The following is a 57671-nucleotide window of genomic DNA, read 5'->3' as shown; positions in this document are numbered from 1 at the left end:
GGCGCGAGGCGTTGGGTGAGGCGATGCGGCGCAGCTGGGGTGGCTACGTAAGGCGTGACGGCGGTTTTGCGCGCAATAATCACGCGGCGGAAGTTCGTGCCGACGTCGCCTTCGCAGCGAATCAGCGTCAACCGGTCCTCCTTGGTTTGCTTCAGCACCGCGACCTCGGTGGCCTTGACCACGCGGTTATACACCACGCGGTAGTGGTAGGTGTGCACGAAATCGGTTTGAGTAATGGCCGCCCCGTGTTGCAAGTGGGCCGTGCGCGTCAGCAACAAGTTGGCCGCCGCAAGGTTATGCGCGGCGTAGACGTTGTTGCCGTCGCCCATGGTCCGGCTGGGAAAATAGCGCGCCACGCCAAGCGACAACGTGGTGTTGGTCATCGTGCCGAAAATCGTCAACTCGATGTGTTGACTCGGCACGCGCAACAGGCCAATCCCGTGTTGGCGCTGCGTGGCGATGGCTTGGCGCTTGGCGGTGGCCAGCGCCTGCACCGTGGTGTCTCGAATCTTGGCGGGGTGGCCGGCAGGACGCTGGGCATTGGCTTGCGCGTGGGTGCGCCAGTCGCCGGCGGTGCTGATGTTGGTGGTCACGGCGATGTAGCCGGTGCCGGCGAGCACGGCGATGACGACGACAAACAAGCAAGCCGGCCAAAAGGCGCGCAGAAAAGTTTTCATGCTTCAGCCTCCTGGGCGCGGCGCTTGGCCTGGCGGTCCTTGTGCCAGCGCCACAGCCACCACAACACGACGATGATCAACAACAGAATCATGGCGTACAGCCACAGGTTAAACAGGCTGAAAATTGCCCGTGGGTGCGTCTTGGTCGCCGCGGCGGCCTTCAAGGAAATCCGTTTGCCGTAGATCAACAGCCGGTGGTCGTTGATGCCAATGGGCGTGCAGGTCATGAGAATGGCGTGGTTACCGTTGTCCTTCACGTAAAAATGCTGCACGGCGTCAGGCTTAGCCGGATCGATGACGACGCGCTTGGTCATTTTGTAGGCTAAGCGGTGCGCGAAGACGTCGAGGTAGAAGACGTCGCCCGGCTTCATGTAGCGAATGTTGTCGAAAAAGATCCGGTTGGCCATCCCGGTGTGGCCGGTGACGCTACTGGTGACCCGGTGGCCCGGCGCCGGCAGGGACGTGAAGGGCATGACGCCGGTGCCTTTAGCGAGCACCTCATCGGAGTCGCCGAAGTAAATCGGCATGACGTTGAGGCTGATGCTGGGAATGGTGATATTGCCGATGGGAATGCGTTGATCCTTGACGATCGTTTGAATCGTCGCCTTGGGGTAGGGGATGCGGCGGTGGTGCTGCTCGGCGTCGCGGTTGGCGTTGTATTGGCGAATCAAGGCGTCGCGTTTTTCATCGGCCGGGTACAGGTGCTTGCGGTAGGTCCGCGCCAGTTGCATCTCGTGTTGGGTCTGCAGGTGGTCGTACACCAACGGCGCCAACAGGAAAATCGCGCCGATCACCAGCAAGGTGCCAAACACCCACTTCAGCACATTAGCGTGAGAGGTCTTCTTCTTCGCGTGGGTCATAACGCTTGACTCCTTTCGGGTGCCGGTAGCGCCACTCGGTAGCGGCAAACCAAATCAGGAACACCAGCATCAACGCCGACACGGCATACAGCCACAGGTTCAGCGGCGAAAACGTCGCGCGCGGGCGCGTTGGCGTCAGCTTGGCGGTCTTGATCGGCACGCGCTTACCGAACACCAACAGCCGGTGGGAGTTGATGAAAATCGGCGTGCAGGTCAACAACACTGCCCGGTCTTTCCCGGGTTGCACATTGACGACGGCAGTGGCGTGCGGTTTGGCGGGATCCACCACGATGGTTTTGTAAACGCGGTAGGCAATCTCTGCTTGGCCCAACGTGGTGAAGTAGAACACGTCGCCTTTCTTCAGGTAGCGGATGTTGTCGAAGATCACGCGGTTGGCCAGGCCCGTGTGCCCAGAAACGACGGCCAGCGAATTCTTGCCGCCAATCGGTAGGCTGGTGCCGGTCATGGTGCCGGTGCCTTTAGCGAGGACTTGATCGGAATCGCCGTAGTAAATCGGGGTGCTGGCCAAGTTGATGGCGGGCACGCGGACAAACCCGATTGGCTTGCTGAGCTGACGTTGCACCTGGGTCATTTGCTGGTGATAGGGCAAAGCCTGATGCCGTTGGTGGGCAAAGATGTCGGCGTTGTAACGGCGCGCGGCCTTGATCGCGGCGCTGGCGTGCGGGGCGCGGGCGTATTGCCTGGCCAAGGTGAGCTCGCGGTGTTGCACCGACTGGCTGTAAACAATGGGGGCAATCAATAGAATCGCGCCAATGGTGAACAACGTGAGAAATAAATGATAGCGGCGCCGATAGTGCCGCAAGCGAGTGCGTGAGCGAGTGCGCATGATCAGCCCCACCTTTCCTGATTCATCAAGATGATACTAGCATGAGTTAACGACTCATAAGGGGACACTTCTGGCCAGGTCAAAAGTGTCCCCTTTTCCGCGGGCTTGTATCTTTGATGTTAAGTTAGACTTGTGTCGATGTTCACGTTGGAGTCCGGAGCCGACAGAACACGCAAAATTTTGGACTGATTCGAGGAGGAATCGCAAATGAATAAAGCAAAATTAGGGCATGTGATTGGGGTGTGCGGCCTCGCCCTCGGTGCACTTGGCGCCGTGGCCACACCAGCCTTTACCCGGTCCACGCCTAGCAGTGTGACTGCCAGCACGGTCGAAGATGATACGACGATGCGTAGCATCACCTTACACAAGTACGCTGGTACACCGGCGACGAGTGGCGACAACTCGAAGGTGCCAGATGCATCGGATGTCCCAACCGGCGCGAAGGCATTAGGCGGCATTAGTTTTAAGATCACCAAGGTCGCCAAGGTGGCCGGCAAGACACTTAGCGCCAGTGATACTTCTTCTTATACGACGGATGCCAGCTTCGCTGCCCAAACGGTTACGACCGATGATAAAGGGACGGCCAAAGCCGACCTCGGTGCCGGGACAACCGGCGATGGTTATTACCTCGTTGTCGAGCAACCAAGTGACGCGGTGAAGACGGCTGCGGCGCCATTCATCGTGCACGTGCCGCTGACCACGACGGATGCCAGCACGAACACACAGACGCTGACCTATGACGTTAATATCTTCCCGAAGAACGAAATCGACGAAGCTAACCTGCAATTAAACCCAACCAAGACCTTGTTCGATGACGGCAAAGAAGTGACTGCCGATAGTGTGAAGACGGGTTCGACAGTTTATTGGGATATGACCATCAACCGGCCAGCCGATATCCACGGGTCGGGTGTCGAAACTGAAGGTACCACCGAAACGTCAGCTCCGGATAAAGATGGCAACACCGTGACGACCACAACGACGAAGTGGAAGACATACGCCAGTGAATTGAACATGGTCGATGTGCTGGACACGACGAAGATGGGCGATGCCAAGATTACCAAAGTTGTGATTTCCTCGCCAAGTACCAGTGATCCGACGAAGATGGTGTCAGTACCGTTGACCGAGGACACCGATTACAAGGTGACAACCGAGGAAGACACCACGAACAAGACGAACACCGTGACTGTTTCATTAACGGCTGCCGGGATTGCCAAGTTTGCGGCCGCCGACAAGGGTAGCAAGTTGGTTGCCACCTTGAGCACGACGGTGAATGCCCAAAAAGACGCCGAAGTTTCCAACACGTTCAAGACGAATTACAAAGGGACGATTACCCCAGATCAGACACAAACTCAAACGACAGTGCCTGACCAAAAGCCAACTGTTTACTTTGGTAATATCGACGCCGATAAGACCGATGAAGATGGTAAGGCTGTGCCAGATGCCGTCTTCACGCTGTACAGTGATGCCGACGCCAAGACGCCTGTTACTGATAAAGATGGGAACACGCTGACGGCCAAGTCCGATGCCAATGGTAAAGTTGAATTTACCGGCTTGGAAGTTGACCCCGACACCAAGACTCAAAAGTACTACCTGGTCGAAACCGACGCGCCTGCCGGTTACGATGTGGATGGGAAGATTCATGAAGTGACCGCAACGCAAGATTCGACCCCGGATGTGACCGTCGTCGATCACGACAACATGCTGCCGAACCTGCCACTGACTGGTTCGCAAGCACGGATTCTGTTCTATGCCATGACCACTGGGCTGATTGTGGTTGGCGCCGCCGGTGTTTACATCATCAAGCGTCGGCAAAACGCCTAATTGATTCAAGGACAAGGCTTCGGTCTTGCCTCAGAGGTGGCGAACTTCGCCGCTTGTGAGGAGAGACCGAAGAAGTGGAAATGAGGGACAACAATGAGAAAGTGGCTGGTTTTGATGGCCGCGCTGATCGCCTTGGCGGTGAGCGCAGCGACCCAACCCGTCCACGCTGCCGGTAACGGCACGTTGACAATTGAAAAGCGCGTCAGCGTCAAAAGTGCTGCCTCTACTCAGCAGACTCGGCCATTGGCAGGGGCGCGTTACGAACTGACGCGCATTCACGCGATTGCCGGGCCAATCACGGCCACGGATGCGCACACGTATCGCACATTGACCGGGCCTGCTGCGTACCACGTGGTTGTAAACACCGATGCGAATGGCGAGGCGACGATTACTGGCCTCGCCATTGGTGCGGATTATTTGTTGCGCGAATTACCTGGGGCAGGCGTGAAGACGCCAGCCGCCCCGGTCTTGATTCGTTTTTCGCCGACGCGGACGCGGTATACGTACACGCCGAAGTCGGGGTTGCTGGAAAGTGCACCGGTATTGCCGGACACGAAGCAACCTGCGAAAATTGTGCAAACAGGCGGCCAGCTTCGGTGGCCGCTTGGTTTGGTTGCCGCGGTGATGCTCGGCGGGTTGGTCGTAGCTTTCGGCCTGACGATGCGAACGCGGCAAGAGGGGTAAACGATGAGAATTTGGCGGACTGATTGGTGGCACCGATTATCATGGGTAGTCATGGCTGTCGCACTCGTTGCGGGGGTCTGGTTCAGTGCGCCAAAAAAAGCCCAAGCCGCCACCTGGGATGCCGCCGCATACCAGCGGGCCACGGTCAAAGGGGTGTGGAAGGTCGTCGGGTCAACCAGTACGACTGATGGGGGTACAGACGGTGGCTCGCAGTTCTACCTGGATGCCAATGGGACGTTGCACTTCAATTCCTCAACCAAGCCGCTGTCCAGTTCCGGTTGGGTCGATAACGGGCGCACGACGTTAACCAGTACGATGGATTCGGTTAAGCAAATTAGTTTTGAAGGAAAGACCCAGTTTACGGATGGACCGAATGGGTTGAATGGGACCAGAGGCATCTTTCAGCAGTTTCATAATCTTGAATCCATTACTGGCTTAGAAAATGTCGATGTGAGTCAGATGACAGACATGTCATTCTTGTTTGCGGTTGCCACGAAAGATAATGGGATCCCCACGATGACGAAGCTGACCACGATTGAGGGCTTAGGTAACTGGGATGTGAGCCACGTGACGACGATGGCGGACATGTTTTGGAAAGACACAAATCTCACGACCGTCAGCGGCTTGGATCAGTGGGAAACGAGTCGGCTCACCGACATGAACCATATGTTCGCGGAAGACGCGGCCATTCAGACCTTGCCGGATTTGAGTAAGTGGGACACCAGCCATGTCACGGATTTTTCTTTTTCATTCTACAAAATGACCGCACTGACGACGCTTAGCGGTTTGGACAAGTGGGACGTCGGTAACGGCGAAAAATTTCAGTATATGTTTGCCGAAGATCCTGCGTTAGCGGCAATTAACCTCCAGCCTTGGCAACCAGCTAAAGCGGATGACTTCACGTCAATGTTTGAAAATGATACCGGCTTAACCTCGCTTGATTTACATGATTGGGACGTCAGTGCAGCCACTAAGTTTGATAGCATGTTTCGCAACAACGCGGCGTTGACCACGTTGAACCTTACCGGCTGGCAACCTACCGCAGGGGTGAACTTCATGTCGATGTTTCAGGATGACAGCAAGCTGACAAACCTGGATGTCGCCAATTGGCAAATGGCCAATGCGGACACCACGTCGTTCATGTTTGCGGAGGACGCTGGCCTGACCAGTTTGGATGTCAGCGGCTGGAGCATGGCGAATGTGACTGCGATGAACAACATGTTTGAAAACATGACCAACGTCAAAGCGCTCGATGTTGCCAAGTGGGCGGTCCGTTCTAACGCCAACGTGACCCAGCTGTTCAACGGCGATTATGCTTTGACGACACTTGACCTCTCTAACTGGCGGTTAGGAGACTCCTGGCCGCTCAAAGAAATGGTCTTCCCAACGTACAATTACGCGAACCCAGCGGCGCAGTCTAAGCTACAATCGATTACGTTTGGCCCGAAGATGACCGCAAAAATCGCGTTTCCACAATTTACAATTGCTAGCGGGACCTATGGCGTTTGGCGCGGCGTCAAGACGGATAAGACTCAGGTGACCAACGCGGGCAAGGTAAACGAGACCTATACCCCGGCAACCACTGGCACCGCCGGCGACACTTATCGCTTCGCCTGGGATATTCAGGCCAAACTGGTCGACAGTAGCGGCGATCCGGTGGCGTTGGCTGGTGTCAAGCTCACGGTAACGAACGCGGCGGGGACCGTCGTGCTGACCGGCACCACCGGCGCGGATGGCACCGTGACGCTACCGATTAATTCGGTGGCGGGTGATTATACCGTGCAGATTACCGGCGGCGTGGATGCGGATCACATGATTATTAAGGGCACCGACTCGACGTCGATTAATGGCAAGGATGGTGCGGTTACCTTGGTAGTCGATAAGGAAATCAATTCGCAGTTCCCAGCAGCCGGGGGCCATAGCCAGTTGCTGTTTGTTGTCGCGGTGACAATGTTGTTACTGGGTAGCGGCATCGGCATGGTGAAGGCTCGACGCTTCGAGTAACGGCAACGGCCCGCCTCAACTATGAGACGGGCCGGTTTGCGGTAGGCGTAAATGAAGGGGTCAGATGTGCCCACTTTTCGTTGCAGGCGTTGTGGTCCGGTATACTTAACCATAAGAGCGGTTGGTCGCTGCTCGCACTCCGAAGCGTTCCCCCAAAAAACGTGGCCAGGTGACTGGCGGAGTACTCCTAGATTAGGATGTGACCGGCGTCGCGGTATGCGGAGCCTTTTTTTGCGCCGATCACGCCGGCCTTAGGCGAATAATTTTCGTCGCGACTTGGTCGATGAAGGCTTGGTCGTGTTCGACAAAAAGCATTGTCGGCTGGTTAGCTTGAATCGCCTGAATCAGCTGGGTTTGGTTATCGATGTCTAGGTAATTGGTCGGCTCGTCCCACACCAAGACGTTGGCGGGCGTGACGAGGCTGGCGGCGACTTCGACTTTTTTCTGCTGGCCCTGCGACATCGCGGTGATCGGCGTGGTGAACGAGGCGCGTTCTAAGCCGAGCTTTTTGAGATTGTTCAACAGGTCTTGGTAGGGTAGGTGGCGGGCCGCCGCGAAGCTTTGCAGGTTGCCTTGGAGATCGGCGTAAGCCTGGCGCACGCGACTCCAGGTGACGCTGGCTGGCCGGTGAATCTCACCGGTTTGGCTGCCGGAGAATTCGCCGAACAAGGCGGCCAACAGCGACGACTTGCCGCTGCCATTCGGGCCGACCAGCGCGATGCGCTCGCCGGCTTCGAGGTCAAAACTCACCGGGGCAAATAGTGGCCGGTCATAGGCCAGTTGCAGGTCAGTGACGTGCCAATACACGCGGTGGTGATCCGGCGTGGTGTTGATGGTCAAGCTGGGAATGTCCTCGATGTCCTTGAGCAAGGTTTGCTTGGTGGCCAGTTGCGCGTCCATGCGGTGCTCGAGGTTCTTGGCCTTTTGCATCACGCGGGCGGCGCGAGCGCCGACGAAGCCCTTGTCCGCTACGGCGCCGGAGCCGGGCACGTGGCGATTGCCGTGCTTGTCGCCTTCGCGGGCGGTGGACCAGCGCTGCTTTTCGCGGGCCGTGGCTTGCAGGCGGGCGATATCCGTTTTCAAGCGCGCGTTTTCCGCCTGTTCAAAGGCGTCTTGTTGTGCCTTGGCGGCCGCATAGGTGCTGTAATTGCCTTGGGTGAGGCTGATGGTTTGCTTGTTGATGGCCAGCGTGTGGTCACTGACGGCATCGAGGAAGTGGCGGTCGTGGCTGACGACGATGAAGCCGTTTTTCTTTTGGAGATAAGCGGCGACTTGCTCGCGACTGGCGGCATCGAGGTGGTTGGTCGGCTCGTCGATCAAGGCGAACTGGTCCGCATCGACGAACAGCAAGGCCAGGCGCACCTTGGTTTGCTCGCCGCCGGACAGTGTGGCGTAAGGCCGCCACAACACGTCAGGGTCGACGTGCAGCAAGTTGAGCTCGCGTTCCAGCTCCCACTGCTCGGCGGGGCTGACGGCTTGCATCGCGTAAAGCGTGAGCTGATCCGGATCGGGAATCGGTTGGGGAAAATAATGCGTGGGCGGCGCCGTGATCGTGCCGGTAAAGGGCAGCTGGTGTTGCAGCAGGCGCAACAGCGTAGTTTTGCCGCGGCCGTTGCGACCCACGAGTGCGAGGTGCCAAGCGGCGTCGAGATTGAGGTTGACGTCGGTAAACAGCGGCGCCTGGCCGTCGTAGCCAAAGCTGAGGTGGTGCAGGGTAATCGTAGCCATTGAAGGATCATCCTTTCAGTGGCGAAGGGGGACCGGAGACTGCCAGTCCACACAAAAAGCCAGTCGAGTTGAGACTGGCTCCTTGGGTGAACCCAGGAAGCAGTCAGTGAAAACAGTCCAGACTCCGCCAATTCTTGCGCGGGTTGCTGACGATTTTCACTGGCTTACTTCACTGGCTTCACTTCCGTTTCGTTAATTGTTGGTTCTACAATAACAGAATTAATCGCGACATGCACGCCAAATTTTTACAGGCACTGGGCGATCGGCACGGCACCGTTAGCAATATTCAGCGTTTCGCGGTGCAGGTCGCTGGTGACGGCGCGGGCCAACACCGAGGCGACGTCTTGGCGGGTAATGGTGCTGGTCGCTGTCGGTTCGGTGGTGAGCGTGCCGGTGGCCTCGCCGTTGGTCAACGTGGTGGGCGCGACGATGACGTAATCCAGCTGGGTGCGGTGGCGCAGCCACTCGTCGGCGTAATACTTGGCGATGTAATAATCGTGCAGGCTATCCGGCCAGTGCACGCGGTCGTCGGCGTGAAAGGCCGACAGCTGAATGAAGCGCTTGATGCCGGCGGCTTCGGCGGCCAGCATGGCCTTCACCGCGCCATCGAGGTCGACGGCCAAGAGCGCTTTGCCTTGCGAGCCCGCGGCAAAAATCACCGCGTCTGCGCCTTGCATTTTTGCGGCGAGGGTGGCAATCGGCGCGTTGAGGTCAAAGGCCACCGGGGTGAACTCGGTGGTGGCTTGCGGCGCCTGAGTCGCCGGGTCGCGGTAGCCGCCGATGACTTGAAAATCGTTTTCGCTTAACGTGTTGACCAATAATTGCCCAACTTGGCCATGGGCACCAATGACGAAAATTTTCATGATGAAGCCTCCTTAAATTGATTCGAGTGGGACGGGGTGCGTCGGGGCCGGCCAGGCGGCATCGATGACGGCTAAGTCGGCCGGCGTCAACGTGAGGCGCGCGGCGGCGAGGTTGGCGCGCATGTGCGCGAGGCTGGCGGCCTTGGGAATGCTTAAGACGCGGCCGCTGCGCATGGTCCACGCCAGTAGCAACTGGTGGGCGGACACGCCCTTGGCCGCGGCCAAGGCCTGCACCGCGTTGGGAATGGTGATGGCGCGGCCGTTACCGGAGCCGAAGGGCGAATAGCCAATCAGGTCGATGCCGGCTACGTCTTGGTACGGCTGCAAATCGTATTCGATGCCGCGCGATTGGACGTTGTACAACACCTCGTTAGCCACCAGCTGGTCACCGCCGGGAACAGCCCGGGCGGCCTTGAGGTCTTCGACGTTAAAATTCGAGACGCCATACGCGCGGATCAGCCCTTCGTCTTGCAAGGCGGCCAGGCCGGCCATGGTGTCGGCTAGCGGCGTGTCGCCGGGCCAGTGCAACAGGTACAAGTCCAGGTAGTCCGTGCGCAACCGGCGCAGGCTAGCGACCAATGCCTTGCGCATCAACGCCGGCGTGGCGTGCCAGGGGTAGAATTTTGAAATCAGAAACAACTCGTTGCGCGAACGATCGGCAATCGTTGCCCCGACCAGCGTTTCGGCGGCGCCGTCGCCATACATCTCCGCGGTGTCGATGGTCGTGATGCCGTGGTCGAGGGCGTAGGTCAACGCGGCGCGTTCGCTTTCGGCTTGCGCCGGCGTGCCGAGGCCGAGGCCCCAGGTGCCGACGCCGAGTGGTAATCCGGGAATATGCTGCATAACGACTCCTTTTTTGCTCAAGTGGTGAGTGTCCCCTATTATAGGCGCGGTTTGAAAACGTGTCCACCCAGGGCCGCACAACTGACGGGTCGCGGTTCGCCAGCCGCGCCTTATGCTATACTCCAAGCCAACAAGGAGGAAGTGCAATGAACTATCAAATGCTAGGCAGTGACACCTTTCCCATCGTCCAGATCACCTTGGGCGCGGGGGAAAGCGTGCAGTTGGAGCGTGGGGCAATGATTTACCACGACGGCCGCGTGAACCTTGAAGGCAAGATGAATAGTAACGGCAAAACGGGCCTGGGCGGCATGTTGAACGCGATGGGGCGTTCGATGGCCTCTGGTGAGGCGGTGTTCATGACCACGGCCACGGGAATGGCGGCGGGGGCCACGCTGGGCATCGCGCCGGCAAACCCCGGCAAGATCATCGCCTTGACGGTGGATGAGACTAACCAGTGGCGCCTGAACACTGGGGCCTTTCTCGCCGCGGACAGCACCGCGACGTATCAGATGGTCCGGCAAAAAGTGGGTAAAGCCTTGCTCGGCGGCACCGGCGGCTTCTTCGTGATGGAATCTGTCGGCACCGGGACGATGCTGGCCAGCGCGTATGGGGACCTGCTGTCCATCGACCTGGACGGCCGCCACGATTACGTCATCGACAATAACCATGTCGTAGCCTGGTCCAGTAGCCTCGACTACCACATCGAAGTGGCCAGCGGGGCCTTTGGGCTCACCACCGGCGAAGGCTTCGTCAATCGCTTTACCGGCAGCGGCCGCATCTATATTCAAACGCGCAACGTTAGAGCCTTGGCCGAGCTAGTCCGGCCGTTCATCCCGACCAAAAGCGACTAGCGACCCGGTTTTGGTGGCGTTTTCACCCGAGCTTCGGTAAGCTAGAGGCGGAGGTGACGACATGACGACACAACTTGGTACGAGACTGCCGTTGATTCAAGGCGCCTTGGCGCAGATTTCCCTGCCGCCCTTGGTCAGCGCCGTCAGCAACGCCGGCGGGCTGGGGGTGTTGACCACGGTGGGCCTGACCCCGGCAACGTTAGCCGCGGCGATTGCGGCGGTGCAAGCGGCCACGACGCAGCCCTTTGGCGTCAACTTGATGCTGCAACAACCCAATGTCGCTGAGCTGGTGCCATACTTGCTGGCGCATCCCGTGCCGGTGGTAACGACCAGCGCGGGCTCCCCGAAACGTTTCGCGGCCGCCCTACAAGCCGTGGGCACGAAGGTGGTGGCGGTGATTCCTAACGTCACCGTGGCGCGCAAGATGGCGGCGCTCGGCGTCGACGCCGTGGTGGCAGAAGGCATGGAATCCGGCGGCCACATCGGCACCGAAACGACGATGAGTCTGGTGCAACAGGTGACCGCCGCCGTCGACTTGCCCGTGTATGCCGCCGGCGGGATTTGTGATGCCCGTGGCGTCGCGGCCGCTACGGCGCTTGGCGCGGTGGGCGTGCAAGTCGGCACCGCCTGGCTGGCGGCTGAAGAAACGCCGATTAGTCCCGCGTACAAGGCGGCCGTGGTTGCCGCCGGCGACACCGGAACGGTGGTCACCGGGCGGCGGCTCGGCGATGCCGTGCGCAGCCTCGCCAATCCGTTAACGGCCGAATATCTAGCGGCCGAAGCCGATGGGGCCAGCGTGGCCAGCCTACACCAAATCGTCGACGGCAGCTTGACCCGCGCGATTGCCGGCGATGTCGAGCGCGGCACCTTGATGGCCGGGCAAATCGCCGGGGCCATCACCGCCATCGAACCGGTGAAGGCTATCGTAGCGCGGCTGTTTCCGGCTTGAACCCGTCACGCGTGACCAGCTGGTCACGCGTTTTTTCGTGGCTTGACCCGAGGAAATTCGGTGTCTACACTAGTCGAAACAAGTAAAGGTGGTCAGAAGATGGAAGAACAAGCACAAATTGAACTCGTCAAGGCGTTTAGCAACGCGCATGGGGCGCCGGGGTTCGAACGCGAAGTCGTGAAGTTGTTCAAGCAGCAAATGGCCGGCCGCGGCGATACCACGGTGGATGGCATGTTTAACGCGTTGACGGCGCGCGCCGGCAACACCGGCAAGCGCCCGGTGATTCAACTCGACGCGCATTCCGATTCTGTGGGGTTGTTGGTGCAGGCGATTCGCCCCAACGGCTTGATCAAGTTCGTCACGCTGGGCGGCTGGGTGCCGACCAACATTCCGGCAATGAAGGTGCAAGTGCGCAACCAGCTGGGTGAATACGTCACCGGCGTGGTGGCCACGAAGCCGCCGCACTTCATGACCGCCGAGGAGCGCAAACAGGTGCCGACCGTCGCCGACATGTCCATCGACGTCGGCACCAGCAGCCGCGAGGAAACCATCAACCAGCTGCACATCAACACGGGCTGCCCGATTTTCCCAGCGGTGGAATGCGAATACTTGCCCAACCAGGGGATGTTTTTCGGTAAGGACTTCGATAACCGTGTCGGCGCCGCTGCGCTGGTGGAGACCTTCGATCAGCTCAGCCAAGCCGACCTCGCCGTGGACGTCGTGGCCTCGCTGTCTGCGCAGGAGGAAGTCGGCCTGCGCGGCGCGTATGTCACCGCGCGGAAAGTGAACCCCGACCTGGCCATCGTGTTTGAAGGCTGCCCAGCCGATGACACCTTCGAGCCGGATTGGCTGAGCCAAACGCGCGTCAAGGGTGGCCCGATGCTGCGGGACATGGACACGAGTTTCATCGCTAACCCGTTGTTTGAGCAGTTTGCCGCGGATACGGCCGAGCGCATCGGCATTCCGTATACCCGCGCGGTGCGCACCGGTGGCGGCGTCGACGGCGCGGCGATCACCTATTGGCAAGGCGCGCCGACCATCGTCATCGGCATCCCGGTGCGGTACGAGCACACCGCGTTCAACTGGACGGCGCTGAGCGATTTTCAAGCCGCCACGAAGCTCGCCGCGGCCTTGATCGCCGACATGACGCCCGAACGCATCGCCAGCTTTACCCAAGTGGACGACTAGCTTGAATTGAATCAACCCGCGACCGGCTGGCCGCGGGTTTTTTCGTGAAAAAAAGCCCGCCAGGAGTGGCGGGCGCAGGTTAGAGAATCGGGGACAAGAGGCGCGAAAAGGCCTGCTTGAAGCGCAGCCACAGCGACATCTGGCGAAAATCGGCGGCGGTGACCAAGGTGCTATCGGCGATGTCTGCCTCAAAAATCGCGGCGAGTTGCTTGGCCAAATCCGCGTTGTAGATAAAGGCGTTGGCCTCGAAGTTCAACTGCAGACTGCGGAAGTCGAGGTTGGCGGAGCCAACCGAGGCCAGCGCGTCGTCGACGGTGATGGTTTTGGCGTGAATAAAGCCGTCCTGATAGAAGTAGATCTTGGCGCCTTCCTCGGCCAGCAGGTGCGCGTAATACTGAGTGGCGCGGTAGACGAAGGCGTGATCGGGCATGTGCGGCACCATGATGCGCACGTCGACGCCGGCGCGAATCGCGCTACGCAAGGCGTCCAGCACGCTTTGGTCAGGGATCAGGTAAGGCGTTTGAATATAGAGCTTTTGCCGCGCCAGGTTGATCAGCTGCAGGTAGCCAAGCTTGATTTGCTCGAGGTTGGTGTTCGGCCCGCTGGCGACCAGTTGAATCGCGGTTTCTTCGCCGATTGTCGTGGCGTGGGCCAATGGGGTCAAGTCAGCACTGAGCGGCGTCTCCGGCACGGTGGTGTTCCAGTCGGTGACGAAGCGGTGCTGCAGGCTTAAGCTGGCCTCACCGAGAATCCGCAGGTGGGTGTCGCGCCAGTGGCCGAACTTGGCCGACTGGTCGACGTATTGGTCGCCGATGTTAAAGCCGCCGATGTAGCTGGTGGTGCCGTCGATGGTGACGATTTTGCGGTGGTTGCGGAAGTTCAACCGGAAATCCACCAAGTTGGAATGAATCCCCAAAAACGGCTCGGCGTGACCGCCGGCGGCCCGCAACTCGGCGAAAAACTCGGGCCGCGTGCCCATCGAGCCCCAGGCGTCATACAAGACATACACGGCCACGCCAGCCTTGGCGCGGGCAATCAACACGTCGCGCATTTCCTTGCCCAGAGCGTCGGCGGCAAAGGTGTAAAACTCGATGTAGATGCTGTGCTGGGCCTGGTTGGCCGTGGCGATGATGTCGTCGAACAACGCGCGGCCGCTGGTGAACAGCTGCACGGAATTATGCACGGTCACCGGCGCGTTGGCGGTGTTCAGGAACATGCCCAGCATGTGTTTCACCGCGGCTTGGGTATGCGTGTCCGTCGGCGAATAGGCGGGATGCAACTGGCGCTGTTGCGTCAAGACGCGCGTCAAAGTGGCATCCGGCGTGGTGGTGAACTTGGCCAGTTGGCGGTGCGACAGCTGGCGGCCGAAGAATGCGTACAGGATGAAGCCAATCAGCGGCAGAAAACTCAGCACCAACAGCCACGCCCAGGTGGCGGCGATGTCGCGTTTTTCCCGAAACACGGTGAACAATGCGGCGATAATATTCAGCGTCCAAATGACGCCGATGATGCCTCCAAGTGAAATCATGCCTTGGCCTTTCCTGCTTCCCGCCGGTGGGTGGCGTTGGCAATCAATTTGTAAATCGTGGCGGCGACGGGCACGCCGAACAGCATGCCTAACACCCCGCCGAGCCCGCTGCCGATGGTGACGGCGGCCAGCACCGCCACGCCAGGCAGGCCAATCGAGGTGCCGACGACGCGCGGATAGACGATGTTACCTTCCAGCTGCTGCAAAATGATGATAAAAATAATGAACAGTACGCCTTGCAGTGGGTTGGTGACGGCAATCAACACGAAGCCGATGGTGCCGCCAATCCAGGCGCCCACCATGGGAATCAGGCCGGTAATACCGATTAACGCCCCGACGGATAAGGCATCCGGGAACCGAAACAGCAACATGCCCAGCGTGCACAGCGTCCCGAGAATCACGGCTTCAGTGACCTGGCCGGCGATGAAGCTGGAAAACACGCTGTCGGTGACCCCGACGACGTAGCGGAACTTGGCCAGCGGCTTGGCGGGCACGAACGCATCAAGCACGCGGTTCAACCGGTTGCCGATGCGTTCCTTACCGGCAATGAGGTAAATGGCAAAGGTCAGCGCCAGCACCAAGTTGATGATGCCGGAGGTGATGTTGCCAAAAATCGACACGGTTGAGGCCAAGACCCCTGAGGCACCGGCCGACACATACTTCGTGAGCTTGCCTTGCAGGCTGGTCCAATCGATTTTCAGCGCGTTAAGCTGCTTGGCAATCGCGCTGGCCTGATCGGAATGCGTCAGCCAGCGGTTGAGGTCGCTTAACACCTTCGGCAACTGGGTCAAGAAGTTGTTGATGGCGTCGATGAACTGCGGCAACACGAGGTGCAACACGCCCGCCAGCACCAAGACGATGATGGCGAAGCTGGCGACGATGGCCACCGGGCGCCGCAAGCCGCGGGCCAGCTTGTTGGTGGTGTGCGGGCACAACAGGCGCTCCAAGAGCCGGCACAAGATGTTGACGCAGTAGGCGATGGCCGCGCCGAGAATCAGCGGCAACCCAATGCCAACCAAGGCGAGTAGGCCATGCCACACCGCGGCGGGGTAGATGAGAACGGCAAGGACCACCACGGCTAAAATCCCGTAGCGCCACACTAGAGTTTTATCGAAGTGCATCTGCAGGCCTCCTAGGCAAAAACGAATGGTTAGCCCTAATCATAAGAATGTTTTGCCCGCGCGTCCACCGTTTTTCGCCATTCCACAAAAAAGGCGGCACCGTCGCGACACCGCCCGAATATTTGACTGAAGGCACACCAAGACCACCGCGCCGGTCTCGTGCGGTGGCCTTGGCTTGGTGCGTTGCGCCTAGCCAGCCCAGGCGCGGTGTAAGGGTCATGACCGAACGGCGAGATCAATGGCTGGCCGTCGTTCTGCCAGGTGGAGCGCCCACATCCCGTACTATGTGGGGGATTGCCGGTGCTTACGTGATCACCTGCCTCGAGCTTGCGCTGTTGGACTAGCCGCCTGCACATCCTGTATATTGCCAATTCCCAGCGGAACGGCTTCATAAGGCTGCCTTCTGGATGTTTCGAAAGGCCGACCTGGCTAGGTCGGGGCTTCCCTTTGTCTAGGCAAGTCAACCGGGTGCGCGCACCGTGCACTGTCCGCTAGGCCGACTTGAGAAGATCTTGCTGACAATATATCAGCAACTGACCGTTGACGCAAGCGTTAACATCCGCCGAAACAAAACTTTTACATTGTGTTTGGGATATGTTCGGTCGGCGGCATGATGATAACAATGATGATTTCGTCTCCACCAATCGTCTGACGTTACTTTTTATCGCTTGCCGGGTATACTAGCGGCAAATGGAGGTGATCGCATGCAACAGCAAGCAAAATGGTTCTTCGGCTGGGTGTGGGACGCGCGGCGCGTGACCTTGGCGCTGGCCGACGGGACGGTGGTGCAACGCAGTGGCTTGGTGGTTGGCGTCGACCGCACACGCGAGCGCAAGGCGCCACCACGGATCGTGCAGCCGACCACGATTCTGGTGAGTCACACCGCCGGCGCCTTGCCAACCAGTGGGGATTACTGGCAAGTCGGTGACCGGGCGCGGTTTTACGGGCGGCTGGCGCGCGCCAAGCTGGTTGCGACGCCGGCGCTGGCGCAGGACTTGCGGCAGAAGGCGGCCAAGGCCCGGGTGACGGTGGTCCAAGCCGAGTATCACTGGCTGGCGCAACACGAGATTGCCGACAATGTCGTGGCGCGCTTGAGTCAGTTGTTGACCGGCTACCAAGCCCAAATGTTGACGCTGGCTCAGCTGCATCAGCACCAACAGTGGTTCGTCAGCCAGCTGGCGCCGGCCGACCAGCACGCGTTTGGCTTGTTGGCGGTGCGGCAAAGCGCCTTGGAACAAGCTGCGCGGGCGGACCTGCCGCCGATTTACCTGTTGGCGCACCCGCGGTATGCCAAGAAGATGTTGGCGGCAGCCGACGCGGTTGCGCCCACCGCAATCGACCCGGCGCGGCGGGTCGAGGGGCAATACCGGGCGACGCTGTGGCACGCCTTGCAAGCGCAAGCCGCCGCGGCTCGCGCGTCCCACCGGCCATTTTTCCCCGCGGCATTGCCGGAAGAATTACGCGACAACCACTGGCAACCCGATGCCGTGTACCGGGCGCTAGCGGCCGAGCCGCAGGAGGCGCAGTGATGCGTGCCGCAGGGGACTTGGCCGTGGCCACCGGCACCTTGGTGGGGGCCGTGCGGGTGGCGACGTGGCTTGGCGACGGGCGCGTCGTGACGGAGGAAATGTTGCGGGTGACGCCGCGCCAGTTGACGGTCAACGCGGCGGTCGTGCCGGTAGGCGGCGAGCCATTGTCTGTGGCGTTCACCAGCCTACTTGCCGGCGCGGGGCTCAGCATCGGCGCCGACATTGCCGTGACCGGCCACCTGCGCGCCACCCGGGTGATTCCCGCGGGGGCTACGCTGCGCAATTATCGCCGCGCCGTGCGCCAGATTGGCGGGATCAGTCGCAACTGGTTGGCCCGGGTGGCGCACGCGCGGCAAAGCGAATTCAGCCACGCCACCGAGGCGTTTTTGGCGGGGCGCCTGGCGTTTGCTGACCTGCAGGCCACACAGCTGCGCTTGCTGACCCATCACGCGGCCGTGGCGCCGCAGTGGGCACACCGCCAGGCCCAACAGGCTCAGGCTTGGGCGGCGGCTCAAGCCACCCTCGCCGCGGCCGCGCAGGCGGTCATGGTGCTGGTGCCGACCGTCGTTGAAGGGCCAGACCCGGTCACCGGCTTGCCGCCCAGCAACCGCCGCGCGGTCTTTGCCGCCTTGCTCACTCAAACGCCAAAATAAATCGCCGTCACCATGTGGTGACGGCGATTTTTCACGATTGCGCGGCGCGGCTGATGACGATGCGCCCACCTGGCGGGGCATCGAGCAGGTGATGGCCGGCGCGAAAGCCGGCAAGCGTAAAGGGTAGCACTTGCGCAATCGGTTGGTGAAGCTTCCCGGCCGCCACCAACGCGATGATGGCCCCAAGCGCCGCAGCGTCGCTGGTGGGTCCGCCTGGTCGCAAGTGGGTGATGGGGATGCCATTGGCGAAGCGCGGCGTGCCATGGGCCACGGTGACGACGCGCCCGGCCGGGGTGACCAAGGCGGCATCGCTGTCGGCGCCGGTGCCTTCCGCCGCGACGTTGATCACGACGTCGGCGCGACCGCGTAGCGCAGCCGTGACGTTTTGCCGGTCATAGGCGACGAATTCTTGCGCACCGGCGGCGAGCACCGTGGCTTGATGCGCCGCGCTGGCCACGCCGATCACCTTCACGCCGAGGCTGGCGGCCAGTTGCACGATGAGATTGCCCACACCGCCACTGGCCCCGCGGACGATTAGCGTTTCGCCGGCGCGCAGGTGCGCGTAATCCGTCACGGCGCGGTAGGCGGTGATGCCGGTGGTGACGACGCTGGCGGCGGTGACAAAATCGACAGTCGATGGTAGCACCACCGTATCGGTTTGCCGACTCACCGCCCATTCGGCGTAAGCGTGGCTGGTGTGCGCCACCACGCGGTCGCCTACCGCAACGTTGGCAATGTCGGTCCCCAAGTTGCGGACGATGCCGGCCACGTCGGCGCCGGGCAAGGTCAGCGGCCCGGCCGGTGCGGTTTGGCGGGTGAGGCGCTCGCGGTTGTTGAGGCCCACCGCCATGGTTTCAATCAAAATGTCGCCGGCGCCCACGATCGGCGTCGGGATGTCGACGGCGGTCAGGACCTCGGGGCCGCCGGGTTGCGTTAAGCCAAATGCGCGCATGACTTACCTCCTAGACGGAAACATTGCGTTACCGCAAGGGTACACGGTGTCGTCAATTTTGGCAAAGAATCTGCCGCGGCGCTTAGCGCATCAGGTGTTGGTAGCCGTGGCGAATCGTGCTGGCGTAAACGATTAGGCCGACGCCAAGCGCCACGCAGGCGAACAACAAGGTGCCGCCTAGCTCGTCGCCGACGCGCGGCACGCCTGAACACAGCATTGGCACGATTAGGCTCAGGAAAAACAACGAGATGCCGCCGCACAGCGCGTAGGTGAAGGGCACGCGGTAGCTGGCCAGGCGCCGGCGCGCGAGTTTTTTGGCCGCCAGCGACACCCGTGCGCGCCGCACCTTGCGCTCCAGCGGGGCAAATAAGCTGCGGTGGCGCACGATGGTGACGATGCCCGCGGCTAAGGTGCCGAAAAAGCCGATGGCACTCAGCCCCTCCGCGTGAATCCCCAGCCGCGCGCCAAGCGCCATCATGGCCGGCACCACGCCGGTGGCCATGATGATGAGGCCGACGCCGGTGGCCAGGCCGCGCGCGTACACGGCGCGGCGTTGCCAGTACGCCGAGACGGTGGGCACGTCCAGCCCGGTTACCGGGCGCACCGCCGGATCGTAATGGGGCAAAATGCTGGCGATGGTGGGGGTGTGGGCGATCACCTCGCTGGCCGCCGCGCTGGGCGTGGCGCCATTATCCGTCCAATCATTGAACAACTGATTCAGCCGGTCGGCGGCTTCTTTTTTGGCCTGCGCCACTGCCGGCGTCTCTGGCTCGTTTGCAAACAGCGTCTCGAGATGGTGTTCTACGGTATCCATAGTCTCTGCCTCCAAGCATGATACCCGTATTTTACCGCATTGCCGCGGCGTTGCGGTCGGCCTGGAGGCGGAGATTGTGGCTGTGCTACTACTTTTGCCAAATTACTATTTTCAAAAAAGTAATTAAGGTGTAGTATACAGCCAAGGAGGCGCAGGCATGGCAACTTTAGCAAAAGACGTGATGCGCGGGTACCTCGACGCCATCGTGCTCAATGTGTTGCGCCGCGGCGAAAGCTACGGCTATCAGGTGACCAAGGATATCAACGCGGCCGCTCACGGGGCATACACGATCAACGAGGCGACATTGTACACCGTGTTCAAACGCTTAGAAAAAGGCGGCTGCATCTCGGGCCGCTGGGGCGACGAAAGCCAAGGCGGGCGGCGTAAGTATTACGCCATCACCGCCTCTGGCCAGGCGCTACTCGCCGCGGAGCGGGCCAACTGGACGCTGGCGCAGCAAACTTTGGAGGAATTGATCAATGGCGACTAACGAAGCATTTTCAGCAGCAATCAACGCGCGACTCGACGCCGCGTTTGCCCGGTATCCGGCGGCCCCACCGCTGACGGAGCTGCGGCAAGAAATCGCCGGCAACTTGCTGGCGGCGGTGCAAGATCTTGCGGCCAGTGGGGCCACCCCGGAAGCGGCGGTGGCGCAGGCCTGGCAGGAATTCGGCGACATTGCCGGTTTAATCGCCGACGTCGCCAAAGACGCCGGCGTGGCCAAGCGCAGCCACGCCGATTCGACGACGCCACAGGCAGTCGCGGCGAAGGCGGCCGCGGCGCAAGCCAAGGCCACTGCCGCCAAAGCCAAGGCTGAAGCTGCGCGGGCCAAGGCTGAGGCGGCCGCCCGGCGGCGCGAAGCCGGCACCGCCGACACGATGACCATCACCACAGGCAAAAGCACGACGACCATCGACGTCAGCGACACGGGCAACCATCGTGTAATCATCAACGGCGACTTGACGGGGCTTAACGTCACCGGCAAGCTCCCGGAGGCGGCGACCGAAGCCCCGGCCCACGAGTTGCGCCGCGAATTGACCGGCATTACCAAGCTGCTGCTGGATTACGCCAGCGACGACGTGACGCTCGTGCCGACCGCCGGCAGCGAGCTGATCGTGCGGGAAACGTTCATCAATGGCCGGCCCGATTACGCCGGCAGTCTCACCGTTGATGGCGACACCGTGGTGGTGAAGGCCGGCAAGCGGCCCAAGAGTTTTCTACGCTTGGCCATCGGCGGCAAGCGCATGGGCTTTTGGTCGACGATCGAAGTCGCCGTGCCCGCGCAGTTTACCGGCAGTCTGCAGGCAAGCGTGACCTCCGGAACGCTGGTGGCCAAGGACCTGCAGCAGCACGTGGCGCTGATGCTCAGCACGCAAGACGGCAGCCTCACGGGGACGAATTTAAAGCTGTCAGCCTTCACCGGCAGCACGCAAGACGGCCGCGTCTCGCTGACCAGTAGCGACATTGATGCGGTGGCGGTGACCACGGCAGATGGTAGCGTGCGCCTGCAGGAGGTACGCAGCCAGCGCCTCACCGCGCATTCGGGGGATGGTCGGGTGACCTTAGACCAGGTGCGCGTCGCTGGGGAACTGCGCGCCACCAGTGATGATGGCCCGCTGAGCCTGACGACGGTGAGCGCGCCGGCGCTCACGGCGGCAACCAGCGACGGCCGCATTACCGCCAGCGACTTAGGCGGCGCCGGTAGCCTGCGCAGTGCGGATGGCAGCATTGACGCCGCCTGGACGGCTGTCACCGGCGACCTCGCCGCAGTGACCAGTAGCGGCCGCATCCGGCTGCAGTTGCCGGCAACGCCGGGTTATGCGTTTGCCTTGAGCACCGGCGATGGGCACCTGCACGGCCCACAAGCCGCCACCTTGACCCGCGATTCTGCGCATCACCAAGCAGGTAACGTGGGGACGCCAGCTTACACGGTGACGGCTAAAACCGGCGACGGCAGTGTCACCCTCAACTAGCCATTCATGCAAAAGGCGCCTCGTTAGCTAAAACGAGGCGCCTTTTGCGTGGATTAATTGAGGTGGCTGGTGCCATCGGCGTAGTTCAAGGTCACGCCGGCTTCGACATTAAATATATAGACGTTAAAGTGGATCGTGTTGTCGCCAATCGACTGGGCGCGCATCGCCACACCGCGCGCCAGCAACTCGTTGCCGCGAAACACCGGCTGCACCTCATAGCGGACAAAATGGTTCGCGTTTTGCTTGAGGTAGGCGGCGATGTCGTCTTCATGTGCCTGCATCAGCGGTGAGTTCAGCGAGCGCGTGCCGGTCATCAAGTTTTTCGGGTTGTTGTTTTCCCCCGACAGCTGGTAGCCGATCAGGTGCGAGCGATTATAGAGCCACTCACCGTGGACCTTCTTGTTGTGCCAGCCGGTGGGGTCCCAAGTCAACCGCTCGCGTTCGGCGTGGGGCATGAGGCGCTGGTTCAGCATGGCCTCGGCCACGCCCACGCGATTTTGGCTGTCCAAATCACTGAAGCGCGTCCAGCCGCCTTTGTTGGTGGCCAGCTCGGTTTTGGTAAACCCGGGATCGTTGTTGTTAATGGTAATTTCTTGATCATTGCTGTAATTGAGCTGGGCGAGTTTAGCCAGTGGCTGCTGCGAGGTGGTACCGCCGGCGGGCTTGGCCTGGCTGGTCGGCGGCTCATGCGACGGCGCGAGGTGTTGCTTGGCGGTCGGCCCGGCGAGCAGCAACAGCGCGATGACGACCAAGCTGGCCGCCCGGCGGTTGCGCTGGGTGCGCTTGCGCTTGGCCCGCGGCGGCTTGCGCATCAACATGGCCGCGGCGCCGGCTAACAAGATGATGCCGAGGATTAAATTGACTGGCATGGGTAACTTCCTTTCACGAGACAGGGGCGTTGGGGCAGGCGGCTAGGGTGACGAACCACCTGGCAGTGGACCCAAAGCCCGGGGCCCACCACCATGTGGCCACGTCACCTACGCCGCCTGATCGCCCCACTGCGCACCTAATCGGGCTACGTGGGGCAGGCGGCTAGGGTGACGAACCGCCTGGCAGCGGGCCCAAAGCCCGGGCCCACCACCATGTGGCCACGTCACCTACGCCGCCTGAGCGCCCCACTGCGCACCTAATCGGACTGCGTGGGGCAGACGGCTAGGGTGACAGTCAAGCTGTCATTGGTCCAAAGCCCGGACCATTGCCACCTTGAGTGTCACCTACGCCGTCTAACCGCCCCACTGCGCACCTTGTATTCTACCGTGATTGTGGAGTTTGCGCGAGTCTGATATTATGTAAGCTAATACGCGTTACGGAGGAAACCGAATTGTTAACAGTCAACAATGTGTCGATGCAGTTCTCGGACCGCAAGCTTTATGAAGATGTTAATCTCAAGTTCACGCCGGGCAATTGCTACGGCATCATTGGCGCCAACGGGGCAGGCAAGTCGACGTTCCTGAAGATTCTGGAAGGCAAGCTATCTCCGACGACGGGGACGGTGACAATGGATCCGCACGAGCGCATGAGCTCGCTGCGCCAGGATCACTTTGCCTTCGACGACCAAACGGTGATGAACACCGTGCTCCAAGGCTACCAGCGCCTGTATGAGGTGATGACCGCCAAGGATGCATTGTACGCCAAGGCCGATTTTTCCGAGGCAGACGGGGTCGAGGCCGGGAAGCTTGAGGCCGAATTCGCCGAAATGGACGGCTGGAACGCCGAAGCCGATGCGGCGCAGCTGTTGCAAAGCCTCGGCATCACCGCCGATCAGCAAACCGCCATGATGGGCGATTTGCCGGAAGGGGAAAAGGTCAAGGTGCTGCTGGCGCAGGCGTTGTTTGGCAAGCCCGACGTATTGCTCTTGGACGAGCCGACCAATGGGCTGGATCCGCAAACCATTTCTTGGCTGGAAGATTTCCTGGCCGACTACGAAAATACCGTGCTGGTGGTCAGCCATGACCGTCACTTCTTGAACGCGGTGTGCACGATGATGTGCGATGTCGACTTTGGCAAAATCGAGCTGTTCGTCGGCAACTATGATTTTTGGCTGCAAAGCTCGCAACTGGCGTTACAGTTACGCAGCCAGCAAAACGCCAAAAAAGAAGAACAGATCAAGCAACTGCAGGAATTTATCGCGCGGTTTTCGGCCAACGCCTCCAAGTCCAAGCAGGCGACGAGCCGCAAGAAGCAGTTGGATAAGATTACGCTGGACGACATCAAACCAAGCTCCCGCAAGTACCCGTTCATCAAGTTCACGCCGGAGCGCGAGCTGGGTAACGACTTGGTGCGTGTGGCCAACGTCAGCAAAACCATCGATGGCGTGCCGGTGCTCGATAACGTCAGCTTCATCCTGCGCCCAGGCGAGAAAACGGCGATTATTTCGCGCTCCGACGTCACCGCCAGCATCTTGATGCAGATTCTGGCCGGGACGATGCAGCCGGACACCGGCAGTGTGACCTGGGGCGTGACCACCAGCCGCGCCAGCATGCCGCGTGACCTCAACCCGGAATTTGCCGACGAGCGCCTCGATATCCTCGAATGGCTGCGCCAGTTTGCCAGCAAGGAAGAAAGCGACAACACCTTCCTGCGCGGGTTCCTCGGTCAGATGCTGTTCCGCGGCGACGACGTGTTGAAGCAGACGCCGGTGATGTCCGGGGGCGAAAAGGTCCGCGCGTACCTGGCGAAGATGATGCTGAGTAAGGCCAACGTCTTGCTGTTTGACGACCCGACCAACCATCTGGATCTGGAAAGCATCACGGCACTGAACGACGCGCTGATCGATTTTACCGGCGGCTTGATTTTCACCAGCCACGATCACCAATTCATTCAAACCATTGCCGACCACATCATCGAAGTCGGCCCGAAAGGCATTGTCGACCGGGCCGGCACCAGCTATGACGAGTTCATGGCGCATGAAGTCGCCCAGCAGCAAGTGCAAAATATTTATTAGGTTTGAGTGCCCGCCGCGTGCGGGCATTTTTTTCCGGGTCAGCCCGCCAGTGGGAGCTGGTTTTGACCCGCTTCACCCTGCGGCGCATAATGACCCTAACGACTTTCGGGAGGGATCATGATGCGCTTTTTACATACCGCAGATTGGCATATTGGGCGGACGTTGGCGGGGTTTAACCTGGCGGAGGATCAGCAAGCCGTATTCGACCGGCTGGTGGCCACGGCCAAAGCTGAGCAGGTCGACGCCATCGTCATCGCCGGGGACTTATACGACCGTGCGCTGGCCAACGAAGACGCCGTCACCATGGTCAACGCCATGCTCACCAAGCTCAACCGCGAGCTCGGCTATCCGGTGTTGGCCATTAGCGGCAACCACGACTCGGCGGTGCGGTTGAACACCGGCCGCGAGTGGTTTGCCGGCACGCAACTGTACCTCAACACGCAGCTAGCCCAGGCGTTCACCCCGGTGACGTTAGGCGACACGCAGTTTTTCCTGCTGCCATACTTCGAGCCGATTGCCGCGCGGCAGTATTTCAACGACGACTCGCTGACCAACCTGAACCTCGCCATGCCGCGAGTGGTGGCGGCGATGCAGGCACTGTTTGACCCGGCTAAGCGGCACGTGTTGGTGGCGCACTTTTTTGCCGCGGGCAGCGAGCACTCCGACTCCGAGACGCTGGTGAACGTCGGCGGCCTGGACGCCGTGGCGGTGAGCGACTTGGCGCCGTTCGACTACGTGGCGCTGGGCCACTTGCACAACCGCCACGCGCTGCAAGCTACCAAGGTGCAATACGCCGGGTCGCTGCTGAAGTTCTCGGTGAGCGAAGCCAATCAGGAAAAAGGCGTGTACATCGTCGACACCGAGACGTTGACGCGCAAGTTTGTGGCGCTGGCGCCGCGGCGGGAGTTGATTCACCGCACGGCCAGCTACGCCGAGCTGACCGCCCCGGACCAGCCGGACCGCGACGCCTTTACGGCCGTGACGCTGACGGACACCGAGGCGATCCCGAATGTCATGGCGGCGTTGCGCGAGGCGTTTCCCTATTTGATTAGCCTCGACCGCGCGCATGGCGTCACCGGCGCGACAGCCACGGCCAAGCAGGTGCGGCACCTGTCGCCACAGGAGTTATTGGCGCAGTTTTACCACGACGTCACCGGCGCAGAATTAACGGCTGAGCAGCAGGCGTGGGCGGATGCGGCGCTGGCTGCGGCCAAGGAGGATGACTAATGCGCTTATTGACCTTGCACATGGAAAACTTCGGGCCGTATCGCGATGCGGCGGTGGACTTTACGGCATTCGACCGCGCGTCGGTGTTTCTCATCAGCGGCAACACCGGCAGCGGCAAGACGACGATTTTTGACGCGATGGTGTACGCCTTGTACGGCCAAACCACCGGCGGCGAGCGCTCCGGCGAGGAGATGCGCAGCAAGTTTGCCGCGCCTGACGCGCCGACGCGGGTGACCTTGACCTTCACTCACGCCGGCAAGGATTATCGCATCACTCGCGAACCCCGGCAGCTGTTGGCCAAGAAAAGCGGTACCGGGCTGACCAACCGGCCGGCCAGCGTCGCCTTGAACGTGGCGATTGACGGGCACGAGACGGCGGAATGGACCAAGGAACGCGACGTGCGGCCGCGGATTCAAGACTTGCTGCACCTCGATGCCGACCAGTTTCGGCAAATGGTGTTGTTGCCGCAAGGGCAGTTCCGCCAGTTTCTCGACGCCTCCAGCGACGACAAGGCGGCGTTGTTGCGCCACCTGTTCAACACCGGGCTGTACGGGCGCTGGCAAGACGCCTTGCGCCAGCGCGCCAAGGCGGCTTCCGCCAAAACCGCCGCGCAAGCCGCCGAGCTCACCGCGACGATCGCCCAATTTGATTGGGGGGAGCGCGAGGCGCCAGAGTCGACGCTGACCGCCGATGCCTTGGCGGCGATGCAGGCCGCCGTGGCCACCCAAGACCAGGCCGCGACCACCGCAGAGGCGGCGGCCACGGCAGCGGCGCAGCAACGTGACCAGGCGCAGGCCGCTCAAACGGCCGGTGAGACGCTGGCTGCGGCCTTCACCGACCGCGCGCAGGCCCAACGCCAACTCGACGACTTGCAGCACCAAGCCACTGCAATGGCCGACACGACGCAGCGCGTCACGCAGCTGCGGTGGGTTCAGGCGCATCGCGACGCGGCAGCCGGGGTGACTGCTGCTCAAGCCCGCCAGGCGGACTGGCAAGCGCGCCTCACCGCGGCGACCGCGGCCAAGCAGCCGGCCGTCGCGGCCTTGGCTGAGGCGCAGCAACAAGTCGCTGCCACGCAGGCGCAGGCCCCACAGCTCGACGCGGCCAAGCAACAGCTGGCTGAGCTCGGCCAGGTGAAGGAGACCTTGACTGCAGTGGCGAAGTTGAAAGCTGCGGCGGCGCAGGCCGCCGCAACCTTGACCACCGCCCAAGAGGCAGAAGCCGCGGCGCAGAGTAAACAGGCCGCGCTGGCGACCAAGCTTGCCGCCAATCAGCAGGCGCAAGTCGACTTGCAGGCGGCCAGTCACGCTGCGGCATACACTGCCGCCGATCGCCAGCTGGCGGCCATCACACCGCTGGCCGAGCAACAGGCCGCCGGTAGCCGGCAAGTCACCCAGCTCACTGCGGATGCGGCTGCGGCCGCTGCCGCGGAAACAACGGCACACCAAGCGGCGAGTGCCGCCGAGCAGGCCTACACGACGCTACACGACGCCAGCCTGCAGGATCAAATCGCCGGCTTGGTGGCGCAGCTATCGCCGGGGCAGCCGTGCCCGGTGTGTGGCAGCTTGGAGCATCCGGCGCCGCACCAAGCCGTGGCCACCCAGTCGGTGAGCGCCGCGGCCTTACAAGCGGCCGATGATGCTCGGCAACGCACTGCCAAGGCGGCGGCCGCCGCCGTCCAAAAACGTGCCGGTTTGGCCGCTCAACTCGACGCCGCCACGGCCGCGCAAGCGACGGCCACGTCCGCGCTAAGTGCCGCCTTGGCCGCCGCCAAGGTGAGCGACGTCGCGACGCTGAAGGCTCAGGTGGCCACGCTTAAGGCCACCGTGGCGGCAGAAACGAAACAGGCTAAGCAGTTGACCGCCGCGGCCGAGACCTTGGCCACCGAGCGCCAAGCGGCCAGTGCCGCGGTGGCGACGGCGGCCGACCAGCGCATGGCAGCCGATCACGCCGCCACCGCGGCGCAAACGGCCTACACCACCAAGCAGGCCAGCCTGCCGGCAACGTTGCCGGACTTGGCGGCGGCCGAGGCCAGCGAGCACGACTTAACCGCCAAGATTCACCAGCTGACGACGGCGCAAGACGCAGCGGCGGCGGCGTTAACCGCCGCGCAAACTCAGGTCACCACCGTGGCGGCCGACTGGCGGCACGCCAAGACGGAACTGGCGGCGGCCACGACTGCCGCGGCCGCGGTGCAGGCCAAGTTTGAGGCTGAGTTAACGGCGTTTTTCGGCACCGCCGACTCGGCGTCGTTCACCGAACTGCAGGCCCACCTCGGCGAGCTGCCGGACTTGGCCGCGCAGGTCACCGTCTACAACGAAGCCGTCGCTGCCGCCAAGGCGCTGCTGGCCAAGGCCACGGCGACGATTGGCGCGGCCGGCGCGCCGGATTTGCCGGCGTTGCAAGCCGCCGCTGCGCAAGCGGCCGAAGCGGCCACCGCGGCGCTGAAGGCGGCCGTGGCGGCGCGCGACCGCGTCTTGCGCAACCAAGACTTGGTGGCCAAAGTGACCAAGCTCGCCGCGCAGAACCAGGCCGCCTTGGCCGAAGCCGCGGCCATCACCAACTTGGCCGCCGTGTTGGCCGGCGACAACCCGGAGAAGCTCAGCCTCGAGCGCTATGTGCTGCGCGCCTACCTCGATTCGGTGCTCAGCGTGGCCAATCCGCGGCTGCACCAGCTCACCGGTGGGCGTTACCAGTTCAGCCTCCACCAGGAAAAAGGCAGCCACAAGAATGATACCGGCTTGGAAATCGACGTTTACGACGATCAAGTCGGCGCCACCCGCTCCGTGCACACCTTGTCCGGCGGGGAGAGCTTCATCGCTGCGTTATGCCTTGCCTTGGCGCTCGGCACCGTGATTCAGCGCGAAAGCGGGGGCATCACCATCGACGCACTGTTCGTCGACGAAGGCTTCGGGTCGCTGGATACCGCCAGCCTCAACGCGGCGTTACAGGCGCTAGAAACCATCGACGGCGACCGCATGATCGGCATCATCAGCCACGTCAGCGAGCTGCGCGACGGCATTGCCGATCAATTGCGCGTCAGCACCACCGGCGCCGGCGACAGCACGCTGACCGTCGTGCATCGCGGCGCGTAATTGGCAACCGCCAATCGCATGTGCTAAGTCGGTTGGATTGTGCTACACTAATGACGTCGGAAGAGCCCGATCGCCCTCCCCTCAAATCACCATAAAAGAGGCGAGAACCATGGCAGGAAAGCTCAGTAAACAGGAACGCAAGGCACTGATCCAAGAAGTTGAAAAGAAGCGGGCCGAGCATCCCCAAAAGAAGACCGAGTCAGGGTTTGCCACAATCGACAAGGAAGCCGAAAAGCTCGAAAGTGAGAACTAGGCTGACACTAACTTGTAATCGAGAATCCCACCAAGTCTGTTGCGACTGAGGTGGGTTTTTTTGTGGCTGGCGACGCCGCTCGCAATGCGCGATAATAATAGCAATCAATTTTTTCAGGAGGCAAGCCGTGGCCTATATCGAAGTCAAACACGAATACAAAACGTACCAAATGGGCGAAACGCAAATCGACGCCAATCACGACTTGAGCTTTGAATGCGAACAAGGCCAACTCACCGTGATCCTGGGCCCCAGCGGCGCGGGCAAATCGACCGTGCTGAACATCCTCGGCGGCATGGACACGCCAACCAAAGGGGAGGTGCTGATCGACGGGGTGGACATCGCGCAGTTTTCCGACAAGCAGCTGACCCAATACCGGCGCAGCGACGTCGGCTTTGTCTTCCAGTTTTATAACCTGGTGCCGAACCTCACCACCAAGGAAAACGTCGAGCTGGCCAATTCCATCGTGCCCGACGCCTTAGACGCCACCGAGACGTTGCGCCAAGTCGGGCTCGGGGCGCGGTTGGATAATTTCCCGTCGCAACTGTCCGGCGGCGAACAGCAGCGCGTGGCCATCGCCCGCGCGCTGGCGAAGAACCCGAAGCTGTTGTTGTGCGACGAGCCGACCGGGGCCTTGGACTACGAAACCGGCAAGCAGGTCTTGCAGCTGCTGCAAGACGCCTCACGCAAGGCGAATAAAACCGTGCTGATCATCACCCACAACGCGGCGCTGGCGAAAATGGCCGACCGCGTGATTCGCATCAACGACGCCCGCGTGCGCGAAGTGGTAGACAACCCGACGCCGACGCCGGTGGCAGAAATCGAATGGTGAGCGCATGAAACCGATGACCAAGAACTTGTGGCGTGAGATTCGGGCCAGTCGCGGCCGCTTCATCGCCATTATTTTAATTATCCTGTTGGGGTGTTTGACCTTCGTCGGCGTGCGCGCGGCGGGGCCGGGGCTCAACGAGTCGCTGACCACCACGGTGCAAGACCTGCACCTCAGCGACGTGCAGCTGATGAGCACCACCGGCTTCACGCATGAAGACGTCACCACCGCGGCCAAGGTCAGCGGTGCGCGCGCCGAGGCGGTGAAGTTCACCTATGCCACCGGCGGCAAGAACGCCAATGTCGTGGCGCTTTATGGCTATCAGGCGGGCCAGCAGATCAATCGGCTGCGCCTGGTCAGCGGCCACTTGCCTCAAGCCGCCAACCAAATCGTCCTCGACGCCCAGGCCAAAAGCGCCGGCTATCGCCTCGGCCAAACGTTCAGCTTCGATCGAGGCGCACAAGTCAAGCGGCGCCGGTTTACCATCGTCGGCTTCGCCAACTCGCCTTTGTATATCGACAACAGCCTGCGCGGGGCGGCCAACGTCGGCGACGGCACGGTGGATTGGTTCACCGCGGTGCCGGCCAGCCAGCTCGACGTGCCGGTGGCGACCCTGCTCAATATTCGCTTCGCCAGCTTGCAGGGGCACAACACCTTTGCCAAGGCGTATGACACCGCGCGCAACCGCAAGCTGCGGGCGTTAAAACGCGTCTTTGCCACCCGGGCCAAGGCGCGCAGCCGGGAAGTTTACGACTCGGCCGTGAAGCCGATCGCTGCGCAGGCGGCCAAGCTGGCCGCGGCGCAGCGTCAGCTCGCTACTGCCAAGGCGCAAGTGGCCGCCGCTAGCCACGGCACCGTCACCACGACGCCTGCCATCGAAGCCCAAGCCGCGCAGCTCAAATCCGCGACCGCCAAGCTCACCGCCGCGCGCCAGCAGGCCAAGGCCGCTAGCGTCACCACCTACACCTGGCAGGACCGCTCGGATCTGCCTGGGTTTGCGGCATACGGCGACAGCTCCAAGCGCATCGCCGCCATTGCCAACGTCTTTCCCGTGTTCTTCTTCCTGATTGCGGCGCTGATCACCTTTACCACGATCACCCGCATGGTCGAAGAGGCGCGCGGGCAAATCGGCACGTTTAAGGCCTTGGGCTACGGCAAGTGGGCCATCGCGCGCAATTACTTGATTTATGCCTGTTCCGCGGCAATCATCGGCAGCGGGTTAGGGAGCGTGCTGGGTAACTTGACCCTGCCGCGGTTTATCCTGATGATGTACGACCAGTACCTGCCGCTGACCACCACCGTGCGCTTCCAGTGGGGTGCGTTTAGCCTGGCGCTGGTCGCGTCGTTACTGGCCACGGTCGGCGCGGCGGTCATCGTGGTGCGGCGCGAGCTGCAGGAAGGCCCGGCGGCGTTATTGCTGCCGAAGCCACCAAAGTCCGCCAAGCGCATCTTGCTGGAACGCATCACGCCACTGTGGTCGCGGCTGAACTTTAACCAAAAAGTGTCCTACCGCAACTTATTCCGCTACAAGAGCCGCATGATCATGTCGATTGTCGGCATCGCCGGCGGGTGTGCGTTGCTGCTGACGGGGTTTGGCCTGCGCGATTCGATTGCCGCGGCCGGTACGCGTCAGTATTCGCAAATCATCACCTACGACGCCTTGGTACAGCTGGCGGACCACCAGCATGACGCGGCCCACCGGGAGTTAACGGCGACCAAGCAGTACCGCAGCAGTACCAAAATTGCTGCAAATACCGCCACGGTGCGCCACGGCGCGCACAGTGTGGCGGCGGTGAATGTGTTCACCCCGCAAACCGGCGCGTTTGACCAGTACATCCACCTGGCGACGCCGGCCGGCCAAGCGATTCACTTGCCTAGCCGCGGGGCCGTGGTCAGTCAGAAAACCGCCAAGCTCTTGGCGGCCGACGTCGGCGACCGCATCCAAGTCCGCCTGACCAGTGGCAAAACGGTGCGGCTGCGCCTGGCCGCCATCACCCGTAACTACATGGGCGATTACCTCTACCTCAGCCCCGCCGCCTACCGTCACGCCTGGGGGCAGGCGGCGACGCCGAACGCCTACCTGGTGCGGCTGGCCGCGCAATCCAAGGGCCAGCGCCAGCGGCTGGCGCATCGCCTGTTGGCCACCGGCGGCGTGTTGGGGACCAGTTTTACCGCCGATCAGCGCACCACGGTGAACAAGATGGGCACCATGATGACGCCGGTGGTGTTGATTTTTATCATCATGTCCGGGCTGTTGTCCTTCATCGTGATGTATAACCTGACCAACATCAACGTGTCCGAACGGATTCGCGAGTTGTCGACGGTGAAGGTGCTCGGGTTCTACGACCGGGAAGTGACGATGTATGTCGCCCGTGAAAACATCGTGCTGACCATCGTCGGGGTGCTTGCCGGCTTCTTCGTCGGCAACGGCTTGTTGTGGTACATCCTTCAGCAAGCCAGCACCGCACAGGTCATGTTTCCATTAGTGATTCACTGGCCGGGTTACGTGGTCGCCGCCGTGTTGATGGCGGCGTTCACCGGCATCGTGATGCTGGTAACGCACAAGCGCCTGCAGCACATCGATATGGTCGGCGCCTTAAAGGCCACCGAGTAGGCACCAGGCCCCGCGGCTTCGCGGGGCTTTTTGCTTGCGCTATACTGTACTATAAATCGTTTGGAAAGAAGTCGCCTTGAATAAACACGCTATTTTCATTGTCACCTTCGCGCTGGTGTTATCAAACGCCATGAGTGGACTGGATAACACCATTGTGAATACCGCCTTGCCGGCCATCATCGCCGACCTGCACGGGTTGGAATTAATGGGCTGGATCGTCGCCATTTTCCTGTTGGGAACCGCCGTGTCGACGCCGCTGTGGAGCAAACTCGGCGAGCGCATCGGCAACAAGCGCGCCTATCAGCTGTCGGCCTTGGCCTTTGTGCTGGGCAGCCTGTTGCAGGGGCTGGCGCCAAACATGCTGACCTTGATCATCGCCCGCGCGGTGGCTGGAATCGGCAACGGCGGCATGGTGTCCTTGCCGTACATCATTTACGCCCAGCTGTATGAGAATCCACGGCGCCGGCTGCAGATTCTCGGCTTCGTGTCTGCCAGCTACGCGACGGCCACCATTATCGGCCCGCTGGTCGGCGGCGCCATCGTCGACGCCTGGTCTTGGCACTGGGTGTTTTACCTGAACGTGCCGATTGGGATCATTTCGGCGGTGCTGGTGCAGCTGGACTTCAAGGAACGGCCCGTGGCGCCGCGGCACGCCCCGGTGGATCACCTCGGCGCCTGGCTGTTAACGATTGGCCTCACGGCGCTGTTGGCGGCCATCGAATTGATTGGAACGCCGCAAGTCGGGTTGTTGGCGGGCTTGGCGGTGGTGGCCGTCGTCTGCTTGGCGGCGTTGACGCAAGTCGAGCGGCGCGCTGCGGATCCGGTGATTCCGGGCCGCTTGTTTGCCAACTCCGCCTTGGTGCTGGACTTCGCCTTGTTTACGGTGATTTGGGGCGCCTTTATGGCCTATATCGTCTACGCGCCGATGTGGGTGCAGGCGATGCTTGGCGTGTCGGCGCTGATTGGCGGCTGCACGCAGATTCCCGGCTCGGTCACCAACTTCCTCGGCTCCGGCTCCGCAGCGCCGCTGCGGCGGCACCTCTCGCCGTATCAGGTGGTGCTGGTGGGGATCGTGACGCTGACCATCACGTTTTTAATCATGGTGCTGGTGTCGGCGCACGCGCCGTTTTGGCTGATCATGGTGGCCGGCGCGTTTCAAGGCTATGGCAACGGGCTGTGCTTCTCCGAGCTACAGGTCAAGGTGCAAACCGACGCGGCGCCGGCGGATGTGCCGGTGGCCACGAGCTTTAGCTTCTTGATTCGCATGCTCAGCCAGACGCTGACCACGGCGGTGTATGGCCTGGTCATGAACGCTGCCTTGCGCGCCGGCATCGCCCATTCGCCGCACATCACGATGAAAATGATGAACAATCTGTCTAATGCCGCCAGCAATCGCTTCTTGCCAGTGCGCTTGTTGCCGCGGATGCGGGCCATCATGTTTACCGGCTTGCATCGCATCATGCTGGTGGGGTTGGGCCTGATGCTGGTGGCCGTCGTGCTGGGGCTGGTGGCCTTACGCTCGGAGCGCCGGCAAGCAGCCCTGCAATAATCCGCCATTCGGTGTCCGGGGTTTGGTACACTGGACCGGTTTAACATTGGAGGCGTAGAATTGACGGACTTTGAAGCATGGCAAACGGCATATTACTGGCTCACCGGTGCGTGGCTAGCCGACGATGACTTGGGTGGGGAAGCTCCCGAGCAGCTCAGCGACACGCTAAGTGCGTGGTTAGACGAGTTGCACCCGCTGGCCATTGCGCAACCGGCCAGCGACGCGGTGCCATGGCAGCTGTGGCAGCAAGCGCTGCGCCAGGTGGTGCCGGCGGGGCAACCCGTTAGCGACGAGCAGGGCCTGGCCGCCTTGGCGCTGTTTTTACAAGCGCAAACGCCGCTTGAGTTGATTTCCTTTGGCAAGCGCCTGGCCGCCCACCCCACCGGGGCGGCGGCCGTGCGCTGGGCGCAGCACCGGCAAAGTATGACGCCACCACCGGCGCCGGCCACCTTACCGGCCACCGCGGTGGCCGGTGTCTTGTGGATCTTCTTCACCGAATACGACACGGCAGAGGATCCGTTTGAAGTTGGCGACTACGTTGAGGATCTCGAGCGCTGGCAAACCGATGGGGACGACGAATTGGCCGCGCAGTGGCAACACGTTGTCGCCGCTAGCGCCGCCGACCCGACGGCGGTCACCCGCGAGGAGGGGTTGCAGCTGGCGATGGATTTTCTGGCCGCTAGCGACTGGCCAGTGGAAGCAACGTTGAAGGTGACGCTGCAAAACGCGTTGCTACAGCGCGACCTCGCCGGCCAGTTGAACGCCACGGCCACCGCGCGCTGGGCCTACGCTTGGGCGCGGTGGCAAACGCCTAACGCCACCACCACGGAATTGTTTGCCCGGGAGCTGCTTGGCGCGGCGGATGACGACGATTTTACGGCCGACTGGGCACCGCGGCCGGCTTGGCAGCTCGGCGCGCTCACCGGGGCGGGGTTGGTGGCATTGCGGCTACTGATTGCAGCCATCGCGCAGCCGAGCCGTTTGCCGGTGGTGCAGTTTCGCCATGCGGGTTACGGTACACTTTCGGCGATTGGCCTGGGCGTTTTGGTGATTGCGGCCGGCTGGCTGGTCGTGAGCCTCGTGGCCACCATGGCGATTTGGGGTTGGCGGCGCTGGGCGGCGCGCTAGTTTTTCTCACGCCATTCACATTTTCACCTTATTTTCGCGCTATAATGATTGCTATTAATCAGTGAAAACGAGGTAGGCACGAATGTTAGCATTTCAGGAACTCGGCGGCAAAGCCGATCAAGGCAAGACGATGATGTTGGACAAGGGGCTGGGGCTCAATGCCGTTAGCGACTTGCTGAGCGTGGCCGGGGCCCACATCACCTTTGCCAAGTTCGGCTGGGGCACGGCGGCGACGTCGGAGCAAGACGTGATCGCGGCCAAAACGGCGCTGTACGCGCGGCACGGCATCACCACGTATCCCGGTGGCACCTTACTCGAAGTGGCGTTGGCCGCAGGGAAGCTCGCCGAGTTTTTCACGGAGGCTAAGGCGTTGGGCTTCACTGGCATCGAGGTCAGCGACGGCTCGACCACCGTGGCCCCGGCCGTCCGGGCACAGGTGTTGAGCCAGGCTCGTGAAGCCGGTTTCTTCGTCATCTCCGAGGTCGGCAAGAAGAACCCAGCGCTGGATCACGCGTTAACCGCTTCGGACCGAATGGCGCAAATTCAAGCCGACCTCGACCACGGTGCGCATTACGTGTTGCTGGAGGCGCGCGAAGCCGGCAAGAACATCGGCATCTACGACGAAGCCGGCAACATCAAAAAAGACATGTTGGCGGCGCTGACGGCCAACGGCATCGACCAGTTGATTTTCGAGGCCCCCTTGAAGGCGCAACAAGTCGCGTTGATTCTGCAGTTTGGGCCGCAGGTCAACCTCGGCAACATCGCCCACGATGAGGTCACGGCGCTAGAAACCTTGCGGCGCGGCCTGCGCGGCGACACAGTGGGGCGCCTGTGATGCGGCGCTTATTCATTATTCGCCACGGCAAAACCCAGTGGAACTTGGCCCACCGGTTGCAAGGCGCCGGGGCAGACAGCCCGTTATTGACCAATGACCCGCAGCCCTTTCAGCAGCTGGCCGGCTATTTGGATCAATACGCCTTTGCGGCTGCCTATACGAGCCCGCTCACGCGCGCTTACGACACGGCAACGCTCACCCTGGGGTATTTCACCCGGCACCCGGCGCCGGCCTTACAGGTGCATTCTGGGCTGCGTGAGCTGTCGTTTGGCCAGTGGGAGGGGCGCGCTCGTGCCGAGTTGATTGCGCAGACGCCGGAATTATTCGGCCAGTTGTCGCGCCGCGAGTACTCGCCGGCGTTGGCCGAGCTTGGCGTGGAGGATTTTGCCGCGGCGCGGCGGCGCTTTGCGGCCGCCTGTCGGGACATTCTCGCGACGCTTGGCCCCGACGAGAATGCCTTGGTGTTCAGCCACGGCGGCATCAGCCAGCTGGGGATGCGCGAGCTCACCGGCTGCGAGGGGCTGCTGGGGCTGAAAAACTTATCGACGTCGATCATCGCCGCAACGCCTCACGGCTGCGGCGTGGATGCCTACAACCAAACCGCCTATTTGACCCAGGTTGACCTGAACGAAGGCAACGTCTCGATCTAGGCGTTTTGTTTTGCCCAATTATTTCTCGTATAATCAAAGCATGACAACTTTACTCACTTGGTCTCCTACTAAAATCAAAGCCTTCCGCCAGGCCCTATTAACCTGGTACGACGCCAACCGCCGCAACTTGCCGTGGCGGGTTGATCACGATCCGTATCACGTGATGGTTAGCGAATTGATGCTGCAACAAACGCAAGTGAATACGGTGATTCCTTATTACCAGCGGTTCATGGCCGCTTTTCCCACGGTGGCGGCCTTGGCCGCAGCCCCCGAGTCCGCGGTGTTAAAGGCCTGGGAAGGGCTGGGCTATTATTCGCGGGCCCGCAACTTGCACCGCGCGGCCAAGCAACTGATGGCCGATTATGGCGGCCAGTGGCCCACCACCGCCGCCGGGTTGCGCGAGCTTGCCGGCATCGGGCCATACACGGCCGGCGCCATCGCCAGCATCGCCTTTAACCAGCCGGAGCCGGCCATCGACGGCAACGCGTTTCGCGTGTTTGCGCGGCTGTTTTGCATCGACGCGGACATCACCAAGCCCGCCACGCGCCAGCTCTTCGCCGACTTGATTCGCCAGCTGATTGACCCCCAGCGTCCCGGCGACTTCAATCAGGCCGTGATGGATCTGGGTAGCAGCTACATGCGCGCCAAGGATCCCGATGCGGCGCATTCCCCGGTGGCGGCGTTTGACGAAAGCCTGCGCACCGATACCGTGCTGGCCTATCCGGTGAAAACTAAGAAGGCTAAGCCCCAGGTCGTGCAGTATTTCGCCTTGGCGATTCACAGCCCGGCCGGGTGGTTGCTTGAACAGCGGCCGAGCACGGGGTTGTTGGCGAATCTGTGGCTGATGCCGCTGGTGGCGAGAGCGGCGTGGGTCAAGCAGCCACTGGCCGAACAAATTACGTTAGCGGCCGCCGAGTTTAGTCAGCGCGCCGGCCACACTGTGACGCTGCGCGCCGCCGGGTTGCCGCTGGTGCGCCATACCTTCACGCACCGCCAGTGGCAACTGACGATCCTCACCGCCGAGACAAAGGCGTTTGCCCTCGATTTTCTGCCGGCGCAATGGGTGCCTTCGCTTTCGGCGACGAACTTGGCGCTGCCGACGGTGCAAAAAAAGCTCACCCAAGCCATCCAGGAGGGGCAAGCATGAAGACACTGATTATCGTCGCCCATCCGCAGCTGGCGACGTCTGCGACGCAGCAGTTTCTGCAGGCCAGCGCCGCGCCGTTGACCAATGTCACCTGGCACGCGTTGCCCGCGCATCTCGATTTGGCTGCGGAACAGGCATTACTCTTTGGCGCCGACCGCATCGTGTTGCAGTTTCCCTTGTATTGGTACGCGGCGCCGGCTGCGCTGAAGGCGTGGCTGGACACCGTGTGGCAGGCGCACTTAGTCGATGCTGCGCGTGGCGGGCGGCTGCGCGGCAAGCAGCTGGGGCTGGTGGTTAGCCTTGGGCAACCCGCGGCCGCGTTTCAACTCGGCGGTGCGGTCGGCGTGAGTCTCAGTACCTTGCTGGCGCCTTATGCCGCGCTGGCGCGCCGCACGGGGATGACCTTGCTGCCGCCGTTGCCGATTGCCCAGTTCAGTTACCAAACTGAACTTGCCCACCAGCGGCTGTTGATTCGCTATCAGCAATACCTCACCGCCGCCAGCCAGCATTTTACCGACCGGCAGGCGTGGTGGCAGGCGCGACTAGCGCAGGCGACGCCCGAGCAACCCGCGCTGGCCGAATACGTGGCCAACCAGGCCGAGGAATACGAGCGGCTGCAAGACACGCTGCGGGAACTCAAGGCGGAGGATGACGGATGAGTGAACTTGAATGGGCCATCGCCTCTGCTCAGGCGGCGGCTGACGCGGCGCCGAGCTACGAAGACCGCGCGTTTTACGTCGCGCTGCAGGATTTTTTGCGCGAACAGGCGCACCGCGTGGAGTTGGCCGCCGGTGAGCTCGACGGGCGCACCTGGGACCATGAGGCGTGGTAAGAATCCCCCTTGAGACCGATGAGGCCCAGCGGGGAATTCGCTAAACTGGTCATGATAAGAGAGGTTAAGCAAATGAAAAATGGTCATGGTTTTGCCATTCCCTACGCGGTGTGGCTCATATTGTTAGGCGCCTGGTTCCTGATTGCGCCAGGTTCGGTATCCCACTTGCTGAAGTGGGTGATCGTCATCGCCATCGTGCTGATGGCGCTACCGCCGCTGGTGCAAGGTCTGCGTAACCGCGACGACCGCTTCGCCTTAAGCCGCGGCTTGGGGTTGTTGGTGGCGGCCCTCGTGGTCTTGGTGCTGTTCCGGTCGCTGTTGAGCTTTGTCCCGTTGATGCTGGGCATCTTGTTGGTGCTATACGGCATCAATGCCATTGCCGGCGCCCGGGCGCGCAAGCAATACGTCAACGTCTCCGTGGTTCCCAGCATCGCGTATGGCGTGTTGGTGACCTTGGTCGGCATCGTCTTGATGTTTAACCCGTTCGGCGCGATTCTGCTGACGCTACGCATCGTTGGCGGCGTGATGCTCGTGATGGGGATCTGTGAAGTCCTCGACGGCATGCGCGGTCGGCGGGCATAAGGCATGCTGTGGAGAAAGGCGGTTTGGGTTCGACAGATAGCCTAGCCAGGTGTCAGGTCCGAACTCTGGACCGGATGACTGGCGTAGCTAGCTGTTCGAACCTAGCCTTTCGGAACGTGATAAGCAACCGACCGCCACTGACGGTCGGTTTTTTGCTGGTCTCTGGGGCGATACCAACTTCCTCGTGCGCGCCGTGGCCCGGCCAGGGTGGACATGATAGGATGGCTCTAGGAGGACACATCATGACCAAGACAGAACAGGAAAAATCGTTTGCCGGTGAGTTGTATCAACCCTACGACCCGGCGCTGGTCGCCGCGCGCGACGTCACCATTCACAAACTGTGGGATTACAATCACCTCTACCCGCTGAAGCGCGAGGAACGCACCGCGGCGCTGCGCGATTTGCTGGGCGGCATGGGGGCCAATTGCGTGATCGAGCAGCCGCTGTTTTGCACCTATGGCAGCAATACCACGGTGGGCGATAACTTCTACATGAACGTCAACGGGAAGCTGATGGATAGCGGCAAGATCACCATCGGCAACAACGTGATGCTGGCGCCGAACGTCTCGCTGATCACCGAGGAGCACCCGCAAGATGCCGCCACTCGTAACCAGGCGTTGGAGTACGCGCATCCGATTACGCTTGGCGACAACGTCTGGCTGTGCACCAACGTGTTGGTGCTGCCCGGCGTGACCATCGGCGAGAATACCGTGGTGGGGGCGGGCAGCGTCGTCACCAAGAACCTACCGGCCAACAGCCTAGCGGTGGGCAATCCCGCCCGGGTGATTCGTGCGGTGGCAGGCAGCGACCGCCGCTAGCGCAAAAACAGGCCTCGCCATTGGCGAGGCCTGTTGGCTGTTCAGTATTCCGGGGTGACGATGGGGTTGGCCCAGTGGTTGATCGGGCCAAACTTGTGACCCACTTGAATCTCGTGGCTGATGGCCGTGTCGACAAAGGTCTTGGCGGTGCGAATCGCGTCTTCGACCGCGGCGCCCTTGCCCAGCTCGGCGGTAATTACGGCACTGAGGGTATCCCCGGTGCCGTTTTTGCGTTCCGTCGGGTAGTAGGGACCGGTGAGCCAGAAGGACTTACCGGATTCCAACAAGACATAATCGGCGACGGTGGTTTGCTCCGGCGAGTCGTGGCGCCCCTTGAGCATCACGTTTTTGGCGCCAAGTGCGTGAATCTCGGCGGCGGCGGCGACGATTTTTTCCTTCGTGTCGAGGGTTTGGCCGGTGATGTGCTCGGCTTCGTAAAAGTTCGGCGTGATCACGGTGGCCATCGGGATCAACACGCGCTTCAAGGTCTCAAAGGCGGATTGTTCCATCAACAAATTGCCGTGCTTCGTCGAAATCACGGGATCGAGCACCAGCGGGCCGAAGTCATACTGGCGCAGGTTCTTGGCGACGTTTTCCATCACCGTGGCGTTGGCCAGCATGCCGGTTTTGCAGGCGCGGATCTGCAGGTCTTCACCAACCGCTTTGAACTGCGCGTCGATGAAGTCGTCGGGGATGATGTGGGCGGCGTGAATGCCGTAAGAATTCCCCGCTACCGCGGCGGTGAGAATCAGCGTGCCATAAGTGCCACGCATGAAGAAACTGTGCAAGTCAGCCTGCGCGCCGGCGGAACCGTCGCTGTCGACGCCGGCAATTGTGGCGACTTGGATAAATTCGTTTGCCATCAATCAAGACTCCTTTGTGGGCGCCGGCCGACCCAAAAGGCGGGCAACTCGGCGCAATGTGGCTCTATCATACAAGAAAAGCCGAATTATTGCACGCGATTAAGCGTGAATAATTCGGCCGCTAACGTAAAATCGGTTCACCTAGTTGAAGGCGCGCTTGTTCGGCAACACCTCACGCAGCCAATCGCCGATGAACGGGTAGGTGACGACCAGCTCGTACAGCTGGACCTCGGGGTCGGGATAACCCAGCGTGATCGTGTCGGCGTCGCTGTTGATGGTGACGGTGAGCGTCTGGTGGTTCGGCAGCGGCAAGGCGTATTCGCCTGGCGTGGTGCTTTGTTTCATCAAAATCGCGTTGTTGCTGGCGATGACGAACAAGGCATCCAGTGCCGGGGCGTTATCCAGCGCGCGCACCGTGACCGCCAGGGTCAAGGTGTGGCCGACCAGCTCCTCGGGAATCGTGGTCGAGGACCAGGAGAAGGTGTTGGCGTCGTGCTCGTCTGTGCCGAGGTCCAGCCAGTCGTGGCCCGCGTCGTCTTTGACGTGATAGGCCAGCGGGGTGGCGCCATTCAACGGCGCGGTCAGCGTGATGTCGCCGGCGGTTTGCACGACGGCCGAGCCGGACAGGACCTTGCTGTTGTCGTACTTGGTGGCAAAGGTCAAATCGGCGACTGGCTGCATCACGGTGTCGTCGATGCTGGCGAATTCGTAGCCGGCCGTCGCCAGCAGTTTCGTCAACGCCGCGATGGCCACCAAGGTGTCGGCGTCATACGGCGTCGGCTCTGCGGCGTCTGGCCGTACCTGCGCCAAGGTCGGCAGGCCATCGGCGGTGAGCTTGGCTTCCTTGCTCAACGGGTCGACGATGGTCAACAACACCGTGTTGCCGTCGCTAGTGGCGTAGTTGAACACGATGGTCGAGCGGTCGGGCTGGGTGGCTTCCGTGCCTAACCACACCCGAGCGGCGAAATCTTGCGGCACCGAGTCGTCCGCGCGCAAGGCCTCATAGAACTTATCCGCCAACAGATTCGTGTAGCTGGCCAAGTTTTGCGTCAAAAACGCGTCGTTGAGCCCCCACACCGGATCGGTTTGCAAGGCGTGGGCGCGCTTGGCGTAATGCGCCGTCAAGGTCGTGCGGGCCTCGGGCAGGCTCAGCGCACTGGTGACGATTTTTTGTAAGGCATCATCATGAAAATTAAGCATTGGCGCGACCTCCCTTGGCATCCAGCGCGTGCATGAAATCGGTTGGCAAGTTGGCCAGCACGTTTTCGAATTGTTCCACCGAGCTGTAGGTGTTCATCACCGCGGCGTATTCATAGCGGGTGATGGCGGCACTGACTTGCAGCTCGCGCTTTTGGGTGTCGAACTGGGCGTCGGCTTCGGCCTTGGCCGCGGCAAACTGGCTTTGTAACGCCGCGGTGTCGGTTGGGACCTGAGGCTGGGCGGCGCTTGGCGCGGCGTCTTCCGTGTCATCGCCGGGGTCGATGAAGTTCTTGAACAACCCGCGCAAGGTGCTGCCGGAACTTGGCTGCGGCGCCGCCACTGGTTCGGCCTGCGCCGATTCGAGCTTGGCGTGCAGGCGGTTGACTTCTTGGTAAAGTTTTTTTTGTAAGGCGTCGACTTGGTGATCGAGGTAGTTGTCGGGATCGGCGGCGAAGGCTTCCAGCTGCGGCAGGATCACCTGTTGTTCAGGCGTCACCTGGTTGATCGTGCGCGCAAACACGGACAGCTGGCCGAATTCGCGGCGGTGGTACCAGTCGCCGAAGAAGACGCGGCCGTCGTCGGTCACCTCAAAAAATGGAATGTGCTCGCGCAGGAACTTGATCAAGTCGCCGGCCAGAAAGTCGGCCAACTCGCGCTGGGCGGATTTGTCGTAGGCGAGGATGTACCCTGGCGCATCCGACAGCTCCAGGCGCAGGTTCTCCGCGGTGGTATCGATGCCTTGGTACAGCCGGAAGGTGGAGTGATCCGCCCAGGCCTTGGCGAAATCGGTAAAGAATTTGGTTTGATAATCTAAGCTTGATTGTATTGTCATGGGGATACCTCTCGCATTCTTTGCAATTATCATTAGTTTACCGCATTGACGGCGCTTCCGGGCGGATTCTCGAAGGTTTTGCGGAAAATCAATGAATCCTTCCCGAGAATTTGCTAAGAAAGCGGCCATTTTCCCTGCATTCTCTGGTGCGCTTGGGTAAAATGGATAAGTTGTGACGCGAAAGGAGGAGCGGGATGACTAAGCGGACATTAAAATTACCGTGGTTGCTGGTGGGGAGTCTGATCACCAATACCGGCATCAGCTTCATCTGGCCGCTGACCACGATTTATATGCACGAGTATCTGCACGAGCCGCTGACCACGTCGGGCATCGTGTTATTCCTCAACTCGCTGGCGACGATGGTCGGCAACGCAGTGGGCGGGCGGCTGTTTGACCGCTGGCGGCCGTACCCAACGATGTTGCTGGGCATCGGCATCGACGTCGTCACCACCGGCGCGCTGGTGGTTTGGCACGGCTGGCCGGCTTACCCTTTGCTGTTAGTCGGGCTAGGCTTTGGCAACGGCATCGTCGCCACTGGCATCAACGCCTATGCCACCAAGGTCACCACGAAAAAAGCCAGCTACGTGTTTAACGTGTTGTACTTTATGGCCAACCTCGGGCTGGTCATCGGCACGCTAATTGTCGGCTTCGTCTTGCCGCTGGGCATCACCTATGTCTTCGGTTTAGCCTTTGCGTTATTTGTTGTTTTTTTCTTTGTGGCCTTACGTCACTTCAACTTGCCGCAGCCGGCGCATGCGGCCGGCCACGCGCCCAAGCAGGTGGCCACCGCCAATCCGTACCGGTTGAACGTCGCCTTGATTCTGCTGACGCTGTTTTTGACCTGGGTGACCTACGAACAGTGGCAAAGTAACATCTCCACGTTCATGCTGCAGCTGGGGATGACCGTGCGGGATTACAGTTTTCTGTGGACGTTTAACGCCGTGTTGATCGTCATTTTGCAGCCGGTGCTGACGGCCTTTGACGACTGGCTGCTGGTGCACATTCGCCTGCGCCTCGGTGTCGGGTTTACGTTGTTTGCCGGGTCGTTCTTGTTGTTGCTGGTGGCGCGGCACTATGCGGTGTTCGTGTTAGCCATGGGGATCTTGACCTGCGGCGAGGTGCTGGCGTTGCCGGCGGTGTCGACTTACGTGGATTTGTATTCGCCAACCGGGCAGCAAGGCCGCTACCAAGGTTACGTGCAGATGTTTGCCAGCGCCGGGCGCGCGGTGGGCCCATTAATCGGCGCATTAATCATTGAAGCCACCAGTTATCGCGTGTTATTCATCAGCCTCGTGGCGGTCCTGGCGGTAGCCGTGGCAACGTTTAGCTGGTTCGCCAGCAAGGCGCAATTACGGCATTAATAAAATCCGAAGAATTTGTTCACACTTTCTTCACAACTAATTGTTAATATAAGAAACATTGAGATGAGCTACCCACTCATTTCCATACCCATATCCAACTTTTTCATTTATACTCCTCCAAGTATAAATCGCGTCGGGCCTCCCACCCGACGCCAACCCTTACTCCGGACCGCCACCCATCCCATGGCGGTCTTTTTTTTGCCCGGTGCTTGACGCTGGGGCAGGCGATTGGCATACTCACGGCAGGAGGTGGGGAGCATGGAGATGCGGAATGGCCGCTATTCATTTTTTGATGGGGGCTTATTGAGTTACATCGGCTGGGTGATGCTCGGCACGATCATCACAGTGGTGACGTTGGGGATTTGTTTTCCCTGGGCGTTAACGATGCTGTACGGCTGGAAAATCAACCACACCGTCATCGAAGGCCGCCGGCTCCACTTCACCGGCAGCGCCATCGATTTATTCGGGCACTGGATTATCTGGTTCCTGTTGTCGGTGATCACGCTGGGGATTTATAGTTTTTGGGTGTTCATCAAGCTTGAGGACTGGAAGGCAGCCAACACCACGTTTGCCGACTAGACTAGCGGAAAAAGGGGTTTACAGTCCGGCCGAATATGATATTATAGTATTCGTGCTTTGGGTCCGTAGCTCAGTTGGGAGAGCGCTGCCTTCGCATGGCAGAGGTCGCGTGTTCGAATCACGTCGGATCCATTTTTTCCAAATTAAATTGTTTCGGGTCCTTAGCTCAGCTGGGAGAGCGCCTGCATGGCATGCAGGAGGTCGCGTGTTCAAGTCACGTAGGATCCATACGATGAAAACGCCGGTGTGATTAGCAGTTGTTAAGCTGATTGCGCCGGCGTTTTTGTAATTGGACGGGATGGGGTGCTGAACCGATCAGCAGTCAACTCATACGCACCTGCTGGGACACACTCGCGGTTATTCGACGCCGAGTACTTCGCGGTGGGTGACGATGGCGATGATTGCAGCATCCAGGAGGGACATGTTATAGCCGCGACGGAGGCAGGCCCGATACTGTTTTTTGAATGATTTGGCACGCTTAATTTGCATCGTGCAAGTCCTTCATCAACGCATCGACGTTGCTGAATTCTTTATCCTCACCATTGGCAATTTCATCATGCGCCTGGGCGGTGGCGATATCTAAGGGATCCAGCATCGTCATCTCCCGCGGGATGGCCTTATTCCGCACTAACGTCTTATACAGCACGGTAATGAGTGTACTTGGTGTGTAGCCAAGTTCGTTAAGGACCGCGTCGCCTTCAGCTTTGAGTTCAGGATCGATTCGTGCGTTAATCCGGCCGTTATTTTCTTTGGTTGGCATATTCATCCACCTTTCTTTTGTAATGCCATTGTGCACCCGTTGGTAACAATATGTCATGCAAGCAGATTAGTGGGCCAACCCAAAATGGAAGCTCATCGTTTGGTCAACATTCCCGACCAAATCTGACGAAAATGCACTGACAATTCCTCGCGCAAGCGCTAACATGTTGACGAAGCCAAACGCGAAGGGAGTATTCAGATGATTAGTTATGACGAAAGCACTCAGGTGTTTCACCTGGCCAATGCCGCGGTGAGTTACCTGATTCACGTGCTGCCCACCGGGAATCTCGAACACGTCTACTACGGCCCGCGGTTGCACCAGGTGCCACCGTTGGCACAGCTGACGAATCGCCAGTGGCTCAACTGGACGATGCACCAAGATATCGATGGCGAGCACTGGTCTAACGAGCGGTTGCGGCAGGAGTTACCGACGGCATTTGGCAACGATTTTCGCGAACCGGCCTTGGCCGTCAGTCGCGCGGGTCAGCCGCTGGTGCTGCAGTTGCAGTACCAAGGCTACACGACCTCGGTGCCGGCGGACTGGGGCGGCTTGCCGCATCCGCGCCAAGCCGAGGAGGCGTTGACGATTCAATTACGCGACGCCGACATGGGCGTGGCCGTCGACTTAACGTATTTGCTGTATGCCGATAGTCCGGTGATTGCCCGCAGCTACCGCGTGCGTAACTTGGGCACCACGCCGCTGACGCTTGACCGCGCCTTGAGTAGTAGCATCGACCTCGCCGAGTCGCAGCTGCGGCTGCTCAGCCTGCAAGGCAGCGGCATGGCGGAATTTCAGCCGCATTGGCAGTCGTTGAGCCGCGGCACGGTGCGGGTGGCATCGGTGAAAGGCGATAGTTCTTGCGACCAGAATCCATTCGTCGCCTTGGCGCCGGCCACCACCACAGAAACCACCGGCCGCGTCTTCGGCCAGAATCTGATGTATAGCGGCAACTTTGAAACCTTTGCGCAAACCGATCCCTACGCTGTCACCCGCGTCGCCACCGGGATTAATCACGACACCTTCAGCTGGGCGCTGGCGCCTGATGCCAGTTTTCAGACGCCGGTGGCGCTGTTGGCCCGCTCGGACGCGGGGCTGATTGGGTTGAGCCAGGCTTTCAGCGATTATTACCGCCTGCACGTGATGCCGCCACGCTTCGTGAAGGGGCCACGGCCGGTGTTGGCCAACACCTGGGAAGCCTTTTACATGGACATCAATGAGCAGCGGGTCATCGATTTTGGCCGAGACGCCTTCAGCCTCGGGTGCAACCTGGTGGTGATTGACGACGGCTGGTTCACGCGCCGACACCGCGACGATGCGGGGCTTGGCGACTGGGTGATCGACCGGGAGAAGTTTCCGCATGGGTTGCGTGCGGTGAGCGACGCCTTGCACGAGCTGGGTGGCCAAATGGGCATCTGGATCGAGCCGGAAAGCATCAATCCGAATTCCGACTTGTACCGCGCGCATCCGGAATGGGTGGCGACCGATCTCAAGCGGCCGCATTCCATCACCCGCACGCAGTACCTGCTGGATATGGCCAACCCGGCGGTGATTGACGACTTGACGACGAAGTTGCTGGCGGTGCTGGCCGACGCCAACGCCGATTACGTCAAGTGGGACATGAACCGCAACCTCACCGAGCCATATTCGCATTACCTGGCGGCCCAAGGCAAAATGGGTGAGTTCTATCACCGCTACATGCTTGGGGTATATGAATTATACCGGCGGCTGCAGGCGGCGTACCCGGATGTATTATTTGAAAGTTGTGCCTCCGGCGGCGACCGCTGGGACGCGGGGATGTTGTACTACGCACCGCAAGGCTGGCTCAGCGATAACACCGACGCGTATTCGCGCCAGCTGATTCAAAGCGGCGCCAGTTACGCCTATCCGCCGTTTGCTTTCGGCGCCCATGTGTCCGCGGTGCCGAATGCGCAAACCGGCCGCACCAGTCCGCTGCGCAGCCGCATCGCCACGGCCATGTTTGGCACGTTTGGCTACGAGCTGGACTTGGCTAAGCTAGACGGCGACGCGCGCGAACAAATCAAGCAGGCCAACGCCTGGTTCAAGGCGCACGCCGAACTGTTGCGCACCGGCCACTTCAACCGGCTGGGCCTGGCGGGGGAAGCGGCGTTGTATGCCTGGGAAACCGTGGCGCCAGACGCGAGTGCGGCGGTGATCGGGATTTTCAAGCCGTTGAATCAAATCGATTTTGCCTATCATCGGCTGCGGCTAGTCGGGCTCGACCCGGCGGCGCAATACGACTGCACGCTGTTTGGGCAAACCGTAACGATAAGCGGCGAGGTGTTGATGCAGGTGGGGTTAGACCTCACGCCACTGAACACCGACGGCACGTATCGCAGCGATTTTGTCGGCGAAGTCGGGGAGTTAGTCCGGCGGTAGGAAAAAGTGGGCCAGCGCGCCCACTTTTTTCGTGGTCGAGTGCCTCTCGCCAAGGCCTGCAAAGTCGAGTAAACTAGACAAAGACCGAGTGTCGATTGAACGGTAGTGGCGAATGAGGAGGAACTAACGGTATGTGTGGCATCATTGCATTTTCGGATCCAAGCGTGCTCGATAAGGAAACCACCATCAAGGCGATGATGGCGATGATTAAGCACCGCGGTCCCAACAGTATTCACGGCGGCGGCCAATACATCCATGACGACGTCGCGTTAGGCTTTCAGCGGCTAAGTATCATCGATTTGAACGGCGGCGCGCAACCCCTGTACAACGAAGACCGCACGGTGGTCATCACCTTTAACGGCGAAATCTATAACTACAAGGCACTGCGCTCGGAGTTGCAGGCGGCCGGTCACGTGTTCACCACGAAGGCCGATACCGAAGTCCTCTTACACGGCTACGAAGAATGGGGCATGGCCGGCACCTTGGCCAAGGTCCGCGGGATGTTTGCCTACCTGCTTTACGATGAACACAAGCAGACGCTGTACGGCGCCCGGGATTTCTTCGGCATCAAGCCGATGTATTACTATCAAGATGGCGACACCTTCATCGTCGGCAGCGAAATCAAGGCCTTCTTGAAGCACCCGAACTTCAAGCTAGAATTGAACCGGCAGGCCTTGAAGCCGTACCTGATGAATCAATATAACGATTTACCCGAGACTTTTTTCAAAAATGTCTACCGTTTTCCGGCGGGGCACTGGTTTGAATTCAAGGATCACAAGCTGGCCACCCATCAATACTGGGACGCCAGCTACAACATCGATTATTCGCGCAGCGAGGTCGATACGGTGAAGGCCATTGACGAAACGGTCACGGAATCGATTCGCCTCCATAACGTCGCCGACGTCCCGGTGGGCAGCTTCCTGTCCGAAGGCGTTGATTCGTCGTATGTCACCGCGGTGCTCAAGCCCAAGGAAGTCTTCTCAGTGAACTTCGCCAACGGCCCCTTCGATGAGGCCAGCGTGGCTAAGGAGCTGGCAGACGAGAAAGGCTTGAACTTCAACGTCGAAACCGTCGACGGCGACGAGGCCTTCCATGATTTTGCCGAGATGCAATACCACCTCGATGAACCCGACGCCAATCCTTCCGTGATTCCGCTGTGGTACCTGTGCCGCATGGCGCGCCGCAAGGTCACCGTGGCGCTGTCCGGGGAAGGCGCCGACGAATTATTCGCCGGCTACGTCAACTACGGCATGCACACGAAAAAAGAGGTCATCAAGGTGTTCGCCAACGCCTTGAGCAAGCTGCCACGCGGCGTGCGCTATTCGCTAGGCCGCGGCATCAAGAAGCTGCCAAACTTCCCGGGCAAGGTGCACCTGTACACCCGCACCGCTAAGCCAAGCGAGTTTTACGTCGGCGAGGCGTTCATTTACGACCCGGCGCAGCCGACGATTTTCACCAGCGCTCAGGCGAACGGCTTGTTGCAGCCGACTTACCAAAATGACCTCACCGTCAACGGCATCTACCAGCGCGACTTCAAGAAGGTGGCGTCGGCCGAAGAGGTCAAGCAGATGCAATACATCGACTTGCACCACTTCATGCTCAACGACATTTTGCAAAAAGCCGATAAGATCTCCATGGCGCATTCGCTGGAGCTGCGCGTGCCGTACCTCGACGTGAAAGTCGCCGAATTGGCCAACACCATTCCGTCTTCCATGTTGTTGAACAGCAAGGGCAGCAAGTGGGCCTTCCGCCAGGCGGCCGAAAAGCATTTGCCCAGCGATTTTGCCAAGCGCCCGAAGCTCGGCTTCCCGGTGCCGGTGAAAACCTGGCTGCATGAGGAGCAATACGTCAGCGTCGTGCGGGCCTTGTTCAGCGAAGACTGGGTCAGCGAATTCTTCGACCAGCCAAAGCTCTTGCAGTTGTTGAAGGATAACCAGGAAGACAAGGTCGACGGCCGCCGCCAAGTCTGGACCGTCTACACCTTCCTGGTGTGGTACAAGATGTTCTTCCGGCAATTCGACGACACCGTGGCGCAATACGGCCACGTGCAACCTGAAGTCCAAGCCTTGATGGACAGCGGCAAACTGGTTTAAGCCAACGCAAATACCCCACCCTAAACAGGGTGGGGTATTTTGCTGGCTAAAGTTAGCCACGCCGGTCGATCAGGTGGTGAAATACTCCGGGTCGCAGGCACTGGCCAAGCGCCGCCGGCAGGATGGTAGTGGCGACTTGCGCCTCGGGTTGCCAAGAAAATGTCGTGCCGGCTGGCAAGTCGTGCGTCGTCGCGTCTAGGCACGCTAGTCGTTGGGCCGTCGCCACATCGACTGCCGCTTGATACACCAGCAACAATTGCTGATAGTCGATTGCGTCACGCGTGAAGAAGGCTTCGATGATGCCGGTAAAATTCAGCGCCGGCAGGCAAAGGCCGAGTTCTTCTTGCAGTTCGCGCAAGGCGGCCGCTTCGCCGGTTTCACCAAACTTCACGGCGCCACCAGGCACGAGGACTGCAGGGACCCCAGCCGGCGTGGTGGTGGGGGTGACCAACACCTGACCGGCGTGGGTGAGAATCACCGCCGCGCGGACGTTAAAGCGTTGCTGAGCAGTGACGAAATAGCGTAGGTCTTGCGCTTCTTGCATCGCGTTTCTCCTGGTTTGCTTGGGTTACCACGCGGCAATTGCGCCATCCGTGCGGGATTCCGAGCCGCCGACTAAGGTGCCAGTCTCGGGGTTGCGCCAGATGATTTGCCCGCGGCCAAAGGTATTCGGTTCGGGATTGACGGTGACGTCATGGCCGGCTGCGCGCAATTGGGCCAAGAGGCTGGTGCTAAACTCGGGCTCAAAGTCGACGTGTTTGTCGGCATACCACTGCCACCGCGGTGCATCGAGGGCGCCTTGCGGATCGAGGCCGAAGTCGATGGCGTTCATCAAGACTTGGACGTGGCCCTGCGGCTGCATGAAGCCGCCCATCACGCCAAACGGCCCCACCGGCTGACCGTCTTTAGTCAAAAAGCCGGGGATGATGGTGTTCAACGGCCGCTTGCCGCCTTGCAGGTAGTTGGGGCTGCTTGGGGTCAGCGAGAAATTGTTGCCGCGGTTGTTCAAGGCGATGCCGGTGCCGGGCACCACGATGCCGCTGCCAAAGCCCATGTAGTTGCTTTGAATGTAGGAAATCATGTTGCCGTCGCCGTCTGCGGCGCACAAGTACACGGTGCCGGCGGTATTTGGGTCGCTTGGGGCCGGCGTCATGGCGCTGGCCCCGATGCGGGCCCGCTGGCTGGCGAGATACTGCGGGCTGAGCAATGCCGCCGGGTCCAGCGTCATCGCGGCGGGGTCACCGACATGCGCGAATAAATCGGCAAAACCGAGCTTGATGGCTTCGATTTGGCGGTGCGTCGTGGCAAAGTTATCGCGCCCGGCAAACTCGAACCCGTCGAGAATTCCCAACGCCTCTAGCGCCGCGATGCCTTGGCCGTTTGGCGGCAGCTCGAACACATCGTAGCCGTGGTAGCGCACGGATAGCGGCGTCACCCATTCCGGTTGAAACGCGGCGAGGTCGTCGGCGCGCAGATAGCCACCGGTAGCTTCGCTGAACTCGGCGATGCGCTTGGCCAGCGCGCCGCGGTACATGGCTTCGGCGTTGGAATCCGCGATGGCTTGCAGCGTGGCGGCGTGATCCGGGCTGCGCCAAATGTCCCCGGTGGCTGGCGTGTGGCCACCAGGGGCGAAGACGCGCTCCCATTCGGCGAATAATTTGGCAAAGGCGGGATCCTTCGCGGCCGCCCGGCGATAACTTAACGCCGCCCGCTGCCAGTAAAAGCCCAAGACTTGAGAAATCGCGTAGCCTTGCTTGGCGTAGGCGATGGCAGGCGCAAGGTCCTCGGCCAGGCTGAGCTTACCAAAGCGCTGCACCAGCGCCGCCCAGGCCGCCGGGGCGCCGGGTACGTCGACTGGCGTCCAGCCGAACGTGGGCATGCTGGTGAGGCCGCGGCTGGTGAGTGACTCGGCCGCCAAGCCGCGCGGCGCCGGGCCACTACTATTGAGGCCATAAAGCTGATTGTCGCCGGCGCGGTGAATGATGGCGAACGCATCGGCGCCGAGGCCGTTACTGGTAGGTTCCACCACGGTGAGGGTCGCGGCAGTGGCGACGGCGGCGTCGATGGCGTTGCCGCCTTGGCGTAAAATGGCGAGGCCCGCCTGACTGGCCGTGACGGAGCCGGTGGCCACCATCCCGTTTTTGGCATATACCGCCTTGCGGGAGCGCGGATAAGGATTAAAAGTTTGATTGGCTAACACAAGCAGGGCTTCTTTCACTATAGAATGATTGCATCATACCGCAAGCAGCCCCGGGTTACCAACTCCTTGCGTACAATTGAATGACACAACATATAGAAATTTTACGCTTACATTGAGATTTTCATACAATATATAGTGGCACTCGTGCTATGATAGATACATTACATAGAGGAGTGAACTGCCATGATTGATCTCCAAGTTAAGATTAATGTGAAAAAACGGGATGGCCGCATCGTCAATTTTGATCAGGCCAAGATTACGCGCGCGATTACCAAGGCGGCCGTCGCGGTCGACGGCACCTTGGCACCGACGGATTATACTGACATCGAGCATATTTCCGATGACGCCGTCGCCACGATTACCGAGCGCTTCAAGCAAGACGTCCGCATTGCGGAGGTGCAAAGCATCGTCGAAGAGGCGATTTTGAATGCCCACCGCTACGACTGGGCCAAGGCCTACACCGATTACCGCCTGCAGCAGGACATCTTGCGCGCCAAGAAAACCGACGTGAACTATAACGTCCAGAAGTTGCTGGACCGCGATTCGTCCGTCGTGCACGAAAATGCCAACAAGGACAGCCGCGTGTTTTCCACGCAGCGCGACTTAACCGCCGGCGCCGTGGCCAAGGCGGTGGGGTTGCAAATGTTGCCGCCTGCCGTGGCCAACGCGCACATGCGCGGCGACATTCATTGGCATGACTTGGACTACACCCCGTTCATGGCAGAAACTAACTGCTGCTTGATCGACTTCAAGGAAATGTTGAATCATGGCTTCGTTATCGGCAACGCCGAAGTGGAGCCGGCCCATTCGATTCAAGTAGCCGTCACCCAAATGACGCAAATCATCGCGAATGTGGCCAGCTCGCAATACGGCGGCTGCTCGTCGGATCGCACCGACGAGGTCTTGGCGCCGTTTGCCCAGAAGAACTACGAGAAGCACCTCGAGGAAGCGCAGGGGTTGCCACTTGATGCGGCCACGGCGGAGAAATACGCCAAGGACCGCACGAAAAAAGACATTTATGATGCCTTACAAACTCTGGAATATCAAGTCAACACCTTGTATTCGACGCAAGGGCAAACGCCTTTTGTGACGGTTGGGTTTGGCTTGGGGACCAACTGGATCGAGCGCGAAATTCAACAAGACATTCTGAAGATTCGCATCAAGGGGCTGGGCAAGGAACGCCGCACGGCTATCTTCCCGAAGCTGGTGTTCACCTTGAAGCGCGGCTTGAACCTCGCGCCAAGCGACCCGAATTACGACATCAAGGAACTGGCCGTGGAGTGCGCCACCAAGCGCATGTATCCAGACGTCTTGTCCTACGACAAAATCGTCGAGCTCACCGGTAGCTTCAAGGCGCCGATGGGTTGCCGCAGCTTCCTGCAAGGCTGGACCGATCCAGACACCGGCGAAGAAGTGAACGCCGGGCGCATGAACCTCGGCGTCATTACCGTCAACCTGCCACGCATTGCCATGGAATCTAAGGGTGATAAGGAACGCTTCTGGGACATTTTGGAGCAACGCCTCGCCATTTGTAAGCAAGGGCTCGTGTACAAGGTGGAACGCGCCAAGGAAGCCACGCCGGAAAGCGCGCCGATTCTCTACAAGTACGGCGCATTCGGCAAGCGGCTCAATGACGATCAGAAAGTCGACGAGTTGTTCAAGAATTCCCGGGCCACGGTTAGCCTTGGCTACATCGGCTTGTATGAAGTCGGCACGGTGTTCTACGGTTCCGATTGGGAAACCAACCCGGAAGCCAAAAAGTTCAGCGTTGCCGTCGTCAAGGACTTGTATGATCACTGTGTGGCTTGGGAAAAGGAATACGGCTATCATTTCTCCGTTTACTCCACCCCAAGCGAATCGCTGACCGACACCTTTGCCCGCGCCGACAAGAAGCGCTTCGGCGTCGTCAAGGACATCACGGACAAGGACTACTACACCAACTCGTTCCACTACGACGTGCGCAAGCAGCCGACCCCGTTTGAGAAGCTCGACTTCGAAAAAGATTATCCAAAGTATTGCTCCGGCGGGTTCATTCACTACTGCGAGTACCCGAACCTGAAGCAAAACCCGAAGGCGCTAGAGGCCGTGTGGGATTATGGTTATGATCGTGTCGGCTACCTCGGCACCAACACGCCAATCGACCAGTGCTTCGAATGCGGCTTCAAGGGCGAATTCAAGGCGACGGCTAAGGGCTATGAGTGCCCACAGTGTGGCAACCATAATCCGGACACCTGCGATGTCGTCAAGCGGTTGTGCGGCTACCTCGGCAATCCAAATAAGCGGCCAATGGTTCATGGACGCCAAGAAGAAATCATTCACCGCAAAAAGCATATGAGTCTGGGCAACGACCACCTGGCCGGCCAGGCCTAACGGGAAACCCGAGCAGTTGCTCGGGTTTTTTGAGTCCCGTCGACGCGTCGTGATAAAATAAGGTGATGACATTACGGAGGTGTGCGGATGGCAAAGCCGACTGCATTAGAACTGGGACAACTCATCGGACTGATTCACCGGACGGCTGCTGCGGCGCAAAGCCGATTGTTAACCGTGCCCGGCGTGACCATTAGCACGGCACCGATTCTCACGTATATTGCAGCACATCCGGACTGCACCGCGCAAGAAGCTGCCGATGGCTTGGCCATCAACAAGGGGCTTGTCAGTCGCGGGCTCAGTCAACTTGTTGCCGCCAAGTTGGTGACTAAGCGCCGCGTCGCCGGTCGCGTGGCGTTGCGGCTGACTCAGGCTGGCGCCAGTGCTCAGCAGGCCGCCGATGCCGAGTTGACGGCGTGGTGGCAGGAACAACTGGCTGCTAGCGACATGAAGCACCGCAAGCAATTTGCCCGCAACCTTGCGGCCCTGGCGGCACAGTTGGCGCCGGAGCATCAAATTGGCCAGTAAGAATTGGCGCAGCGAGGCTGCGCCGATTTTTTTTGGGCCAAACAAATAGCCGCCTCGGGAAAAGGCGGCCAAAGGAGTAAGGATTGGCGTCGAGCGGGTGACTCGACGCGATTTTTACTTGGAGGAGTAAAAATGAAAAAGTTGGGTATGGGTATGGAAATGAGCGGGTAACTCATTTCTATGTTGGTTACTATAAACCGGGTTTGTGAAGATTTTGTGACGAAATATTTAACCTTCTGCTAGGCCACCATATTTCTTGCTAATCAAATGATTTGCGCATATGGTTATCTCGAAACCAAAGGAGGAGATAATCATGGAACTGACTTTTGATGACGCTGCAATCGCCAAATTGTCGCCAATGCTCGGCCCGGATCGGCAATTATTGCTGACCTTTGAAGATGGGGTCGGGCCATACTCACAGCACGCCATGATTCACATGCAGGTGCAATTTACGCTGAACATCATCCCGGCTAACGTGACGCCGGCCGACTACGATGTGGCTTTAGCCAGCAACCTCGGCCCGGTGCGAATCAAAGGGTATTCGCAAGAGGATCTCGATGAGCACTTGACGCTACGTTTCAAAGCTAACATGGACGTCTTCACCTTGAGTGGCGACGGTGGTCTGATCGATGGCAATGTTGGTCTGATTGATTTCACTCAGCAACAAAAATAATGGAAATTCATTGAAAACTCTTTAGTCCGCGGTTCAGCTGGTGTAAAATCATCCTGTTATTAACAGGAGGGGCCGTTTTGGAATACCGGTTTGAACAAGGATTAACGATTCATGAAATCACCGCACTATATGGCGCCGTGGGCTGGCAGCATTATCTCCAAGATGCCGCCGAAACCGCGCGCGGGATTGCCAATTCGACACTGTTGACGGCTCGCGATGGCGAGAAGCTGGTCGGCTTGATTCGCGGCTTAAGCGATATGCACACCGTGGTCTTTATTCAAGATCTATTGGTGTTACCCGAATATCAACACCAAGGCATCGGCCGCGAGTTGCTCGGCGAGTTTGACGATTACTTCAAACAAGTCAGCCGTATCGTTGCCTTGTGCAATGACCCCGCGTTGCATGATTTTTACACTGCCGCTGGCTTCGAGCCAGATACGCAGGCGGACTTCACCGCTTACGTGCGGCCGCGCCGGTTGTTGGAGCCGAAATATTAAGCGAAATGTCGCATTCAATGCGGCATTTTTTCGTGGTAAAGTAAGAGTACGTGGAGGTGCAGCGATGAAGCCAACAGAAGACGTGACTCGCGAGCAAAAAATCGAAGGCGCAGATGCCATCATGGACAAAGGGTACATCACCGAGCACGATGAGCCGGCGATGATGGACAAGGCATGGTGCGCACCGTTTCTGGAGCAGATCAACGATGAGCTCCGCCTGCGGACCGTCGCCGCCCGCGCTAAGTTGCAATTGTTTCACTATTATTCCGGTGACGGGGTGATTATTTACGATCCCAAGCAACTCACTGAGGCCGACGCCAAACGGAATTTACGCCAAGCGCTGGGGTATCATAAATGATTGAATGAGGGGCTGCGGCCTCTTTTTTTCTTGGCGGGTTAGCCGGGACGTTGCGTACCTCTACACAGATAAATGTCATTGAGAATCCAAAATGTTAAGTTTTTGGCTAATTAGCCCCGGTGTAACAGCATTTCTATTTTGGCAATATTTTGGATTTCGGCTTTTATCCATTTATACGAAAAAATGGCGGTCGACTTGACGGGAAGGACCGCTCCGGGAAAAATGAGAAAATTCTCATCAAAATCAGTGGCTGTAACCCCTGGTACAATAGGCTTTTGAATTTTGTTGAATTTGCGACCTTAACATTTGGCGATCTCAATGACATTTATAGGTGTAAGGGTCATCACCGGCCGGGAAAAAAGTCTCGCACAGACTCGGACAGTCAGCACCAGTTCGTCCAGGCGGGAGCGCCAGCATCAATTACTCAGGTGGGAGTCGCCAGCTTCATCGATTCAGGCGCGAGCACGCCGGCAACCTCTGCGCTCAGACTGGGACCGTCAGCTTTAATCGTCCAGGCCTCGGGCCGCCAGCTTCAATCGCCCATACCTGTGAATCTCCTGACCGTGCATTAACGGCGT

At 60.1% G+C, this 57671-nt stretch carries 52 protein-coding genes and 2 tRNA genes (1 of these 54 cut by a window edge); 36 read left to right on the top strand and 18 right to left on the bottom strand.

The window, feature by feature from the left end; genetic code table 11:
• The 3 genes in view from FD02_RS08475 to FD02_RS08465 are tightly spaced (each overlapping or abutting the next) and all read right to left on the bottom strand, a layout consistent with a single transcriptional unit that may run on beyond the window.
• A protein-coding gene (locus FD02_RS08475) for a class A sortase (protein ID WP_054723402.1) crosses the window boundary here: on the bottom strand, positions 1 to 677 show its 5' portion. Its footprint begins 124 nt before the window's first position; 677 of the gene's 801 nt are visible here — the first part of the coding sequence; the start codon lies at positions 675 to 677; the stop codon falls past the left edge of the window.
• Complete coding sequence (locus FD02_RS08470) at positions 674 to 1537, bottom strand: class C sortase (protein ID WP_056951703.1); 864 nt, start codon at positions 1535 to 1537, stop codon at positions 674 to 676. The genes FD02_RS08475 and FD02_RS08470 overlap by 4 nt, the downstream gene beginning before the upstream one ends.
• Positions 1503 to 2384 carry a class C sortase gene (locus FD02_RS08465; RefSeq protein ID WP_054723405.1) on the bottom strand — a complete coding sequence of 294 codons (882 nt, stop codon included), beginning with the start codon at positions 2382 to 2384 and terminating at the stop codon, positions 1503 to 1505. The genes FD02_RS08470 and FD02_RS08465 overlap by 35 nt, the downstream gene beginning before the upstream one ends.
• 207 nt (positions 2385 to 2591) lie before the next feature.
• On the opposite strand from FD02_RS08465, the gene FD02_RS08460 reads away from it, so the two are divergent.
• The 3 genes from FD02_RS08460 to FD02_RS08450 all read left to right on the top strand — a co-directional run bounded on the left by FD02_RS08460 (position 2592) and on the right by FD02_RS08450 (position 6893).
• Positions 2592 to 4205, top strand: a complete 1614-nt coding sequence (locus FD02_RS08460) for a SpaH/EbpB family LPXTG-anchored major pilin (RefSeq protein ID WP_056951694.1) — start codon at positions 2592 to 2594, stop codon at positions 4203 to 4205.
• 93 nt (positions 4206 to 4298) lie between these two features.
• Positions 4299 to 4889 (top strand): prealbumin-like fold domain-containing protein, encoded by a 591-nt coding sequence (locus FD02_RS08455; RefSeq protein WP_056951692.1) that lies wholly within the window; start codon positions 4299 to 4301, stop codon positions 4887 to 4889.
• Positions 4890 to 4940: 51 nt separating this feature from the next.
• On the top strand, positions 4941 to 6893 hold the full coding sequence (locus tag FD02_RS08450) for a BspA family leucine-rich repeat surface protein (protein WP_056951690.1): 1953 nt from the start codon (positions 4941 to 4943) through the stop codon (positions 6891 to 6893).
• Between the two features lie 240 nt (positions 6894 to 7133).
• Here FD02_RS08450 and abc-f read toward each other — a convergent pair whose 3' ends face one another.
• The 3 genes from abc-f to FD02_RS08435 form a co-directional block, all read right to left on the bottom strand.
• Positions 7134 to 8621 (bottom strand): ribosomal protection-like ABC-F family protein, encoded by a 1488-nt coding sequence (gene abc-f / locus FD02_RS08445; RefSeq protein WP_056951687.1) that lies wholly within the window; start codon positions 8619 to 8621, stop codon positions 7134 to 7136.
• A gap of 245 nt (positions 8622 to 8866) precedes the next feature.
• Positions 8867 to 9484 (bottom strand): SDR family oxidoreductase, encoded by a 618-nt coding sequence (locus tag FD02_RS08440; RefSeq protein ID WP_056951685.1) that lies wholly within the window; start codon positions 9482 to 9484, stop codon positions 8867 to 8869.
• Between the two features lie 12 nt (positions 9485 to 9496).
• On the bottom strand, positions 9497 to 10327 hold the full coding sequence (locus tag FD02_RS08435) for an aldo/keto reductase (RefSeq protein WP_056951683.1): 831 nt from the start codon (positions 10325 to 10327) through the stop codon (positions 9497 to 9499).
• Between the two features lie 146 nt (positions 10328 to 10473).
• On the opposite strand from FD02_RS08435, the gene FD02_RS08430 reads away from it, so the two are divergent.
• The 3 genes from FD02_RS08430 (at position 10474) to FD02_RS08420 (ending at position 13315) form a co-directional block, all read left to right on the top strand.
• On the top strand, positions 10474 to 11178 hold the full coding sequence (locus FD02_RS08430; protein ID WP_054723701.1) for a TIGR00266 family protein: 705 nt from the start codon (positions 10474 to 10476) through the stop codon (positions 11176 to 11178).
• Between the two features lie 61 nt (positions 11179 to 11239).
• On the top strand, positions 11240 to 12127 hold the full coding sequence (locus FD02_RS08425; protein WP_056951681.1) for an NAD(P)H-dependent flavin oxidoreductase: 888 nt from the start codon (positions 11240 to 11242) through the stop codon (positions 12125 to 12127).
• 99 nt (positions 12128 to 12226) lie between these two features.
• Entirely contained in the window at positions 12227 to 13315 is a 1089-nt protein-coding gene (locus FD02_RS08420; protein WP_054723549.1) for a M42 family metallopeptidase, read from the top strand.
• Positions 13316 to 13394: 79 nt separating this feature from the next.
• On the opposite strand, the gene cls is transcribed toward FD02_RS08420, so the two are convergent.
• Complete coding sequence (gene cls, locus FD02_RS08415) at positions 13395 to 14843, bottom strand: cardiolipin synthase (protein WP_054723550.1); 1449 nt, start codon at positions 14841 to 14843, stop codon at positions 13395 to 13397.
• A complete protein-coding gene (locus FD02_RS08410) occupies positions 14840 to 15964 on the bottom strand; it encodes an AI-2E family transporter (protein ID WP_054723551.1) in 1125 nt (374 codons plus the stop codon). The genes cls and FD02_RS08410 overlap by 4 nt, the downstream gene beginning before the upstream one ends.
• A 704-nt stretch (positions 15965 to 16668) precedes the next feature.
• Here FD02_RS08410 and FD02_RS08405 point away from each other — a divergent pair.
• Together FD02_RS08405 and FD02_RS08400 are read left to right on the top strand one after the other, a co-directional pair.
• Positions 16669 to 17493 carry a hypothetical protein gene (locus FD02_RS08405; protein ID WP_056951679.1) on the top strand — a complete coding sequence of 275 codons (825 nt, stop codon included), beginning with the start codon at positions 16669 to 16671 and terminating at the stop codon, positions 17491 to 17493.
• Positions 17493 to 18146, top strand: coding sequence for a hypothetical protein (locus FD02_RS08400; RefSeq protein WP_056951676.1), 654 nt, complete (start codon positions 17493 to 17495; stop codon positions 18144 to 18146). The genes FD02_RS08405 and FD02_RS08400 overlap by 1 nt, the downstream gene beginning before the upstream one ends.
• A 31-nt stretch (positions 18147 to 18177) precedes the next feature.
• On the opposite strand, the gene FD02_RS08395 is transcribed toward FD02_RS08400, so the two are convergent.
• Positions 18178 to 19098 carry a quinone oxidoreductase family protein gene (locus FD02_RS08395; RefSeq protein WP_056951673.1) on the bottom strand — a complete coding sequence of 307 codons (921 nt, stop codon included), beginning with the start codon at positions 19096 to 19098 and terminating at the stop codon, positions 18178 to 18180.
• Positions 19099 to 19180: 82 nt separating this feature from the next.
• Positions 19181 to 19912 carry a hypothetical protein gene (locus FD02_RS08390; RefSeq protein ID WP_056951672.1) on the bottom strand — a complete coding sequence of 244 codons (732 nt, stop codon included), beginning with the start codon at positions 19910 to 19912 and terminating at the stop codon, positions 19181 to 19183.
• Positions 19913 to 20069: 157 nt separating this feature from the next.
• Here FD02_RS08390 and FD02_RS08385 point away from each other — a divergent pair, with 157 nt between their 5' ends.
• Together FD02_RS08385 and FD02_RS08380 are read left to right on the top strand one after the other, a co-directional pair.
• Positions 20070 to 20402, top strand: coding sequence for a PadR family transcriptional regulator (locus tag FD02_RS08385; RefSeq protein WP_054723780.1), 333 nt, complete (start codon positions 20070 to 20072; stop codon positions 20400 to 20402).
• Positions 20392 to 21885: a DUF4097 family beta strand repeat-containing protein gene (locus tag FD02_RS08380; protein WP_056951670.1), complete on the top strand. Its 1494-nt coding sequence runs from the start codon at positions 20392 to 20394 to the stop codon at positions 21883 to 21885. The genes FD02_RS08385 and FD02_RS08380 overlap by 11 nt, the downstream gene beginning before the upstream one ends.
• 53 nt (positions 21886 to 21938) lie before the next feature.
• Here the strand turns inward: FD02_RS08380 and FD02_RS08375 are convergent, their stop codons facing one another.
• The gene (locus tag FD02_RS08375) at positions 21939 to 22754 is read right to left on the bottom strand and encodes a DNA/RNA non-specific endonuclease (RefSeq protein WP_056951668.1); all 816 of its coding nucleotides are present in this window, start codon (positions 22752 to 22754) and stop codon (positions 21939 to 21941) included.
• A 452-nt stretch (positions 22755 to 23206) separates the two neighbouring features.
• On the opposite strand from FD02_RS08375, the gene FD02_RS08370 reads away from it, so the two are divergent.
• The 15 genes from FD02_RS08370 (at position 23207) to FD02_RS11635 (ending at position 40385) form a co-directional block, all read left to right on the top strand.
• Positions 23207 to 24829: an ABC-F family ATP-binding cassette domain-containing protein gene (locus FD02_RS08370; protein WP_054723620.1), complete on the top strand. Its 1623-nt coding sequence runs from the start codon at positions 23207 to 23209 to the stop codon at positions 24827 to 24829.
• Between the two features lie 120 nt (positions 24830 to 24949).
• Entirely contained in the window at positions 24950 to 26056 is a 1107-nt protein-coding gene (locus FD02_RS08365; protein WP_054723618.1) for an exonuclease SbcCD subunit D, read from the top strand.
• Positions 26056 to 29151 (top strand): AAA family ATPase, encoded by a 3096-nt coding sequence (locus tag FD02_RS08360; RefSeq protein ID WP_056951666.1) that lies wholly within the window; start codon positions 26056 to 26058, stop codon positions 29149 to 29151. The genes FD02_RS08365 and FD02_RS08360 overlap by 1 nt, the downstream gene beginning before the upstream one ends.
• Before the next feature lie 109 nt (positions 29152 to 29260).
• Positions 29261 to 29404 carry a hypothetical protein gene (locus tag FD02_RS11375; protein WP_175265346.1) on the top strand — a complete coding sequence of 48 codons (144 nt, stop codon included), beginning with the start codon at positions 29261 to 29263 and terminating at the stop codon, positions 29402 to 29404.
• Positions 29405 to 29531: 127 nt separating this feature from the next.
• Positions 29532 to 30233, top strand: a complete 702-nt coding sequence (locus tag FD02_RS08355) for an ABC transporter ATP-binding protein (RefSeq protein WP_056951664.1) — start codon at positions 29532 to 29534, stop codon at positions 30231 to 30233.
• Between the two features lie 4 nt (positions 30234 to 30237).
• Positions 30238 to 32844, top strand: coding sequence for an ABC transporter permease (locus tag FD02_RS08350; protein WP_056951663.1), 2607 nt, complete (start codon positions 30238 to 30240; stop codon positions 32842 to 32844).
• 76 nt (positions 32845 to 32920) lie between these two features.
• On the top strand, positions 32921 to 34393 hold the full coding sequence (locus FD02_RS08345) for an MFS transporter (RefSeq protein WP_175265363.1): 1473 nt from the start codon (positions 32921 to 32923) through the stop codon (positions 34391 to 34393).
• Between the two features lie 60 nt (positions 34394 to 34453).
• Positions 34454 to 35521: a hypothetical protein gene (locus FD02_RS08340; protein ID WP_056951662.1), complete on the top strand. Its 1068-nt coding sequence runs from the start codon at positions 34454 to 34456 to the stop codon at positions 35519 to 35521.
• A gap of 82 nt (positions 35522 to 35603) precedes the next feature.
• On the top strand, positions 35604 to 36356 hold the full coding sequence (gene comA / locus FD02_RS08335) for a phosphosulfolactate synthase (protein ID WP_056951661.1): 753 nt from the start codon (positions 35604 to 35606) through the stop codon (positions 36354 to 36356).
• Positions 36356 to 37006, top strand: a complete 651-nt coding sequence (locus FD02_RS08330; RefSeq protein WP_056951659.1) for a histidine phosphatase family protein — start codon at positions 36356 to 36358, stop codon at positions 37004 to 37006. The genes comA and FD02_RS08330 overlap by 1 nt, the downstream gene beginning before the upstream one ends.
• Before the next feature lie 40 nt (positions 37007 to 37046).
• A complete protein-coding gene (mutY, locus tag FD02_RS08325; protein WP_056951901.1) occupies positions 37047 to 38153 on the top strand; it encodes an A/G-specific adenine glycosylase in 1107 nt (368 codons plus the stop codon).
• Entirely contained in the window at positions 38150 to 38812 is a 663-nt protein-coding gene (locus FD02_RS08320; protein WP_056951658.1) for an NAD(P)H-dependent oxidoreductase, read from the top strand. The genes mutY and FD02_RS08320 overlap by 4 nt, the downstream gene beginning before the upstream one ends.
• Entirely contained in the window at positions 38809 to 38985 is a 177-nt protein-coding gene (locus FD02_RS11370; protein WP_191980326.1) for a hypothetical protein, read from the top strand. The genes FD02_RS08320 and FD02_RS11370 overlap by 4 nt, the downstream gene beginning before the upstream one ends.
• 72 nt (positions 38986 to 39057) lie before the next feature.
• Positions 39058 to 39567, top strand: a complete 510-nt coding sequence (locus FD02_RS08315) for a DUF308 domain-containing protein (RefSeq protein ID WP_056951657.1) — start codon at positions 39058 to 39060, stop codon at positions 39565 to 39567.
• A gap of 242 nt (positions 39568 to 39809) precedes the next feature.
• Positions 39810 to 40385 (top strand): sugar O-acetyltransferase, encoded by a 576-nt coding sequence (locus FD02_RS11635; RefSeq protein WP_054723310.1) that lies wholly within the window; start codon positions 39810 to 39812, stop codon positions 40383 to 40385.
• Positions 40386 to 40426: 41 nt separating this feature from the next.
• On the opposite strand, the gene thiD is transcribed toward FD02_RS11635, so the two are convergent.
• The 3 genes from thiD to FD02_RS08295 form a co-directional block, all read right to left on the bottom strand.
• Positions 40427 to 41248, bottom strand: a complete 822-nt coding sequence (gene thiD / locus FD02_RS08305) for a bifunctional hydroxymethylpyrimidine kinase/phosphomethylpyrimidine kinase (protein WP_056951656.1) — start codon at positions 41246 to 41248, stop codon at positions 40427 to 40429.
• A 141-nt stretch (positions 41249 to 41389) separates the two neighbouring features.
• Complete coding sequence (locus tag FD02_RS08300) at positions 41390 to 42448, bottom strand: 2-C-methyl-D-erythritol 2,4-cyclodiphosphate synthase (protein WP_056951654.1); 1059 nt, start codon at positions 42446 to 42448, stop codon at positions 41390 to 41392.
• On the bottom strand, positions 42441 to 43280 hold the full coding sequence (locus FD02_RS08295; RefSeq protein ID WP_056951653.1) for a hypothetical protein: 840 nt from the start codon (positions 43278 to 43280) through the stop codon (positions 42441 to 42443). The genes FD02_RS08300 and FD02_RS08295 overlap by 8 nt, the downstream gene beginning before the upstream one ends.
• Before the next feature lie 194 nt (positions 43281 to 43474).
• Between FD02_RS08295 and FD02_RS08290 the strand changes: the two genes are divergently transcribed.
• From FD02_RS08290 to FD02_RS08275, 4 genes are all read left to right on the top strand, one after another.
• Complete coding sequence (locus FD02_RS08290; RefSeq protein WP_056951652.1) at positions 43475 to 44641, top strand: MDR family MFS transporter; 1167 nt, start codon at positions 43475 to 43477, stop codon at positions 44639 to 44641.
• Between the two features lie 258 nt (positions 44642 to 44899).
• Positions 44900 to 45220 carry a DUF6693 family protein gene (locus FD02_RS08285; RefSeq protein ID WP_056951651.1) on the top strand — a complete coding sequence of 107 codons (321 nt, stop codon included), beginning with the start codon at positions 44900 to 44902 and terminating at the stop codon, positions 45218 to 45220.
• A 59-nt stretch (positions 45221 to 45279) separates the two neighbouring features.
• Positions 45280 to 45352: transfer RNA gene (locus FD02_RS08280), tRNA-Ala, on the top strand.
• Positions 45353 to 45375: 23 nt separating this feature from the next.
• Positions 45376 to 45448: transfer RNA gene (locus FD02_RS08275), tRNA-Ala, on the top strand.
• Between the two features lie 129 nt (positions 45449 to 45577).
• Here FD02_RS08275 and FD02_RS11530 read toward each other — a convergent pair.
• Both FD02_RS11530 and FD02_RS08270 read right to left on the bottom strand, forming a co-directional pair.
• Positions 45578 to 45709, bottom strand: a complete 132-nt coding sequence (locus tag FD02_RS11530) for a type II toxin-antitoxin system YafQ family toxin (protein WP_225352568.1) — start codon at positions 45707 to 45709, stop codon at positions 45578 to 45580.
• The gene (locus FD02_RS08270) at positions 45699 to 45980 is read right to left on the bottom strand and encodes a type II toxin-antitoxin system RelB/DinJ family antitoxin (RefSeq protein WP_054723312.1); all 282 of its coding nucleotides are present in this window, start codon (positions 45978 to 45980) and stop codon (positions 45699 to 45701) included. Before FD02_RS08270 ends, FD02_RS11530 begins: the two co-directional genes overlap by 11 nt.
• A gap of 198 nt (positions 45981 to 46178) precedes the next feature.
• Between FD02_RS08270 and FD02_RS08265 the strand changes: the two genes are divergently transcribed.
• Both FD02_RS08265 and asnB read left to right on the top strand, forming a co-directional pair.
• Complete coding sequence (locus tag FD02_RS08265) at positions 46179 to 48377, top strand: alpha-galactosidase (protein ID WP_056951649.1); 2199 nt, start codon at positions 46179 to 46181, stop codon at positions 48375 to 48377.
• A gap of 131 nt (positions 48378 to 48508) precedes the next feature.
• Complete coding sequence (gene asnB / locus FD02_RS08260) at positions 48509 to 50470, top strand: asparagine synthase (glutamine-hydrolyzing) (protein WP_056951647.1); 1962 nt, start codon at positions 48509 to 48511, stop codon at positions 50468 to 50470.
• 52 nt (positions 50471 to 50522) lie between these two features.
• Here the strand turns inward: asnB and FD02_RS08255 are convergent, their stop codons facing one another.
• Together FD02_RS08255 and FD02_RS08250 are read right to left on the bottom strand one after the other, a co-directional pair.
• On the bottom strand, positions 50523 to 51014 hold the full coding sequence (locus FD02_RS08255; RefSeq protein ID WP_054723316.1) for an NUDIX domain-containing protein: 492 nt from the start codon (positions 51012 to 51014) through the stop codon (positions 50523 to 50525).
• 24 nt (positions 51015 to 51038) lie between these two features.
• Entirely contained in the window at positions 51039 to 52670 is a 1632-nt protein-coding gene (locus tag FD02_RS08250) for a gamma-glutamyltransferase family protein (protein ID WP_056951645.1), read from the bottom strand.
• 183 nt (positions 52671 to 52853) lie between these two features.
• Between FD02_RS08250 and nrdD the strand changes: the two genes are divergently transcribed.
• The 5 genes from nrdD (at position 52854) to FD02_RS08225 (ending at position 57093) form a co-directional block, all read left to right on the top strand.
• Complete coding sequence (gene nrdD / locus FD02_RS08245) at positions 52854 to 55040, top strand: anaerobic ribonucleoside-triphosphate reductase (protein WP_056951643.1); 2187 nt, start codon at positions 52854 to 52856, stop codon at positions 55038 to 55040.
• A gap of 87 nt (positions 55041 to 55127) precedes the next feature.
• Entirely contained in the window at positions 55128 to 55565 is a 438-nt protein-coding gene (locus tag FD02_RS08240; RefSeq protein ID WP_056951641.1) for a MarR family transcriptional regulator, read from the top strand.
• Between the two features lie 313 nt (positions 55566 to 55878).
• Positions 55879 to 56238 (top strand): iron-sulfur cluster biosynthesis family protein, encoded by a 360-nt coding sequence (locus tag FD02_RS08235; protein WP_056951639.1) that lies wholly within the window; start codon positions 55879 to 55881, stop codon positions 56236 to 56238.
• Between the two features lie 77 nt (positions 56239 to 56315).
• Positions 56316 to 56735 (top strand): GNAT family N-acetyltransferase, encoded by a 420-nt coding sequence (locus FD02_RS08230; RefSeq protein ID WP_056951637.1) that lies wholly within the window; start codon positions 56316 to 56318, stop codon positions 56733 to 56735.
• A gap of 64 nt (positions 56736 to 56799) precedes the next feature.
• On the top strand, positions 56800 to 57093 hold the full coding sequence (locus FD02_RS08225; RefSeq protein ID WP_056951635.1) for a hypothetical protein: 294 nt from the start codon (positions 56800 to 56802) through the stop codon (positions 57091 to 57093).
• The last annotated feature ends 578 nt before the right edge of the window (positions 57094 to 57671 follow it).

This window comes from Lacticaseibacillus nasuensis JCM 17158, assembly GCF_001434705.1.
GTDB classification, from domain to species: Bacteria; Bacillota; Bacilli; order Lactobacillales; family Lactobacillaceae; genus Lacticaseibacillus; species Lacticaseibacillus nasuensis.
Note: the sequence above shows the minus strand (reverse complement) of the source record. Positions and strands in the feature narration are given on the sequence as shown.

Coding starts and splice junctions, on each gene's coding strand:
- FD02_RS08470 (WP_056951703.1), bottom strand. CDS start 1,537: ATGACCCACGCGAAGAAGAAGACCTCTCACGCTAATGTGCTGAAGTGG.
- FD02_RS08465 (WP_054723405.1), bottom strand. CDS start 2,384: ATGCGCACTCGCTCACGCACTCGCTTGCGGCACTATCGGCGCCGCTAT.
- FD02_RS08460 (WP_056951694.1), top strand. CDS start 2,592: ATGAATAAAGCAAAATTAGGGCATGTGATTGGGGTGTGCGGCCTCGCC.
- FD02_RS08455 (WP_056951692.1), top strand. CDS start 4,299: ATGAGAAAGTGGCTGGTTTTGATGGCCGCGCTGATCGCCTTGGCGGTG.
- FD02_RS08450 (WP_056951690.1), top strand. CDS start 4,941: ATGGCTGTCGCACTCGTTGCGGGGGTCTGGTTCAGTGCGCCAAAAAAA.
- abc-f (WP_056951687.1), bottom strand. CDS start 8,621: ATGGCTACGATTACCCTGCACCACCTCAGCTTTGGCTACGACGGCCAG.
- FD02_RS08440 (WP_056951685.1), bottom strand. CDS start 9,484: ATGAAAATTTTCGTCATTGGTGCCCATGGCCAAGTTGGGCAATTATTG.
- FD02_RS08435 (WP_056951683.1), bottom strand. CDS start 10,327: ATGCAGCATATTCCCGGATTACCACTCGGCGTCGGCACCTGGGGCCTC.
- FD02_RS08430 (WP_054723701.1), top strand. CDS start 10,474: ATGAACTATCAAATGCTAGGCAGTGACACCTTTCCCATCGTCCAGATC.
- FD02_RS08425 (WP_056951681.1), top strand. CDS start 11,240: ATGACGACACAACTTGGTACGAGACTGCCGTTGATTCAAGGCGCCTTG.
- FD02_RS08420 (WP_054723549.1), top strand. CDS start 12,227: ATGGAAGAACAAGCACAAATTGAACTCGTCAAGGCGTTTAGCAACGCG.
- cls (WP_054723550.1), bottom strand. CDS start 14,843: ATGATTTCACTTGGAGGCATCATCGGCGTCATTTGGACGCTGAATATT.
- FD02_RS08410 (WP_054723551.1), bottom strand. CDS start 15,964: ATGCACTTCGATAAAACTCTAGTGTGGCGCTACGGGATTTTAGCCGTG.
- FD02_RS08405 (WP_056951679.1), top strand. CDS start 16,669: ATGCAACAGCAAGCAAAATGGTTCTTCGGCTGGGTGTGGGACGCGCGG.
- FD02_RS08400 (WP_056951676.1), top strand. CDS start 17,493: ATGCGTGCCGCAGGGGACTTGGCCGTGGCCACCGGCACCTTGGTGGGG.
- FD02_RS08395 (WP_056951673.1), bottom strand. CDS start 19,098: ATGCGCGCATTTGGCTTAACGCAACCCGGCGGCCCCGAGGTCCTGACC.
- FD02_RS08390 (WP_056951672.1), bottom strand. CDS start 19,912: ATGGATACCGTAGAACACCATCTCGAGACGCTGTTTGCAAACGAGCCA.
- FD02_RS08385 (WP_054723780.1), top strand. CDS start 20,070: ATGGCAACTTTAGCAAAAGACGTGATGCGCGGGTACCTCGACGCCATC.
- FD02_RS08380 (WP_056951670.1), top strand. CDS start 20,392: ATGGCGACTAACGAAGCATTTTCAGCAGCAATCAACGCGCGACTCGAC.
- FD02_RS08375 (WP_056951668.1), bottom strand. CDS start 22,754: ATGCCAGTCAATTTAATCCTCGGCATCATCTTGTTAGCCGGCGCCGCG.
- FD02_RS08365 (WP_054723618.1), top strand. CDS start 24,950: ATGCGCTTTTTACATACCGCAGATTGGCATATTGGGCGGACGTTGGCG.
- FD02_RS08360 (WP_056951666.1), top strand. CDS start 26,056: ATGCGCTTATTGACCTTGCACATGGAAAACTTCGGGCCGTATCGCGAT.
- FD02_RS11375 (WP_175265346.1), top strand. CDS start 29,261: ATGGCAGGAAAGCTCAGTAAACAGGAACGCAAGGCACTGATCCAAGAA.
- FD02_RS08350 (WP_056951663.1), top strand. CDS start 30,238: ATGAAACCGATGACCAAGAACTTGTGGCGTGAGATTCGGGCCAGTCGC.
- comA (WP_056951661.1), top strand. CDS start 35,604: ATGTTAGCATTTCAGGAACTCGGCGGCAAAGCCGATCAAGGCAAGACG.
- FD02_RS08330 (WP_056951659.1), top strand. CDS start 36,356: ATGCGGCGCTTATTCATTATTCGCCACGGCAAAACCCAGTGGAACTTG.
- mutY (WP_056951901.1), top strand. CDS start 37,047: ATGACAACTTTACTCACTTGGTCTCCTACTAAAATCAAAGCCTTCCGC.
- FD02_RS08320 (WP_056951658.1), top strand. CDS start 38,150: ATGAAGACACTGATTATCGTCGCCCATCCGCAGCTGGCGACGTCTGCG.
- FD02_RS11370 (WP_191980326.1), top strand. CDS start 38,809: ATGAGTGAACTTGAATGGGCCATCGCCTCTGCTCAGGCGGCGGCTGAC.
- FD02_RS08315 (WP_056951657.1), top strand. CDS start 39,058: ATGAAAAATGGTCATGGTTTTGCCATTCCCTACGCGGTGTGGCTCATA.
- FD02_RS11635 (WP_054723310.1), top strand. CDS start 39,810: ATGACCAAGACAGAACAGGAAAAATCGTTTGCCGGTGAGTTGTATCAA.
- thiD (WP_056951656.1), bottom strand. CDS start 41,248: ATGGCAAACGAATTTATCCAAGTCGCCACAATTGCCGGCGTCGACAGC.
- FD02_RS08300 (WP_056951654.1), bottom strand. CDS start 42,448: ATGCTTAATTTTCATGATGATGCCTTACAAAAAATCGTCACCAGTGCG.
- FD02_RS08295 (WP_056951653.1), bottom strand. CDS start 43,280: ATGACAATACAATCAAGCTTAGATTATCAAACCAAATTCTTTACCGAT.
- FD02_RS08290 (WP_056951652.1), top strand. CDS start 43,475: ATGACTAAGCGGACATTAAAATTACCGTGGTTGCTGGTGGGGAGTCTG.
- FD02_RS08285 (WP_056951651.1), top strand. CDS start 44,900: ATGGAGATGCGGAATGGCCGCTATTCATTTTTTGATGGGGGCTTATTG.
- FD02_RS11530 (WP_225352568.1), bottom strand. CDS start 45,709: ATGCAAATTAAGCGTGCCAAATCATTCAAAAAACAGTATCGGGCCTGC.
- FD02_RS08270 (WP_054723312.1), bottom strand. CDS start 45,980: ATGCCAACCAAAGAAAATAACGGCCGGATTAACGCACGAATCGATCCT.
- FD02_RS08265 (WP_056951649.1), top strand. CDS start 46,179: ATGATTAGTTATGACGAAAGCACTCAGGTGTTTCACCTGGCCAATGCC.
- asnB (WP_056951647.1), top strand. CDS start 48,509: ATGTGTGGCATCATTGCATTTTCGGATCCAAGCGTGCTCGATAAGGAA.
- FD02_RS08255 (WP_054723316.1), bottom strand. CDS start 51,014: ATGCAAGAAGCGCAAGACCTACGCTATTTCGTCACTGCTCAGCAACGC.
- nrdD (WP_056951643.1), top strand. CDS start 52,854: ATGATTGATCTCCAAGTTAAGATTAATGTGAAAAAACGGGATGGCCGC.
- FD02_RS08240 (WP_056951641.1), top strand. CDS start 55,128: ATGGCAAAGCCGACTGCATTAGAACTGGGACAACTCATCGGACTGATT.
- FD02_RS08235 (WP_056951639.1), top strand. CDS start 55,879: ATGGAACTGACTTTTGATGACGCTGCAATCGCCAAATTGTCGCCAATG.
- FD02_RS08225 (WP_056951635.1), top strand. CDS start 56,800: ATGAAGCCAACAGAAGACGTGACTCGCGAGCAAAAAATCGAAGGCGCA.